Origin of the sequence: Brevirhabdus pacifica, from assembly GCF_002797755.1 — a bacterium.
Taxonomy (GTDB): domain Bacteria; phylum Pseudomonadota; class Alphaproteobacteria; order Rhodobacterales; family Rhodobacteraceae; genus Brevirhabdus; species Brevirhabdus pacifica.
In genome coordinates, this window is sequence record NZ_PGFI01000012.1 from 398,060 (window position 1) to 454,134 (window position 56,075).

Consider the following 56,075-nt stretch of genomic DNA (forward strand, 5'->3'; position numbering starts at 1 on the left):
TATTGCGAGACGCGCAGCGCCCGCGAGATGCTGATCTTCAACACCGAAGAGCGGCGGGACTCGGTGCTGTGCTACACGCTGGACCTCTATGCCTCGGACCTGGGCAGCAACGAGACGGCGGTCTCGCTTGAGGATGCCCATCTCGACAAGTCGGGCTATTACGCGCTGGCGCGCCCGGATCCGGACAATCACGGCTATCCCAAGGAACGTCAGCTTGATTTCTTCGGAGGTCTGCGCTGGCGCTTCGAGGAGCATATCCCCGTGGCCAAGCGCAAGATCGACCGCATCGCGCTCTTCCGGTCAAAACCCGGCCTGGCCCTTTTAGAGAACCACACGTTCAACATAGAGGAATACAACACATTCGCCTGCCCGTGGCACAACAACCTGACGGCGGCGATCTGTTCGTTCCGGACAGCCAAGGCGTTGAAGCTGAACCCGGGCAGCACTTTCGATATCTATGATTTCACCTGGTACAACTCGACCAGGTTCGAATGGAACTCACAGCAGCTGCTGGATCTTGGCCTGATCGAACCCGGCCAGTGGTTCTGAGCGCGGCGTCCGGCCGGGCCTGGGGGACGAAACCCCGGCTCAGGCCTTGCGCAGGCGGATCACCACATCGACCCGCGCGATCTCGGCTCCCTCGGGGGCCTGGGGCAGGCGCGTGATTTCCAGCGCGTTGGCCGGGGCGTCGACCAGGGCGCCGGTATCTTCCCAGAAGAAATGCGGATGGTTGTCCATGCGGGTGTCGAAATAGGATTTCGACCCCTCGACCGCGACCTCCTGCATCAGGCCGGCGTCGCAGAAGGCCCGCAGCGTGTTGTAGACGGTCGCCAGCGACACGCTTTCGCCCGCGCGCTCACATGCCGCATAAAGACTTTCGGCGGTGACATGCCGATCCTTGCCGTCGCCCACCAGAAGCGCGGCCAACGCCCGGCGCTGCCGTGTCGGGCGCAAACCGCCCGCGCGGAGCCATGCGGTTCCCAGTTCAATCGCTTCGGATGTCATTTTCACCGTCCGGGTTAAAAGCCGTCCTTGATGCCACATATAAGGCCTCGGACCCGGCGTATTCAAATCTTTTCAAGCGAGGGGGGCAGGTCAGCGCACTTGCCCTGCAAGTTGACGCGATGCTAGAGGGATCGACGAACGAGCGGTTTTCACGAGGCAGGACATAATGGCCGACTACCCCAGACAATTCGACAAGGACGGGTTGCTTGCCTGCGCGCGCGGCGAGCTTTTCGGCGAGGGCAACCCCCAGCTGCCGGAACCGCCGATGCTGATGATGGACCGCGTGACGGACATCAGCGCCGATGGCGGCCTGCACGGCAAGGGCCACGTCGTGGCCGAGTTCGACATCGACCCCGACCTTTGGTTCTTCGCCTGCCATTTCCCCGGCGACCCGGTGATGCCCGGCTGTCTTGGCCTGGACGCGCTGTGGCAGCTGACCGGCTTCAACCTGGGCTGGCGCGGCATGCAGGGGCGCGGCCGCGCCCTGGGCGTGGGCGAGGTCAAGTTCACCGGCATGGTCACCCCCGAGACCAAGCTTGTCACTTATCACGTGGATTTCACCCGGGTCATCGACCGGCGGCTCAAGATGGGCATCGCCAACGGTCGCATGCTGGCCGACGGTGAAGAGATCTACACCACGGAAAACATGAAGGTCGGCCTGTTCCAGGATCAGGAAGGCTGACCGCTTGAACGCGAACAACCGCCCCCAGGGGCAGAGGAGGACGGACATGCGCCGTGTGGTCATTACCGGGATGGGCATCATCTCCCCCATCGGAAACAGCATCGACGAAGTGACCGAGAGCCTGCGGGCCGGACGGTCGGGCATCACCGCCGAGCCGGAATATGCCGCACACGGCTTCCGCAGCCAGATCGCCGGCGTGCCCGACATCGTGCTCGAGGATCACATCGACAAGCGTCAGCTGCGCTTCATGGGGCCGGGTGCCGCCTACAACTTCCTGGCGATGGAGCAGGCGGTCAAGGACAGCGGCCTCAGCCCCGAGGATGTCTCGAACCCGATGACCGGCCTGATCATGGGCTCGGGCGGTCCGTCGACCTCGAACTTCTTCACCGCCTTCCAGACGGTCAAGGAAAAGGGCGCGCCCAAGCGGATGGGTCCCTTCATGGTCACCCGCTGCATGAGCTCGACCAACAGCGCCTGTCTGGCGACGCCCTTCAAGATCAAGGGCATCAACTACTCGATCACCTCGGCCTGCTCGACCAGTGCCCATTGCATCGGCAACGGCACCGAGCAGATCCAGATGGGCAAGCAGGACATCGTCTTCGCCGGCGGCGGCGAGGAGGTCGACTGGACCCTGTCGTGCCTGTTCGACGCGATGGGCGCCATGTCCTCGAAGTATAACGACACGCCCGAAAAGGCCTCGCGCCCCTTCGACGCAACCCGCGACGGCTTCGTGATCGCTGGCGGCGGCGGTGTCGTCGTGCTGGAAGAGCTGGAGCATGCTCTGGCCCGCGGTGCCAAGATCTACGCCGAGGTCACGGGCTACGGCGCCACCTCGGACGGCCACGACATGGTTGCCCCCTCGGGCGAGGGCGGCGAGCGGTCCATGCGTCTGGCGATCAAGGATCTGGGCGATCGCAAGGTCGACTACATCAACGCCCACGGCACATCGACCCCAGCGGGCGATGTGACCGAGGTCGAGGCCGTGCGTCGCGTCTTCGGCGAAAAGCACCCGCCGATCTCGTCCACCAAGTCGATGACCGGCCACAGCCTTGGCGCGACCGGCGTCCACGAGGCGATCTATTCGCTGATCATGATGGAAAACGACTTCATCGCGCCCTCGATCAACGTCACCGAGCTTGATCCCGCCCTGCGCGCCGATGAGATCGTGACCGAGACCCGCGAGGCCAAGCTGGACACGATCCTGTCGAACTCGTTCGGCTTCGGCGGCACCAACGCATCGCTGGCTCTCAGCAAGTACAACGGATAACCGGACATGGCTGAACTGATGAAGGGCAAGCGGGGCCTGATCATGGGCGTCGCGAACGAACGCTCGATCGCCTGGGGCATCGCCCGCCAGATGGCCGCTGAGGGCGCCGAGCTTGCGTTTTCCTATCAGGGCGAGGCTTTCGGCAAGCGGGTCGAGCCGCTGGCCGCCTCGGTCGGTTCGGACATCCTTGTGGATGTGGACGTGACCGACGACGCCTCGCTGGATGCCGCGTTCGAGACCCTCGGCACCCATTGGGACCGGCTGGATTTCGTCGTGCATGCCATCGCCTTTTCCGACAAGGCCGAGCTGACGGGCAGGTTCATCAACACCAGCCGCGAGAACTTCAAGAACTCGCTGGCGATCTCGTGCTACTCGCTGATCGACGTGGCGCGGCGTGCGCGCCCGATGATGAGCGAGGGCGGCACCATCCTGACCCTGACCTATCAGGGCTCGAACCGGGTGACGCCCTTCTACAACGTGATGGGCGTGGCCAAGGCGGCGCTGGAATCGACCGTGCGCTATCTGGCCAACGATCTGGGACCCGAGGGCATTCGCGTCAACGCCGTCTCGCCCGGACCGATGAAGACGCTGGCTGGCGCGGCCATTGGTGGCGCGCGCAAGACCTACCGGCAGACCGAGATGAACGCGCCCCTGCGCTCGAACGCGACGCTTGAGGCCGTGGGCGGCACTGCCGTCTGGCTGGCGTCGGATTACGGCGCCTGCACCACCGGCGAGATCGTGCGTGTCGACGGCGGCTATCACGTCCTGGGCATGAACCAGCCCGAGAACATCTGAAGATCCGCGACCGGCGGGCGGGAACGATCCCCGCCCCGGGCCGCACCGGAATGCAGCAGGGGCCCCGCGTTTTCACGCGGGGCCCCTGCCCGTTGCCGTCACCCGTGGAATTTGCAACGGCGAACGTTGGCCTTACTGGCCGGCACCATTACTTACCCGCGGTGAACGGCAGCGCGTAGGGGCTGCCATCGGCCTTGGTCGCCGGGGTGTCGACATCGGTCGAACCCTCGCCGAAATCGTAGGTGTCGTTGTCGTTTGTCTCGTAGTGCAGCATGCCGATGTAATCGGTGCCCGCGACCGCGTCGTCCATGATCTCGACCTCCACGTTCTCGGTCGTGCCGGCCTTCACGGCGACATGGCCGATCGAACCGGGGATGACGGGCTGACCGTCCTTGAGGGCGTGGATGGTCAGGTAGCCATCCTTGTCGATCATGACCGACGGGAAGGTCACGACGTGCTTGACGGTGGTGCCCTCGGTCTTGAGGATCAGGTGCTCGGCCATTGCCGGTGCGGCAAGAGTGGTCGAGAGGGCGGCTGCGATAGCGATGAGTTTCATTGAGCTGGCTCCTTGCTGGCTTGTCCCTCCACTCACGAGGGGCCGGGGCGCGAAGTTTCAGGCACCCGCATAATTTTTTCCGACCTGCCCCGGAGCGCCCCGCCGGGCAGCGGCCCCGTCCCCGCGCAGGATGGGGGTTTTACCCCCCTTCGGGTCGTGTATCGTCGGCGAAAACCCCGCGGAGGATCCCATGCCCATCACCACCTGCATCTTCGACGCCTACGGCACCCTGTTCGACGTCTCGGCCGCCGCGCGCGAGGCGGCCGCCGAACCGGGCCGCGAGGCCTTCGCCCCCCATTGGCCGCAGATCGCTTTCGACTGGCGGATGAAGCAACTCAACTACACCTGGCTGCGGGCCGTGACCGGGGCCCATGCCGATTTCGGCGAGGTGACGCGCAACGCCCTCGACTGGGCGCTGGAGGCATCGGGGATGGATGGCGACCCCGAGCTGCGCCAGCGGCTGCTGGACCTCTACTGGGAGCTGTCGGCCTATCCCGAGGTGCCGACGATGCTGCGGGCGCTGAAGGAGGCGGGCCACAACACCGCGATCCTGTCCAATGGATCCCCCGAGATGCTGGAGGCGGCTGTGAACTCGGCCGGCGTGGGCGAAGTGTTGGACGATCTGCTGTCGGTTGAGACGGTCGGCGTCTTCAAGCCCCACGCCTCGGTCTACGACCTGGTGGGCAAACGCTTCGACTGCGCGCCCGACGAGGTGCTTTTCGTCTCGTCCAACGGCTGGGACGCGGCGGCGGCGACGGGCTACGGCTTCCGCACCGCCTGGGTCAACCGCGCGAAGGAGCCGATGGACCGCCTGCCCTGGACGCCGGGCAACGTGCTGGACGATCTGACCACGATCCCGGACCTGGCGGCCCGGCTGTGACGGGCGGGGCCAGCCCCCAGGCGGCCCGCTTCACCGCCAGCGACGGGGTGGGCCTTGCTTATGACGACACCCACCCGCAGGGCCATCCCGACCCCGCGATGGTCCCCGTGCTGTGCCTCTCCGGGCTCAGCCGCAACGCTCGTGATTTCGAGTATGTCCTGCCCCACCTTGGGCCGGGGCGGGTCCTGCGGCTGGATTACCGGGGGCGCGGCCGGTCGGATTATGCCGATCCCGGCACCTACAGCGTGCCGACCGAGGCGCGCGACGCGCTGGAACTGCTCGACCACCTCGGGCTTGAACGGGCGGCGATCCTGGGCACATCGCGCGGGGGGCTGATCGCGATGTTCCTGGCCGCCACCGCGCCCGGGCGGCTGGCCGGGGTCTGCCTCAACGACGTGGGCCCCCAGATCGCGCCCAAGGGGATCGAGGATATCCGCGCCTACTTGGGCCGCAATCCCGCCGCCACCGACATGGACACCCTTGCGCGTGAGCGGGCGCGCATCGCCGGCGGCTTTGTCGGCGTGCCACACGCGCGCTGGCTGAACGAGGTGCGCCACAATTACCGCGAGAAGGCCGGGCGGCTGGTCATCGACTATGACCCGCGCCTGCGCGAAGCGGTGCTGCCCTCGCTTGATCGTCCCGTGGACCTATGGCCGCTGTTCGAGGCGATGGCGGGCCTGCCGCTGGCGCTGATCCGGGGCGCCAACTCGGACCTGCTGTCGCCCGCCACCGCAGCCGAGATGCGCCGCCGTCGCCCCGACATGATCTTCGCCGAGGTGCCCGACCGCGGTCATGTTCCCTTCATGGACGAGGCCGAAAGCCTGGCCGCGATCCGACAATTCAAGGAGGCAATCGGATGGACATCAACCTGATCGAGGCCGCCGACCGGCGGCTCGAGGGACATGTGCGGCGCACGCCGCTGCTGTCCTCCCCCTTTCTCGACGAGATCGCGGGCCGCCGCGTGCTGGTCAAGCCCGAGTGCCTGCAACACACCGGCTCGTTCAAGTTTCGCGGCGGCTGGGCCGCGATCACCGCCCTTGATCCCGAGCAACGGGCGCGCGGGGTACTGGCCACCTCGTCGGGTAATCATGCCCAGGGGATCGCCAAGGCGGCGGCCGCCCACGGGGTGCGCGCGGTCATCGTCATGCCTTCGGACGCGCCGGAGATCAAAATCGCCAACACCCGCGCCCTCGGGGCCGAGGTGGTCCTATACGACCGCGCGACCGAGGATCGCGACCTGCTTGCCGCCGACCGGATCGAAGCCGACGGGCTGAGTTTCATCCCGCCCTTCGACCATCCGCAGGTGATCGCGGGCCAGGGCAGCGTCGGCCTGGAAATCGCCGCCCAGGCGCAGGAGGAGGGGGTGACCGAGGGCGATGTGCTGGTCTGTTGCGGCGGTGGCGGCCTGACGTCGGGCATCGCCCTGGCGCTGGAGGCCCGCGCCCCCGGCCTGCGCCCCCGCACGGTCGAGCCCGAGGGCTTCGACGATTTCGCCCGCTCGCTCGACGAGGGGCGGATCTGCCGCAACCCGGCCACCTCCGGCAGCATCTGCGACGCGATCCTGACGCCCGAGCCGGGGCGGCTGACCTTCCCGGTGGTCTCGCGCCTGGCCGGTCCGGGTCTTGTCGTCAGCGAAGATGAATGCCTGCGCGCCATGGCGCTGGCCTTCGCCCGGCTGCGCATCGTTCTGGAACCGGGGGGCGCCGCCGCCTTGGCCGCCGCCCTCTTCCGGCCTGAAGAGATCGCGGGCGAGGCAGTGATCGCCGTGGCCACCGGCGGCAATGTCGATCCCGCCGTCTTCCGCCAGGCGCTGGACCGGCACGGCTGAGCCAAGCCGCCCCGCGTCCGCGGCATTTGCCATTGACCCGGCGCAGGCGCGGGTCACAGACTGACCGTCGCAGCCCTAAATTAGGGCGTCCGCCCCGGCGCATCCCCGGCGCATCACCGGCCCGGCACCCGCGCAAGATACGAAGAAGAAAGGCCCCAAAGATGAAGATGGCAGCGATCAACGGCACGATGATCCATTACCGTGAGGATGGCGATCCCGATGGCGCCCCCCTGGTCTTTGCCAACTCTCTGGGCTGCGACCTACGGCTCTGGGACCAGATCCTGCCGCTGCTGCCCAAGGGGCTGCGCATCATCCGCTACGACAAGCGCGGCCACGGCCTGTCGGACGCCCCGCCCGCGCCCTACAAGATGGGCCAGCTTGTAACCGATGCCGAGCAACTTCTGGATCATCTGGAAGTCAGGGATTGTCTGTTCGTCGGCCTGTCGATCGGCGGCCTGATCGCCCAGGGGCTGGCGGTCAAGCGGATGGACCTCGTGCGCGCGATGGTAATCTCGAACACCGCAGCCAAGATCGGGACGGCCGACCTCTGGCAGCAGCGTATCCAGGCGATCGAGGCCGGCGGGGTCGAGGCGTTGGCGGACTCGATCATGGAACGCTGGTTTCCGAAGGCATTCCGCGAAACCCCCGCCCTGCACGCCTGGCGCAACATGCTGACCCGCACCCCGGCCCAGGGATATATCGGATGCTCCCAGGCGATCGCGGGGACGGATTTCATGACCCCGACATCGGGGCTGCGCCTGCCGACCCTGGCCATCGCAGGCAGCGAGGATGGATCGACCCCGCCCGACCTGGTGCGCGAAACGGCCGACCTGATCCCCGGCTCTAAGTTCCACCTGATCCGTGGCGGCGGGCATCTGCCTTGTGTCGACTCCCCCGAGGAATACGCAAGGGTTCTGACCGGCTTCCTGCGCGAGACTGGCCATGTCTGAGGCCCGCGTGGCCCCATCCGTCCAGCGGCCCGGATCCTAGGACATGGCGCGGTTTCTTCTGATCCACGGCTCCTGTCACGGGGCCTGGTGCTGGGACATGCTGATTTCCGAGCTGGAGGCGCTTGGTCACGCCGCCCGGGCCATCGACCTGCCCGGCGCGGGCGATGATGCCACCCCTGTCGGACAGGTGACATTGGCGGCCTATCGCGATGCGGTGGTGGCGGCGCTGGACGACGGCGCCGGCCCCTCGATCCTGCTGGGCCATTCGGCGGGCGGCTTTCCGATCACCGCCGCGGCCGAGGAGGCCCCCGAACTGGTCCGCGCGTTGGTCTACCTGTGCGCCTACGTCCCCAAGCCCGGACAAAGCCTGGTCGACCTGCGTCGCGCCGCCCCGCGCCAGCCCCTCATGCCGGCGGTCAAGCTGGCCGAGGATGGCAAAAGCTTCACCGTGCGCCCGGAGATGCGGGAGGAGGTCTTTTACCATGACTGCCCGCCCGAGGCGCGCGCCCTGGCCGACGCAAAGTTGCGCCCGCAACCGGTCGCGCCGCAGGCCACGGCCCTCGGGCCCACCCCCCGGGCGGACCGCCTGCCCCGCCACTACATCCGCTGCACCCAGGACCGGACCATTCCACCGGAATACCAGCTTACCCTGTCCAAAGACTTTACGTCGGGGAATGTGCATGCTCTCAATAGCGCGCATTCACCATTTTTCTCTCAGCCCGCCACGCTGGCGGCGCTGCTCAACACAATATCAGAGGCCCTTTGATCATGTCCGATCCCTGCATCATCTGCGTTGCAATCACCGGCTCCGTTCCCACCAAGGCCGACAACCCGGCCGTGCCCGTGACCATCGAGGAGCAGATCGAAAGCACCCACGAGGCTTTCGAGGCGGGAGCATCGATCGCCCATTGCCACGTGCGCAATCCCGATCAGACGCCGACCTCGGACCCCGAGCTTTACGGCCGTCTGAAGGAAGGCATCGAAAAGCATTGCCCCGGCATGATCGTGCAGCTTTCGACCGGCGGCCGCTCGGGCAGCGGGCGCGAGCGGGGCGGCATGCTTTCCCTGCGGCCCGACATGGCCTCTCTTTCGGTGGGCTCGAACAACTTTCCCAACCGCGTCTACCAGAACGACCCCGAGCTGATCGACTGGCTCGCCTCGGAGATGCTGAAATACGACGTCAAACCCGAGATCGAGGCGTTCGATCTGTCGCACATCCTCCAGGCCATCGCGATGGGTGAGGCAGGCAAGCTGAAAAAGCCCCTCTACGTGCAGTTCGTGATGGGCGTAAAGAACGCCATGCCCGCCGACAAGGAGGTCTTCGATTTCTACGTGAAGACCATGCGCGACCGGGCCCCCGACGCGGCCTGGTGCGCCGCCGGCATCGGCCCCAACCAGATCCGGGTCAACGAATGGTCGATCGCCGCGGGCGGCCACACCCGCACCGGGATGGAAGACAACGTCCGCCTCGACCGCGAGACGCTGGCACCGTCGAACGCGGCATTGGTGCGCCGGGCGGTGGAGCTGTGCGAGAAATACGAGCGCCCCGTCGCCACCACCGAACAGGCCCGCAAGATCCTGGGCCTGCGCCCCGCCGCCTGAATGGGGGCCACCGCCGCCTGTCGCGCTGCCCTTGGCCGCGAATAAATCAACGGTTTCCCCGGGTTGGCCGCGAAGCCGCGGCCGCCCGCTCCTCCCCCGCGTGTGAATGGGCGGGTTCAAGCCGAAATTAAGCGATGTTCGGCTGCAACAATATGAAACTTTTATCCGGTCGCCGCGTTAGCTGAGCAATGGCCGGAAACGTGATCGGGCAATGCCTGCGGCAACTCCGGGTTGTGCAGGGTGCCCGTTGCCGATCTCCGAAATGCCGGCTGCCTGCATAAGGAGACAGAAAATGACAGATCCCAAGAACCCGTCGGCTTCGAACAATCCTTCGACGAAGAAATCGCTCGATAACCCGCCCGCCGGCACCTCGACCTCGGCCAAGCCGATCACCGGCGCAGGCCAGAGCGCGGGCCAAAACTCGGGCCAAAGCTCGGGCCAAAGCTCGGGCAAAGCCGCATCCCACACCCCCAGCAGCTCCGCCCAGGGCGGCGCGACTGCGGACAAGGGCCTGACCCGCGACACCGCCAAGCAGGCCGTCTCGGACGCTGCCGAGGAAGCCAAGAGCCACGCCTCGAACCTGGCCGACAAGGCCCGCGACGAAGCCCGCACCCTGGCCGGCGACGCCAAGTCCATGGCCCATGACCGCGCCGAATCCTACAAGAACACCGCCGCCAATGAGGCCGGCAAGGTTGCCGACGCCCTGCGTAAGGCATCCGACGACCTGCGCGACGGCTCCCCCCAGGAGCGCGCGGTCAGCGAGATCGCCGCGGGTCTTGCCGGCGTGGCCGACACCATCCGCGATCGCGACATCAGCGATCTGATCACCGACGCGACCGACTTCGCCCGTCGCAACCCGGCCGCCTTCCTTGGTGGTGCCGCCCTGCTGGGCTTTGCCGCCTCGCGCTTTGCCAAGGCTTCGGGAAGCAACTCGGACGGGACCGGCTATCAGTCGCGCCGCACCGCATCGCAGGGATACCAGGTCCCCGCCCGTACGGAGATTCACTGATGCAGCCCAACTCTCCCAAATCCACCAGTTCGCTGGTCAGCGACGCGCTTTACCACGTCAGCGGCCTTGTCCGTAAGGAGATCGACCTTGCCAAGGCCGAGGTGAAATCCCGCCTCAGCTCGATGGGCACGGCGATCGGCCTGATCGTGGCCGGTGCCATCGTGGCGCTGGTTGCCCTCAACGTGCTGGCGGCCGCGCTAGTCGCGGCCCTGACCGAAGCCGGCCTCGACGGCGGCTGGGCCGCCCTGATCGTGGGCGTCGGCCTGGCACTCATCGCCTTCTTCGCCGCGATGAAGGGCGTCAACGACCTGAAAAATACCAATCTTACGCCGCGTCGCACCGTTCGCAACGTCAAGCGTGACACACAAGTTCTTAAGGAGACATACCATGGCGCATAATCATGACCGTTCGCCTGAGCAGATCGAGCAGGAAATCGAGCAGGAGCGTTCGGCCCTGTCCCACACCCTCGAAAACCTTCAGCACCGCCTGTCCTTCGACAACATGTTCGGCGGCGTCGCCGAAAGTGTGAAGGAACATGGCGGCGAGATCGGCCATCAGGCCGTCCGCAAGGTCAAGGAAAACCCCATGGCCATCGCCCTTGCCGGCGTCGGCATCGCATGGATGATCCTGGGCAACCGCAACTCGGGCCAGGACACGGGCCATGATATGGACCGTCGCGGCTATGGCGCGCGCCCCATGGGCTATGACGGCGGCGATATGCGTTCCAGCACCCTGCGCGACCCGTCCGACCGGGACGCGGGTGATTTCACCCGCCGCGTCGCCAAGGCCGACAGCGAGATGCGCTCGCAGGCCAGCGGCACAACCGGCCGCTACTCGGCCCCCTCCTATGCCGGCACCACCGCCGGTCATAGCGGCGAGACCGGCGAGATGCCGGAAGGTCCCGGCATCTGGACCCGCACCTCGGACGCCGTGAAGGGCAAGGCGCAACATCTGCTGTCGCGGATCTCGGAAGGCACCGAGGACATGAGCACCGAGGCCCGCGAGCGGGTGATGCGTGCCCGCGTCCGCGCCTACGAGGCCCAGCGCCACGCCGAGGACACCGCCCGTCGTGCCAAGTCGTCGGCGATCGACTTCTACGACCGCCAGCCGCTGGTCGCAGGGGCGCTTGCCCTGGCGACGGGTGCCCTGATCGGCAGCCTGCTGCCGCGCACCCAGCGCGAAGACGAAGCCTTCGGCACCCAGTCCGACCACCTCTTCGACGAGGCGCGCCGCGTCTACGAAGAAGAGAAGGTCAAGGCGCAGAAGGTCTACGAGGCCGCCAAGGACGAGGCCACGGCCATCGCCCGCGAGGCCCGCGACGAGACCCGTTCCTCCATCCCCGATGGCAAGAGCGTGGTCGAAAGCGTCGAAGCCAAGGCCAAATCCTCGGCCAAGCGCGTTGCCGATGCGGCCAAATCCGAGGCCGACAAGCAGAAGCTTGGCAAGATCTGAACGAAGATACCGGCGCGGCCCTTGTGAAGAGACGCGCCGGGTGCCCGCCCCTGAAGCTGGCAGAGAAAACCGGGCCTTTTGGCCCGGTTTTTTTATGTGCGGCGCATGGCGGGGCGCCGTATCATATGCTTCCCGGCATGATGGAGAGGGCTATGACTGATGGCACAGGTCACGCATGCGGAGACGTTCAGCTGACGGGACAGTTGATCTGCACCTCTGAACAGTACGCCCGGATCGTCCGCCGTCGTCTGCCCGAACACGTCCGCCTGACATTGGCCGAGCCGGGGTGCATTTCGTTCACGGTAGCCCCGACCGACGATCCCTTTGTCTGGTCCGTCGAAGAGCATTTTCGCGACGCAAAGGCTTTTCGCGCCCATCAGGACCGCGCCCGCGCCTCGGCTTGGGGCCGGGCCACGGCCGATATCTCGCGCAGCTACCGGATCACGGGGCTGGACGGGGCGTGACCCACAGGGTGGCCCGTGCCCCTATTCCCCGCTTGCGAAGACTTCCAGCCGGTCCACCACCTCGCGGGTGATCGACTGGGGCTCGGGGAAGGCAACCGGGCCGTTCTTGGCGCGGTCTTGTGCGGCAGACAGATCGAAGCGCGGCAACTTGCGCTTGTGGTCAAGCTCGCGCCAGTCGATGGGCATCGCCACGGGCGCCCCGGGACGGGCGCGCACCGAGTAGGGCGCGATGGCGGTGTTGCCCCGGTCATTGCGCAGCCAGTCGATGAAGATCCGCCCCTTGCGCCGCGCCTTGGACATGGTGGCGGTGAACCGCTGCGGCTCGCGCTCGGCCAGGATGGTGGCGAAGGTCCGGGCAAAGCCGCGCACCGTGTCCCAGTCGTTGGACCGGCGCAGGGGCACCATGATGTGCACCCCCTTGCCGCCCGTCAGCATCAGCCCGCATTCCAGCCCCAGATCGGCCAGATGCTCGCGGATGTCCTGGGCCGCAGCACGCAGCTCGGCAAACCCCACAGCCTCGTCGGGGTCAAGGTCCAGCACCATACGGTCGGGCCGGTCCAGCCGGTCGACCTTCGCACCCCATAGGTGAAATTCGATCGTGCCCATCTGGACGGCGGTGACGAGGCCGCCGGCCGAGGTGACATACATGTATTCGGCATCATCGCCGTCGGCCTCGTCTATGGCCACCTTGCGGATGGGATCCTCGAACCCCGGAGCCACGTGTTTCTGGAAGAACCCCGGATCCGACAGGCCCGAGGGGTGGCGCACCAGCGAAAGGGGCCGGCGGGCGGTCTCGTCCAGCATGGCCGGGGCCACGGCCGCATAATAGCGGGCAAGCTCCAGCTTGGTGGTGCCGGTATCCTCGAAGACGACCCGGTCGGGGCTTGAGATCGTGACGCCCGCGACCTTGGGGCCCGCTTTCCTTGACGCTTTCGCTTCGGGTTTGGCGGTCTTTGCATCGCTTGCCGCCTTCTCGCCCTTGCGGTTGCGGGCGGGAACCTCTTCGTCCATCTCCACCTCCTTGGCGGGCTTGTCGCCCCGCAGGCCCAGATAACGCGAATGGCGCAGGCGCCCGTCGCCGGTGATCTCGCCATAGACAACCTCGGCCACCAGTTCGGGGCGCAGCCAGCGCACGCCGCGCGCAGGCGCGTCATCCGGGTCCGAAAGCGCGCTTTTGCTTACCTCCAGCGGGGCCATTGCCGCCGCAAGTTCGGCCATCCCCTCGTCCGAAAAGCCGGTGCCGACCTTGCCGCGATAGTGCAGCTTGCCACGCTCGTATGTGCCAAGAAGCAGCGACGAAAAGGGGCGACCGCGTTTGTCGGACTGCTGGTAGCCGACGATCACGAACTCGGCCCGCTTGTCGCATTTGACCTTGATCCAGCTTCGGCTGCGGCCCGCGCGATAGGGGCTGTCGGTGCGCTTTGCGACCAGCCCCTCGCCGCCGGCCTGACAGATGGCGTCCAGCATGGCGGTGCCCTCGCCCTCGATCACGGTGGTGCTGGCAAGGGCCGCGCGGGCTGGCAGGCCGGACAAAAGCCCATCCAGCATCTCGCGCCGGTCGCGCAGGGGCAGGTCCGTAAGGGTCTTGCCGTCCAGCTCCAGCAGGTCAAAGGCCTGAAATGCCAGCGGCCCGCCGTGTTTCAACGCGGTCTGTAACGCGCCAAAGCCGCTGTGACCGGCCCCGGCGATAATCTCTCCGTCGATCAGGGCCGAGGCGCAGTCCAGCCGTTCGAACCACGGCACCAACTCGGCGAAGCGGTCGGTCCAGTCCTGACCGCTGCGGGTCCAGATCCGCACGCCGCCCTTGCCGATCGCTGCCTGCCCGCGATAGCCGTCGAGCTTCAGCTCGTGCCACCAGCCGTCGCCTTCGGGCACCGTGTCGCGCAGGGTGGCGAGCTGGGGTTTGCGGAACTTCGGACGGGCGGCTGTGCGGCGCGGCGGAAAGGCCGCCTTGCCCCCGGCGGCAATCGCGTCGAAATCCCGGCCCGACTGGATGCCGGTGGATTGCGCCTGCCCGATCTCGGCCGCCTTGCCCTCGACCACCGCCTCGTCGCGCTCTTTGATCATCAGCCAGTTCTCGCGGCCTTTGTCGGAAGCCTTTCGGCCCCGCATGCGCACCAAGGCCCAACCGCCGGTCAGGCGCTGGCCGTGGATGTTGAAATGCAGCTTGCCCGATTTCAGACCCTCATCGACATCATGCAGCGGCTGCCACCAGCCCAGATCCCACAGCATCACCGTGCCGCCGCCGTATTCGTCCTTGGGAATGGTGCCCTCGAACTGCAGATAGGACAGGGGGTGATCCTCGGTCCGCACGGCAAGGCGCTTTTCGGCCGGATCCAGGCTGGGCCCCTTGGTGACGGCCCAGCTGAGCAGGACGCCGTCCCATTCGAGGCGCAGGTCGAAATGCAGGCGGGTGGCCGCGTGTTTCTGCATCGAGAACCGCAGCCCCATGGCCGAGGGGGTGCCCTGCGCGTCCGGCTCGGGCGTTACCGCGAAATCGCGCTTGGCGAGATACCGGTCCAGCCGCGTCATCAGCCCGCCTTCCTGCTCCGACCGCCCGATTTCGTGGCGGCCGACTTCGAGGCCGGCTTGGACGCGGGTTTGGACGCAGCCTTGGCAGGCGCCTTGGACCCCTTGCTGCCCGCCGACTTCGACCCCGACGATCCCTTGGCCCCCGTCTTACCGCCGCCCGACCCGGCCAGGCTTTCCTTCAGCGCCGCCATCAGATCGACCACGTTACCGCCCTTGGGCGCGGCGGCGTCTTCGTCAGGGCGGGCCCGGGGCGTCTTGGAGTTGCGCCGTTTGGAGGCGATCAACTCCCGCAGGGCCTTGTCGTAATGATCCTCGAAAGCCTCGGGGTTGAACGGCGCCGTTTTCTTCTCGATCAGTTGCGTCGCCACGGCCAGAAGGTCGTCATCCGCCTTCTCGTCGGCAATCTGGGAGAAAAGCGGCTCGGCCTCGCGAATCTCGTCCCCGTAGAACAGCGTCTCGAGCAGCAGCCCGTCGCCGCAGGGTTTCACCGCGCAGAGGTATTCCTTCCCCCGCATCGTCATCTGGCCCAGCCCCACCTTCTCGGCCTGCCGCAGGGCATCGCGCACCACGCGGTAGGCATCCTCTGCCAGGTCGTCCGATGGGACGATGTAATAGGGCTTGTCGAAATAGAGCGGCGGGATCTCGCAGGCGCCGACGAACTGGACCAGCTCGAAGGTCTTCTTGGTCTCCAGCCGGATCGCGTCGATCTCCTCGGGCTCGATCAGCAGGTATTCGTCGTCCCCCGTCTCATATCCCTTCATGATTTCCGAGGCATCCACGGGCCCGACACCGGGGACCGTTTTCTCATAGCGGACCCGCTGACCGCTGGGTCCGTGGATCTGGCGAAAGGAGACGCGGGCGCCGGTCTTGCTGGCGCTGTGGATCTCGATCGGGATCGAGACGAGCGACAGCCGAAGCTGGCCTTTCCAGACGGGACGCGACGCCATGGGAAATCCTTTCAGGTGTAAAAAGTCCCAACGCGGAACGGCCGGATTTGTTCACGGCATCGCCTGCGGGAACCGGCCGCGAGGGGCCTGAAAAAATAACATAGTTTTTTTGTCGGATTTATTGCCAAGGCCTCGATGTTCGGTTAGCAGAGGCTTCAGAAGGTCAATCCGCATTGCGCAAGGAGTGAATCATGACCCAAAGCAAGACCCCCCGCACCATCCGCGCCCGCCGTCTGCTGACGCTGGGCACCGCCGCCGTTGGCCTCGCGGCCCCGGCCGTGTCCGGCACCCCGCCCGTCGGCGCGGGCTACCCCAACCCCTACCACATCAGCGATGCCGACAGCGCCAGCGCCAGCATCGTGCTTGCCTCTTCCGAAGGTGAAGGCGAGGGCGAAGGTGAAGGTGAAGCCAAGCGCCTGAAGCTCCTCAAGGGCGAAGGCGAAGGCGAAGGCGACGAGGCCCACGCCGAAGGTGAAGGCGAAGCTGGCGAGGAAGCTCACGCCGAGGCCGAAGGTGAAGGCGAAGCCGGCGAGGAAGCTCACGCCGAGGGCGAAGGCGAAGGCGAAGCCGGCGAGGAAGCTCACGCCGAGGGTGAAGGCGAAGGCGAAGCCGGTGAGGAAGCCCACGCCGAGGGCGAAGGTGAAGGTGAGGGCGAGGAAGCCCATGCCGAGGCAGAGGGTGAAGGCGAAGCCGCACCTGCCGCCGCCGCCGAGGGCGAGAGCGAGGGCGGTTCCTCCGAGAAGGGCGACGCCGTCACCTTCCAGCGTGACATGGGCTTCATGGCTGGTCACCTGCGCGCGGGCCTGGCCCTTTACGAGCTGGGCGACCTCGAGGCTGCCAAGACCCACATGGGCCACCCGATCGAGGAGAAATACGAGGCCGTCGCCGAAGAGCTGGAAGAGATGGGCCGCGGCGAGCTGCGCGGTGACATCGAGGCCCTCGCCGCCGCCGTCGAGCGTGACGCCGAACTGGCAGAGGTCCAAGGCCTCTTCGACACGGTCATCACCAACCTCGAAGGCGCCCGCGATCAGGCCGGTGGCGGCCCCCGCGCCCGTCTGCTGGCCCTCGCCGGCCTGACCCGCATCGCGGCCGAGGAATACGCCGTCGGCACCAAGGACGGCAAGATCGCCAACCTGCACGAATACCAGGACAGCTGGGGCTTCCTGCGGTCGGTCGAGGCCGAGGCGCAGCGCCTGTCCCAGGACGGTAACGCCGACGTGGCCAAGGCCGCCGGGCGCATCCTGGAGCTGGTCGGAGAGCTGGACACCGCCTACGGCGACATGCAGGGCCTGGGCGAGATGAACATCGATCCCAGCCTGCTTTACGGCGCCGCCGCGCGCATGGAGCTGGCCGCGATGGCGGTGCGCTGAACCATGGTCTTCGTTCTGGGAAACGTTCTTGACCAGGCCGAGGTGGCAGCCCTGCGGGAGGCTGCCACCGCCCTGCCCTACAAGGACGGCCGCGCCACGGCGGGCCGCTACGCCCGCGGCGTCAAGCGCAACGAGCAGGCCGCCAAGTCCGACGCCCTCTCGGCGGTGCTGAGCAAGGCCACCGAGGCGCTCTCGCGCCACGAGGTCTTCCGCTCGGTCGCCCGGCCCCGCAAGTTCGTCCGAACGCTGGTGTCGCGCTACGGGCCCGGCATGGAATACGGCACCCATGTGGATGACGCGATCATGGCCGGTGCGCGCACCGACATGTCCTTCACCCTCTTTCTGTCGCCCCTCGACAGCTACGAGGGTGGTGGGCTGATCATGGAAGAGCAGATCGAGGATCGCCGCTTCCGGCTGGAGCCTGGCGACGCGGTCCTCTACCCGACCTCGGTCCTGCACCGGGTCGAGGGCGTGACCAGCGGCGAGCGGCTGGCCATCGTCGGCTGGATCCAGAGCTGGGTCCGGGACCCGGCCCGGCGCGAGGTGCTGCACGACCTGGACGTGGCCGCCGACGCCCTTTTCCGGGACAGCGGCAAGACCCCGCATTTCGACCGGCTGCTCAAGGCCAAGGCAAACCTATACCGGATGTGGGCCGAAGGCTGAGCCAGCCCCGCCACGCCCGGATGTGCAAAGGCCCCGCCTCCTCCCCGGCGGGGCCTTTCGCGTTGGTGTCCCGCAGGCCGCGCTGGGTGCTGGCGCCCGGCCCCGGAACGCGCTAGCTATCCGGGGTCCGATACGAGGTTTCCCTGATGCAGAAAATCCCCCTGCCCGAGCGTGATGGCTGGCGCGAGGAAGCCGAGGAGCTTGGCTTCACCTTTGCCGACATGCATGGCGAGCCCTATTGGGACGAGACCTCGGCCTATTGCTTCAGCCTGCGCCAGGTGGAGGATGACATCGAGGATCCGGCGACCGAGCTTCACGCCATGTGCCGCGAGGCCGCCGCCGCCATCGTCGCCAGCCAGGAACTGATGGAGCGTCTGGCCATCCCCGAGGCCCATCGCGACCTGGTCGCCGACAGCTGGTCCCGGGGGGAGCCCGAGCTCTACGGTCGGTTCGACCTGGCCTATGACGGCACCGGGCCGGCTAAGTTGCTGGAATACAACGCCGACACGCCGACCTCGCTTTACGAAAGCGCCTCCTACCAGTGGCGCTGGTTCGAGGCCCAACAAGAGGCCGGCGTCCTGCGCGAGGGCGACGATCAGTTCAACGGTATCCACGAGGCGCTGATCGAGCGGTTTGGCGAGCTGTTCACCCCCGGCACCGATCTGCATTTTGCCGCCATGGCCGACGTGCCCGAGGATTACGCCACCGTCGAAAGCCTCGGCTGGGCCGCCCGCGCCGCCGACCTGGGCGCCCATTACACCGACCTCGAGAAGATCGCGATCAGCACCGAGGGCCAGTTCCTCGACGACGAGGACCGGGTCATCGGCATCCTCTTCAAGCTGTATCCGTGGGAGGATCTTTTCCGCGACGAGTTCGCCGATCACCTGGCCACCTCCGGCACCCTCTTTCTGGAGCCGCCCTGGAAGGGGCTGCTGTCCAACAAGGGTCTGCTGCCCGTCCTGTGGCAGATGTTCGAGGGCCACCCGAACCTTCTGCCCGCCTTCTTCGAGGAGGACGTGGCCGAGGCGCTGACGGGAAAGGGCGCGCCTGCCCCCTCGGTGGCCGAGGCCTTCGACCGGGTGGCGCCCGAACTGTTGCGCGGGCACGTGCGCAAGCCGCTCTTCTCGCGCGAGGGGGCGTCGATCGCCATCGTCGAAAGCGGCCGCGTCACCGACGCCTCGCCCAGCGACGAATATGCCGCCCATCCGAAGGTGATCCAGGCCTATTACGCCCTGCCCGAGTTCGACGGGTTCCGCCCCGTTGTGGGTGCCTGGATCGTCGGGCACGAGGCCGCCGGCATGGGCCTGCGCGAGGACCGCGCGCGCATCACCCAGGACCTGTCGCGGTTCAAGCCGCATTTCATCCGCGACTGACCGGCCCCCGCCCCCGGGTGGGGCGGGCCGCGACCGCGCGAAACGTTCGAAAGGACACGACATGAGAAAACGCTCCAACCGCGTCGCGCTCACCATCCTGGGCGCCACCGCCTTCACCCTGGCCGGCTGCCAGCACGAAAAGGTCGAAGCCGAGGCATTCCCCGATCTGCAAAGCTGTGAAGCGGCCGCATCGGCCGGCGCCGGCGGCCCCGATGCCGCCGATTGCGCCGCAGCCTTCGCCGAGGCGCAGAAGCTGCACGTGGAAAGCGCGCCGCGCTATGACAGCCTTCAGCTCTGCGAGGAACAGCACGGCGCCGGGGCCTGCGGATCCGAGGCCGACGCGGTCGGCAACCAGTCCGGCGGCTCGGGCAGCATCTTCATGCCGCTGCTGGCGGGATACCTGATCGGCAACATGCTGGGCCGGGGCGGTGTCGGGGCGCAGCCGCTTTACAAGACGTCGAACGGGCGCTTTGCCAATGCCACCGGCAGCCAGGTCTACGGCTCGAACCGAGGCCGGGCGACGCTGGGCGCCAATCACTTCGCCCGTCCGCCTTCCACTCTGGGCAAGGCACCGATGACACGGGCGTCTGTGGCCTCGCGCGGTGGATTCGGCAAGACCGTAGGCTCGCGCGGCGGCTTCGGGGGGTAGATCCCCCGCCCGGGCGCTGACAGCCGATTCGCCGAAAAGCGGCGATTTTTGGCAGCTTTGGCGTCTATGGGATAGGGGAATACCCCCTTCAGACCTGACCTTGGGGCAACTGGCAAGCCGTCTTTTGGTCGCACAGACGCAAACGCGGCGCTCGCTCAACATTCCTCTCGCGGTAATCCGCCGTCATTTGGGAGGATGTGATGAGAATAATCGTAGCAACAGCTGCCGCTGTCGCGCTGCTCAGCAGCGGCGCCGCGCGCGCGCAAACCGCCGATGTGCCAGACAATCTGGAAAAGCTGTCGAATTTCCAAAGCACCGGCACCACCGAATTCCGGTTCATCGAACAGTCGGGCGAGTATGCAGATGGTATTCGCAAGACGCTTGAGCGGATCACCCTGCCCGACGGCTTCAAGATCGAGCTTTACGCCATCGTGCCCGACGCCCGCCACATGGCCGTGGGTCCGCAGGGCATCGTCACCTTCGTGGGCACCCGCAAGGACAAGGTCTGGTCGGTCACCGATCGCAACAAGGATCGTAAGGCCGACGAGGTGAAGGATTTCGCCCCCTCGCTGACCTTCAGCATCCCCAACGGGCCCTGCTTCTCGAACGATGGTTTTCTTTACATCGCCGAGCAGAACCGCGTGCTTCTCTTTCCCGCCGCCGAGTTCTTCTACGAAAGCCCGGACGTGGCGGCCTTCAACCTGGTCGCCAAGGGGGATCTGATCCCCACGGACGAGGAAAGCTTCAACCACACGGCGCGGGTCTGCAAGATCGGGCCGGACGGCAAGATCTACATCTCGCTGGGACAGCCCTTCAACGTCGCCCCGGCCGAAAAGCTGGACAAGTACAACAAGTACGGGATCGGCGGCATCATCCGCATGAACACCGACGGAACCGGACGCGAGGTCTATACCTACGGCGTGCGCAACTCGGTCGGGCATGATTTCCACCCCGTCACCGGCGAGCTGTGGTTCACCGACAACCAAGTCGACGGCATGGGCGACGACATCCCTCCGGGCGAGATCAACCACCAGACCGCGGCGGGCCAGAACTTTGGCGCGCCCTGGTATGGGGGCGGTGACGTCCGCACCAACGAGTACAAGGGAGAGGAGCCGCCCGCCGACGTGGTGATGCCCGCGGTCGAAACCGTGGCCCACGCGGCCGACCTGGGGATGGAGTTCTACGAGGGGTCGATGTTCCCGGCGAAGTACCGCAACGCGATTTTCTCGGCCCAGCACGGGTCCTGGAACCGCACGACGCCGGTCGGCGCACGGGTGATGGTGACCTTCATCGACGATGAGGGCAACGCCACCACCGAGCCCTTTGCCGAGGGCTGGATCGATGAGAACGGCGAATACCTTGGCCGCCCTGTCGACGTGGCCGAGCTTCGCGACGGCTCGATCCTGGTGTCGGACGACCTGGCCGGCGCCCTCTACCGGATCAGTTACGACAAATGAGGCTGATCGTGCACGCGGCGCTGGCAGGGGTCCTCCTTGCCGGCGCCACCCCGGTCCCGGGGGCGGGCGCAGGTTCGGGTAACGCGGCGGCCGGTTCAGGTGCCGCAGACGCCGGGTCGGCCCCCGCGCATTCGTCGGCCACGCCCGAAGGGGCGGAGGCGGGCGCACCCGAGATTCCGGGCGAGATCCGGGGGGATCCGCAGGCCGGCCGCAAGCTGGCGGGACAATGCCGCACCTGCCACGGGCTGGACGGCTATGCCAAGATCCCCATCGCCCCCCATATCGGGGGCGAGCCCGCCGAATATCTGGCGGCACAGCTGCGCGCCTTTCGCGACGGCACCCGCACCCACGAGATGATGAGCGTGGTGGCCGCCGCCCTCACCGACGAGCAGATCGACGATCTGGCCGCCTGGTATGGGGCCCAGGTCGCCACCGCCACCCTCGAGGCCGACCCCGAGGACGCGCCCGAGCTTTGCGCGGGCTGTCACGGTGTCGACGGCATTACCGAGGATGCACACACACCCAACCTGGCCGGGGAGGCCAACATCTACATCGACACCCAGCTCAAGGCCTTCCGGTCCGGCAAACGCGTCCACGAGGTGATGACCGACATCGCCGCCGACATGACCGACGAGGAGATCCGCGCCGCCGCCGACTGGTACGGCGCGGTGAAGCTGGAAATCGCGCCGCCCCCCGGGGAGGACGCGCCGAAATAGCGCGCGGCGCGCGGGGCTCAGGCCAGGCGCGCCAGCACCGCCTTGAGGTCGTTGTCACTGATGGGCTTGCGCAGCATCGGCACCGCCGCAAAGCGGCCCGGCAGATCCTGAAGGCTGGCATAGCCGGTGCAGAAGGCGAAGGGCACGCCCAATTCCCGCAGCCGGTCGGCGATGGGATAGCTGCGTTCGCCCGCCAGGTTCACGTCCAATATGGCCGCGTCGGGGCGGGCGCGCTCGATTTCTGCCAGCGCTTCGTTCACCAGGGCGAAGGGTCCCTGCACCGTCATCCCCGAATCCTCCAGCGCCGCCGCCATCTCCAGCGCGATCAACGCCTCGTCCTCGACCAGCAGGATCCGCTCCAGCCGGGTCTCGCTCATGGCCACGGGGCGGGCCGGCTCGTCGCCGCGGGGGCGCGCGGGGTCGACGGTGCCCCTGGCGATCTGCTCGGGGGGCAGGACCATGCGATACTCAGGCCCGTCAGCGGCCCAGTTCACGTCCAGAACGCCGCCAAGCTGCCCCTGCACCATTGCCTTGATCATGGTCGTGCCAAAGCCGTCCCGCCGATCCGGGGCGATCGCCGGCCCTTCGCTTTCGCACCAAGTCAGTTCCAACGCCCCCTTGGCGATGGGCGCGCCTTGGGCGTCGCGCTCGGCCTTGCCTACGAGGCGCCAGCGGACATGCAGCAGGCCGCCGTCGCCGGACATCGCGCCGTATTTCGCAGCATTGGTCGCCAGTTCATGCAGCACCAGCGCCAGGGACTGGCCCGCCGCCGGCATCAGCTGGACTTGGGGTCCCTCGACGACGATGCGGTGGGGCAGCGACTCGCGGAAGGGCACAAATTCCCCCTCGACGATCTGGGCCAAGGGGACGCCTGCCCATTGGGAGGCCGCAAGCAGATTGTGGGCCTTCGACAGGGCGTGAATGCGTCCGACCAGCGCGGTCTTGAGGTCGCGGATCGTGTCGGCCCGGGTCAACTGAACCACCGACTGCACCACCGCCAGCAGGTTCTTGGCGCGGTGATCGATCTCGCGCGCCAGCAGGGTCTGGCGCTCCTCGGTGCGGCGCCGATCGGTGATGTCCATTACGGTTCCGGTGAACCGGGTGGCGCGACCTTTCTCGAACAGGGCGCGTCCCTTGGCCTTCAGCCAGCGGTCGCCGTCGCCGTTCAGCCCTGTCGCGCGATACTCGCAATCGAAAATACCCCCCTCAGGGTCGGTCAGCGCGGCGCGCACCGCGGCTGTGACCCGTCCCCGGTCACCGGGGTGCAGCACCTCGATGAAAGCGTCCCCCGGCAGGGTCGAGCGGTCGGTGTCCAGGTTGAAGAGCTTGCGGCACTGGCTGTCGCATTTCAGCTCGTCCTTCTCAACGTCGAAACTCCAGATGCCGACCTGAGCGGCCTCGATGGCAAGGCGGCTGCGGTCCTTACTGCGGCGCAGGGCGTCGGAAATGCGGGCCTGCTCGACCGCGACGGCGGCCAGCTGGGCCATCTGCAGCAGAATGGCCTCGTCGGCTTGGTCGAACTCGGTCCCGTCGCACTTGTCCGAAAGCTGGATCAGGCCCAGGTTCTGACCGTCGCGCCCGACCAGGGGTGCGGCCAGCCAACCGCGCATGGGCGGGTGGACATCGACGTCGGCACTGAAGTTGCGAAAGCGCGGATGCGCCTCCAGCTCGGCCTGGGTCATGCGCAGGGCGCGGTTTTCCTCGCAGACGAGGTTGTAGATCCCCTCGCCCGTGGGGGGCGCATCGTACTCGGCGAACTCAGCGTATTTGTCGCTGAGGTAGACCGCGTTGATCGATTGTTCCCAATGCTCGCCCGCCGTCAGGCTGACGACGGCCTGATGCACCTCGACCACGCGGCGCGCGCCCTCGATGATCTGGTCCATCGCGGCATCGAGCCCGTCGGCCGCCGTCACCCGCACCGAGGTTTCGGTGAGGATCTGAAGCTGTTCCAGGCGCCGCCGCTCGATGTTCTCGGCGCGGGCGCGTTGCAGCATGGCCCAGACGTTGTCGGCCACTTCCTGGACCAGGGCGATCTCGCTGGCGTTCCAGTGCCGTTCGGAATCCGACAGCACCGCGATCAGGCCGACCATGCGACCGTGCTGGAACAGGGGCACGTCCAGAAGGGCCGTGACCTCCAGCGCGCGGTAGGCCGGCTCGTATACCGTGCCGGCGATTCGTTGGTCGCGGTAGACATCGGGCACCGCCACCACCTTGCCCGAGCGCAGGGCGCCGATGACCTCGGGGCCGAAATCATCCATCCGGTAGCGACCGGACAGGCACTTTTCTGGCTCTCTCGCCCAAGCCTGCTGGATGATGACGTGCTCATCGTCCGGATCGACCTCGGCGAAGGCGGCCTGGCTGGCGCCAAGGTGATGGGCCAGAAGCTCGATCGCGTCGCGCATGATCAGCCCGGAATCGCTGCCGCCGCGCAGCCGGTCCATCAGCTCGATGCGGAAGCGCTGCCGCGCCTCCTCGCGGATCTGGGAGGTGATCTCGTTCAGCGGACAGAAGATGCCCGAGACATTGTCGCCGCCATCGCGGATCGGCGTGTAGGAGAAGGAGAAATTCGCAACCTCGGAATATCCGTTCCGCTCCATCAACAGGGCGATGTTATCCATGTGGATGGACTCGCCCCCGTATGCGCGGCCGACCAGCGCCTCGAGGTCGGTTTCCCAGATCTCGCTCCAGACCTGATCGAAGGGCTGGGCCAGGGCCGCGGGATGTTTGCGTGCAAGGACTTCGGCATAGCGGTCGTTGTAGAGAAGCGTGCGCGCCTCGCCCCAGATGATGAACATCGCCTGGCGCGATTTCAGCATCAGCGGCACCAGCACCCTCAGCGAGCGCGGCCATCCCGCGGGCGGGCCCAGCGGTGTGCCGTCCCAGTCAAAAGCGGCCATGCGACGGCCCATGTCGCCGCCGCCCTCGAAAAGCTGCCCCGCGACATTCACGATGTCCTGCGGACTACTGGTCTGATCCACCACTACCTTCTTTATTTTCCGTTTCCCCATTCCGACGCGACAAGGATCATCCCACCCGGTTGCCCCCGGATGTTGCCCGGCTGTCCCAACATGCCGCGTCGCCTTGCGAGATAGCAGAGACTCCGCCCCCGGCAAGAGCCGGCCCGCACGAACATCCGCGGCATGGCGTCCGAAGCGGCAGCCTATTCGCCCGGGTCGCGGGAATAAAGGTCTTCGTATCTCACGATGTCGTCTTCGCCGACATAGGGCCCCGTCTGCACCTCGATCAGGATCATCGGCACCTTGCCGGGGTTCTCCATCCGGTGGCGGGCGCCGACGGGCACGTAGACGGACTGGTTCTCGCTGACCAGCCGCTCCTCGCCGTCGATCTGGACCCGGGCGGTGCCGCTGACCACAACCCAATGCTCCGAGCGGTGGACATGGCTTTGCAGCGACAGGGCGGCGCCGGGATGCACAAGGATGCGCTTGACCTGGAAGCGGTCGCCAATGGCCAGGCTTTCGAACCAGCCCCAGGGGCGGTGATCGCGGGGATGATCGGTGGCCTGGGCCGCCCCCTTGCCGCGCAGGTGTTCCACCGCAAGCCGGACGTCCTGGGCGCGGCTCATGTCGGCCACCAGGACCGCGTCGGGCATGGCAATGGCGATGACATCGCGCAGCCCGATGCCGACGATCTCGGTCCCTTCGGCCTCGGAGCGCAGGAGGCTGTCGTGACAGTCGATGGCAAGCGCGCGGTCCGACAGGGCAACGCCGCGCGCGTCCGGGCCCGCCTCGCGCCAGACCGCGTCCCAACCGCCAAGATCCGACCAGCCCCCGGTCAGGGGCACGACCGCCAGCCCCGCCACCTTCTCCATCACCGCATAATCGACCGATATGGCCTCTGCATCCGACCAGGCCGCCGGGTCGAGACGCAGGAACCCCAGATCCGGCCTGGCCCGCGCCAGCGCCTGGCTCACCGGGCGCACCAGATTGGGCGCATGTGCGTGGAAGGCGTCGATCAGGCTGCGGGCCGAGGCGAGGAAAATGCCCGCGTTCCACAGGAAATTGCCGGCCTCGATCATGCCGCCGGCGGTCTCGGCATCGGGCTTCTCGACGAAGCGGCGCAGGTCGGTGGCACCGCCCGTCGCGTCCGGGCGCCCGGCCAGTTCCAGGTAGCCATAGCCGGTCTCGGGCCGGTCGGGGGCGACGCCGAAGGTGACGATACGCCCCGCCTCGGCCGCCGCCAGCCCCTGTCCCACGGCCGCGGCGAAGGCATCGCGATCGCCGATGGCGTGGTCCGAGGGGGCGATCAGCAGCATGGCGTCGGGATTGGCCGCCGAGGCGTGTATCGCGGCGGCGAGGACCGCGGGCGCGGTGTTGCGCGCCTCGGGCTCGATCAGCACGGCACCGGGGTCGATCCCCGCCTCGGCCAGTTGCTGGGTCGCGATGAAGCGGTAATCCGACGCGGTGATGACCAGCGGCGCGGAATAGTGGTGGCCGGGCCCGGTGCCCGCGAGGCGCGTCGCGGCCTGCTGGAACAGCGACCGGGTGCCGGTCAGCGGCGCGAACTGTTTGGGAAAGCTCTGGCGCGACAGCGGCCAAAGGCGCTCCCCCGCGCCGCCGCAGAGCAGGACCGGTGTGATGGAACGCATTGGTCTTCTCCCCTCGTGTCCGCCGAATTGCTGGCCACCGGCCGACCCCTGACCGGCCTTCGTGCGGGCGTGGACGGCGGCACCTTGGCGGCGCATCCGCCCGGCACGCAGTCAAACGCCGGGGGTGCGATCCGTGCAAGCCGTCCCGCCCGCCAATGCAAAGATTGGCGCGATAGGTTGCATTTTAGTTAAATCCGATCCGGCCTATCTCCGGGTTAACCTCAGGGAATTCGGGAACTTTCAACCAATGCTGGTGTTTGTGCGGGAAAGACCGCAAGATCGTCCCCGCGACGAGCGCATGCAAGGCCTCCTGCCCTGCTCCGGCTCGCGATCAGGTCAACACGTTCCAACCGGAGGCCTTTCATGAGCCGTTACGACCAAGACGATCCGCAGGCCGCCCCCGGCCATCACGCCACGGGCGCGAACGCCGGCCCGGGCGCCGACCAGGTCCCCGCCGAGGCCGAGGAGAAGGAAGAGAACCCCTTCTCGGAAGAGCGCGAACAGCACGCCCCGAAATACCAGCGCGACCGGGAGGAAAAGGCCCAGATCGCCGAGCGGCAGGGCCTGTCGTCGGTCACCGTCTACTCCATCGTGCGCCACGAGGGCATCGAGGAGCTGTCGCGCCCGGTCCAGTCCCTGTGGTGGTCCGGCGTCGCCGCCGGTATCGGCATCACCACCTCGGTCTATGCCGAGGCGATCCTGCACACCGGCCTCCAGGGGCACCCGTACCTGTCGCTGCTGGAAAGCCTTGGCTATACGGTGGGCTTCGTGCTGGTGATCCTGTCCCGGCTTCAGCTTTTCACCGAAAACACCCTGACCGTGATCCTGCCGCTGCTGAACAACTTCAGCCTGTCGCGGGCCGGCGTCGCGGCGCGGCTTTGGGGCGTGGTCTTTGCCGCCAACCTTACCGGGGCGGCGGCGACGATGGCGGTGACGCTTTATTTCGGGACCGCCACGGCCGAACATATCGAGGCGATGCTGGTCATCTCGCGCGAGTATGCGCACAACGCGGGCTGGACCGCGATGTGGCTGGGCGTGCCGGCAGGCTTCTTCATCGCGGCGCTGGTGTGGATGCTGCCCTCGTCCCGCGGGTTCGAGATCTTCACCATCATCCTCTTCACCTTCCTGATCGCTGCCGGCGGGCTGACCCACGTTGTCGCAGGCTCGGCCGAGGCCTTCCTGCTGGTCTTCAACGGCGAGATGGGGGTCTTCGACGCGGCGTTCACCCTGATCCTGCCGACGTTCATCGGCAACGTGCTTGGGGGCACGGGCCTCTTCGCGCTGTTGGCCTATGCCCAGGTGGAAGAGGAACTCTGACACCCGGACGACACCGATCGCCTTAGGGGGCGTCGCCGCGAATGGTCGTGGCGGCGCCCCTACTCGTTTCGGCGACCTCACATCCGCGACCCGCTGTGAACCTACCCGCGCCTGCACATCACAAGTCCGGGTGCACACTCACATTTCTCGCCCTTTCGCTGGAACCCCGGCGCGGTGTCCTCGTTGGAGTCTGACAGGCGGGGCGCCATGCCGCCGCCCGCCCTGCCCGCAATTCCGCGCCCCAGGCGCCGCGATCCCACGCGAGGTCCCAGATGTCCGATGAAGTTCCGCACGCCCCCAAGCCCCCCCGCCCGCAGGCCAACCGCCCCGGACCGGGGATAAGCCGCCGGGGTCTGCTGGGCGGCACCGGCGCGCTGGCCGCCAGCGTCGCCGCCGGCCCCGCCGCCGCCACGCCGGATGCGGCGCCGACCGGGCCTAAGGGACGCCACGATCCGCAGATCGCCGACACCGACCACATCCGCACCTATTACGCGCTGGCCCGGGGCTGAGCCCCGCGCCGGCGGCGCCTTTGCGCGCCTGACGAAAGCAAGGACAGACACCATGCTGAAAAGAAAGACCTTCGACCGGCCGGGACAGTCGCCCAGCGCCCCGCGCCCCGGTCGCGCGGCCCCGCTTGGGGCGGCCGAGGCCTCTGCCCCCTCCCGGCGCGATTTTCTGCGCAACAGCGGACTGATGGGCTTGGCGCTTGGCGCGGGCTGGAGTGCGGGCACCGTCCAGCGGGCGGAGGCCTCCACGCCCTACACCTCGGGCGAGGTCACGCGGCACAAGACGATCTGTCACTTCTGTTCAGTGGGATGCTCGGTCTGGGCCGAGGTCCAGCAAGGCGTGTGGATCGGGCAGGAACCGGTCTTTGAAAGCCCCGTCAACCAGGGCACCCATTGCGCCAAGGGCGCCGCGATGCGCGAAATCGCGATCAGCGAACGGCGCCTGAAATACCCGATGAAGAAGGAAGGCGGCGTCTGGAAACGCATCTCCTGGGACCAGGCGATGCAGGAAATTGCCGAGAAACAGCTCGCCATCCGGGAGAAATACGGGCCCGACAGCTCCTACTGGCTGGGGTCGGCGAAATTCTCGAACGAGCAATCCTATCTTTTCCGCAAGTTCGTCGCCTTCTGGGGCACCAACAACATCGACCACCAGGCCCGGATCTGCCACTCGACCACCGTCGCGGGCGTCGCCAACACCTTCGGCTACGGCGCGATGACCAACACGTTCAACGACATCCGCAACTCGCGCTCGATCATCATCCTGGGCGGCAACCCCGCCGAGGCGCATCCCGTCTCGATGCTGCATGTCCTGGCCGGCAAGGAGAACGGCGCGCCCCTGATCGTGGTCGATCCCCGCTTCACCCGCACCGCCGCCCATGCCGATGAATATGTCCGCATCCGTCCCGGCGCCGACGTGGGCTTCATCAACGGGCTGATCCGCGAGATCCTGGCCAACGGCTGGGAGGATCGCGAGTACCTGCGCCAGCGGGTCTTCGGGCTGGACGAGCTGCGCGCCGAGGTCGAGAAATGGACCCCCGAGGAGGTCGAGCGCGTCTCGGGCATTCCCGCTGACCAGACCCGCCGCGTCGCCCGCACCCTGGCCGAGAACCGCCCCGGCACCCTGATCTGGTGCATGGGCCTGACCCAGTCCCACATCGGCAACAACAAGACGCGCGCGGCCTCGATCCTGCAACTTGTGCTTGGCAACATCGGCAAGTCGGGGGGCGGCACCAACATCTTCCGCGGCCATGACAACGTGCAGGGGGCGACCGACATGGGCGTCTCCTGCGACACGCTGCCGGCCTATTACGGCCTGAGCGAGGGGGCATGGAAGCACTGGGCCCGCGTCTGGGGCGTTGACTACGACTGGGTGAAGGGGCGCTTCGGCTCGAAGGAGCTGATGGAGAAGGCGGGCATGCCGGTCAGCCGCTGGCTGGACGGCGTCCTGGAGGATCCGGCCAACCTGGAACAGCCCAACCCGGTCAAGGCGATGACCTTCTGGGGCCATGCCGCCAACTCGCTGACCCGCGGCCCCGAGCAGCGCGCCGCCCTCGACACGGTGGAATTGCTGACCATCATCGATCCGCATCCGACCCAGGTCGCGATCATGACCGACAAGACCGACGGGGTATATCTGTTGCCGGCGGCCTCGACCGCCGAATCCCACGGCACGGTCACCAACTCCAACCGCTCGGTGCAGATGCGCGACCAGGTGGTCGACCCGATCTTCGAATCCAAGACCGACTACGAGATTGTGCGCCTTTTTGCCGAGGCCTTCGGCTTTGCCGACAAGCTGTTCCAGGGCATCCGCATCGTGGACGGCGTGCCCGACGCCTATGACCTGCTTCGCGAGATCAACCGCGGCTGCTGGACCATCGGTTACACCGGCCAGAGCCCCGAGCGCCTGCGCCTGCACATGGATCATCAGGACAAGTTCGACAGCGTCTCCCTGCTGGGCAAGGAAGAGCCCGTGAAGGGCGAATATTACTGCCTGCCCTGGCCCGCCTGGGGCAAGGACACCCACGGCCACCCCGGCACGCCGCTGCTTTACGACACCTCGAAATCCGTGCGCGAAGGGGGCCTGCCCTTCCGCGCCCGCTGGGGGGTTGAGCACGAGGGCCGCAACCTGCTGGCCGAGGACAGTTTCACCAAGGGCAGCGAGATCCGCGACGGGTATCCCGAAGGGACGATCGGCATGCTCCAGGCCCTTGGCTGGGCCGGGGAGTTGACCGACCGCGAAATGCTGATCGCCGTCGCCATCGCCGCCGACCGCTTTTCGCTGGACATGCTGGAGATGCCCGACGCCGAGGTGCGCGACGCCATGGACCGGCTGGAGGAGTTCGCCCGCCAGAACCGGCTGGACCGCAAGGGCGAGGCGCTGGCCACCGACGAAGGAAGCTGGCAAGGCGGCCCGTTCGAGGCCAACACCGGCGGCAACGGCGATGGCACGAAGAAGCCCGGCGACAAGCCTGCCGAGAAGAAGGCCGAGAAGAAGAACAAGGAGAAGGCCGACTCGAACGCTCCGACCGATCGCGCATCGGTCCGCCGTCGATTCCCCGATTATCCCGACAACGCCATCACCGCGATCAGCGCCTACCTGGCCGACAACCCCCAAGATGACCCCAAACCCGACGCGCCCCTGCGCGACAAGATCATGCGCGTCAACTGGAAGACCGACCTGTCGGGCGGGGTTCAGCGCGTGATGCTGGCCCACAACCTGGCCCCCTATGGCAATGGCAAGGCGCGGATGGTGGTCTGGAACTTCCCCGACCCCGTCCCGGTCCACCGCGAGCCGCTCTATACCGTCCGGCGCGACCTGCTGCCCGAGTACAAGACCCTCGAGGATCGCCGCATGTGGCGCCTGCCCGTGCTCTACGAGTCGATTCAGGAGCAGGACTACAGCCAGGAGTTTCCGATGATCCTGACATCGGGCCGCCTGGTCGAGTTCGAGGGCGGCGGCGACGAGACCCGGTCGAACAAATGGCTGGCCGAGTTCCAGCAGCAGATGTTCGTCGAGATCAACCCCGCCGACGCTGGCGCCGCCGGCATCGAGAACAAGGCCTTCTGCTGGGTGCGCACCCCCGTCGGCAACCTGCGGGTGCAGGCGATGGTGACACGGCGGGTCGATCCGGGCGTGGCCTTCATGCCCTTCCACTTCGCCGGCATGTGGATGGGCGAGGATCTGTCCCATCGCTACCCGGTCGGCACCGTGCCCTACGTCATCGGCGAGGCCTCCAACACCGCGCAGACATACGGCTACGACTCGGTCACCCAGATGCAGGAGACCAAAGCCACCATCTGCCGAATCGAACCAGCCTGAGGAACCATCCATGTCCCGAATGAAATTCCTGTGCGACACGGACCGGTGCATCGAATGCAACGCCTGTTCGACCGTCTGCAAGAACGAGCACGAAGTCCCATGGGGGATGGTCCGCCGTCGGGTGGTCACCATCAACGACGGCGAGGCTGACGAGACCTCGGTCGCCATATCCTGCATGCATTGCACCGACGCGCCCTGTGTCGCCGTCTGCCCGGTCTCGACCCTCTACCAGACGGACCTGGGCATCGTGCTGCACGACAAGGACACCTGCATCGGCTGTGGCTACTGCTTCTACGCCTGCCCCTTCGGCGCGCCGCAATATCCCAACAGCACTCTCTTTGGCAGCCGCGGCGTGATGGACAAATGCACCTTCTGCGCCGGCGGCCCCGAGGAGAACGGCAGCCAGGCAGAGTTCGAGAAATACGGCCGCAACCGCATCGCAGAGGGCAAGCTGCCGATCTGCGCCGAGGTCTGTTCGACCCGCGCCCTGCTGGCGGGTGACGGCGACACCATCGGCGAGATCTACCGCGAGCGGGTCATCCACCGTGGCTACGGTTCGGGGGCCTGGGGCTGGAAAACCGCATATTACCCGGAAGAGAAGTCATGAGCGAGAAAGAGGTCCTGGTCCGGGGGCGCGACTTCACCGCCTACCGCATCGGCGGCGCGATCGCCGCCCTTCTGCTGGCCGTCGCGCTGGCCTTTCAATTCATCCTGCTGCTGAGCGGCCCGGACGTGACCGCCCCCGAGCGTCACTGGGGGGTGGAGCGCCTGCGCGGCGCCCCGGTCGAGGCGACGGCCGGCGACGTGGCCCCCGCCACCGGCGACAACGCCCTGCCCGACAGCGGGCTATTGGCGGCCGAGATCCTGCGCAACCGCACCCGGTTGCAGGACGAGCGGTTCCGCACCGGCCCCTCGCCCGACGGCGACCAGCCGCCACTGGCGCTGGAGGGGGGCGATCACCTGACCGCGCGCCCGCTGATGGATGGCGGACGGCTTTTCGACCAGGAGGGCGACCGCGCCCTGACCCGTGCCTGGGCCTCGCTGGACAGTGACACCGGCTCGATGCTGGCCCCGGGGCGCGAAGTGGTGGGCCTGTCGTCGCTGCCCTATCCCAACGCGCCGCTTTTCGAACGGCCCGCCGCCCGCGACTGGCGCATGGGCATGGTCGACGTGGCCACCCACCTGGGCGCCTTCGCGATCCTGGGCTTTTCCTTCCTGCTGGCGCTGATGCTGGCAATCCGCGGCCGAGTGCCCATCGCCCATGGCAAGGCCCATCGCCGTGTGCGGCGGTTCAACTTCCTCGAGCGGGCCAATCACTGGATGACCGCGGGCAGTTTCATCATGCTGGCGCTGACCGGGCTGACCATCGGCTATGGCGACACCCTCATCCGCCCCTTCGGCGAGGATGTGCTGGGCGACGCCGGCTGGCTGGCGACCTGGGGCCATCCGCTGTTCTTCCCGCCCTTCGCGCTGGGGCTGCTGGTGATGGCCAGCCTCTGGACCTGGCGGAACCTGCCCGAGAAACTGGACTGGTACTGGCTGAAGCGGGGCGGCGGCTTGTTCTCGGACAATCCCGACAACCCGCCCGCGCGCAAGTTCAACGCAGGTCAGAAGCTGATCTTCTGGTCGGCGATCCTGGGCGGTGGCCTGATGATCGCGACCGGCGTCGTGCTGATGTTCCCCTATTACGTCTTCGGGCTGGAATGGATGACCTGGACCATGCTGACCCATGCCATCGTCAGCGTGCTGCTGATCGCGATCTTCATCGGTCACATCTACATCGGCACCGTCGGCATGCAGGGCGCGATCGACGCCATGTGGGACGGGGACGTGGATTACAACTGGGCCGAGGAGCATCACGAGCTGTGGCTGAAGGAGCTTGAGGCCAAGGGCCTTCTGGACGACGACACCAGAACGGGGAGCCTGACATGACATCCTTTCTGACCGGCACCACCATCGCCGCCCTGCTGGCCGTGGGCATGTATTTCACCCTCGATCTGTCCACGATCACCATGGTCGAGGCCTATGACGACCAGTCCGTGCTGGCGCACGAGATCTCGAACCGGGGCGATGCGCTTCATAAGGAGGCCAGCGACGCGGTGGAATAGGTCCCCGCGCACCCTGCCCCCGGCGTCACGCGGTCGCGGCGCGGTCAAGAACCCGTGCGCTTTCCGGGTTCGCCCTTGTCCTTCGGGGCCGGAATTCTCATTGTCCGCCCGTGACCTCAGCCCGTCACCCCGACCGTGACAAGCCCCGGGAAGCAAGGACAAGACCGCATGAGCCCTACCGACGCGCCGCAAGACCACGACCCCCGGAACACCGACACCAACACCGACACCGCGCCCACGGCGCCCCCTGTCCCGCCGGCTGACGATGGCGCGGACAAGCCCGCCGGGGGCCGCTTGCGTCTGGCCGTAGTGGTGCCGATCGTCGGGATCGCGCTCTTCGCGCTGTTCGCGTGGGGACTGCGCTATGGCAGCAATGACCTGCCGTCGGTGATGCTCAACAAACCGGTGCCGCAGTTCGACCTTCAGGCCGTCAAGGGGCGCGAGGGGGGCTTGGCCACACCGGACCTTCAGGGACACGTCTCGCTGGTCAATGTCTTCGCCTCCTGGTGCGTGCCCTGCCGGGCCGAGCATCCGCTGATCATGGCCCTGGCAGAAAAGGGCGAATTCCCGATCTACGGCTTCAATTACAAGGACGACCCCGAGGCCGCGCGCGCCTGGCTGGCCCAGCTGGGCGATCCCTATTCCCGCACCGGCGCCGATCTGGACGGGCGGGTCGCCATCGAGTGGGGCAGCTACGGCGTGCCCGAGACCTTCATCATCGATGGCCAGGGTCGGATCGCCTATCGCCACGTGGGCCCGCTGACCCAGGACGACATCGACAACACCATTCTGCCCCTGGCGCGCAAGCTGCGCGATGACGCCGCCGCCGGGGCCGCCAACGGCACGAAAGGAACCGCCGGATGATCCGTCCCGCTCCCCGCCCCTTTTCCCGCCCGCTGCGCCTCGCCGCGAACGCGTTGACGGTTCTGGGCCTGGGCCTGGCCCCGCTGCTCGGCACCGGGGCGGCCGTGGCCGCGCCCGAGCAGGCCTTCCAGATGACCCTCCCTGCGGTCGAACTGCCGCCGGTGCGCTTCAACGATCCCGACGGCAAGGCGATGACCCTGGAGGATCTGCGCGGCAAGACGATTCTTCTGAACATCTGGGCGACCTGGTGCCCGCCCTGCGTCAAGGAGATGCCCACCCTCGACGCCCTTCAGAAGCGGCTGGGGGATGACGATTTCCAGGTGGTGATCCTGTCGATCGACAAGGCCAAGCCCGAGGTGGTTCAAGCCTTCCTGGACAAGCTGGGCGTGACCGAGCTTGCGGCCTACCAGGACGACACGATGCTGTCGCTCTCGGCCCTTCAGGGCGGTGGCTTGCCGGTCACCCTTCTCATCGACCCGGAGGGGCGCGAGATCGGGCGGCTGGAAGGGCCGGCCGAATGGGATTCCGAGGAGATGATCGAGTTCATCGAAAGCAAGATCGTCCGATAACCTCGCGGTTCCGCCCCCCGGAGTCGGCAGGGGCGGAAACCGTTCCCTTTGGCGGTGGGGATGGGGCCACCCGCGCCCTTTGCTGGGCCAACACCCCCTTCATCCTCGATTGTTTCTTATATTTCAACAACACAGCCGCTGAGGGGTGATTTAATCCGCTCGGGCCACCTTGGCCCCCGTTTGGCCCCAATCGGCGGAGCCTTGCCGGCCCGCCTCCTTTCCCCCCTCTGAACCGGAACAGCACGCAGGGCCGCACGTTGCTCCTGTGTAAGACGGTGCGCGTGTGTTGCGCGCCGGAAGACCGGACCAGTACCTGCAGTTTCGACCCGGGGGGAGTGTTTGACGAGTGTTTCGCGTTTGAGTGCCCCGGGGCCGGCCCGTCCCGCCCCCGCGGCGACGAGCGAGCGAGCCCCGACATCCCCCTGACCGCCGGAAGCAATGGGACCGGCCTTGACCAGAATTTCGGATAGCGTCACCGCCGCGTCGCGGTGACCGAGAACGGGTGTCCCGGGCGAAGACGGCCAATGGCCGCGCCGGCACGCACCCACCCAGGCAGGGGCAGTTTGGCTGCCCTTGACGGCAGGACCCTCCGCCTGCCACTCACCACTCTCGCCCCCGTGCAATTTTGCCGGGGGCGAGACGTGTTGCCCCCCTCGCAGACTCAGAACGGCAAGGTCCGGGCGTGAATGCCTTGGACTATGTTGAGATGTGAGAAGGGCAGCGGCCCTTTGCGACAGGGCACCCCGGAATCAATCAACCCCCGCTCGGGTGAACGGGGGTCGAATGTATCATCGGTCGGCCGGCGGTGATCCGCGGCCAGACGGGAAATCGCTTAGGCGGTTGCGCCGGCCTTTGCGATGTCCTTCTTGATCTTCAGCGCCTTGTCCGACAGATCGGCGTCTTTCGCCTTGGCCAGGAAGGCATCGAGGCCGCCCCGGTGATCCACGGTCCGCAGTGCCGAAGCCGAGATCCGCAGCGAGAAGCTGCGACCCAGCGATTCCGAAACCAGCGTGGTATCGTTCAGGTTCGGCAGAAACCGGCGACGGGTTCTGTTTTTCGCATGGCTGACATTGTTGCCTACCATGGGGCCTTTTCCGGTCAGTTCGCAACGGCGCGACATGGCTGTTATCCTTGTCTCTCTGACGACGGCACCCCGGTTCGGCATCGGGCCGGGCGGAGGTTCGTCTAACGTGAAAAGGCGCCGCTTATGCAGCGCCCGAAAATCTGTCTGGCGTCTATAGGCGCGGCTCAGGGCAGCGTCAAGCGATTCATCCCCGAAAAATCGCCCCCCTTCCGGCAGAAAATCCCTGTCCTCACAGGGGCGCCCGGACAGGGACGCATGCCGTCCCGCCGTCGGCGGCCCCGGCCTGGGCGAATCTCCCGTCCCGGGCCGGGATCAGTCGTCGCCCAGCCGCGAGAGCACCCGGGCGGCCGCGGCGCCGGGCACCATATCGCCCCGGGCGACCTGCTCGCCCAGCTCTGCGATCAGGGCGCGCAGATCCTCGCGCGCGTCGATCCGGGCCAGGAGCCCCGCGCGCAGCTCCTCCTCGAACCAGTGCCGGGCCTGACGGGCGCGGCGGCGGTCCCAGTGGCCCTGCTCGCGCCGCCAGTCGGCCAGGCGGCGCATCTCGTCCCAGGCCTCGGCCAGGCCGGTGCCCTCGACAGCCGAAACCAGCATCGCCTTGGGAAATCCCTCGGGGTCCTGTTCCCTGCGGCGCAACAGGCGCAGGGCGCCCGCGTAATCGGCGCAGGTGCGGGTCGCGGTGGCGCGAAGCTCTCCGTCGGCCTTGTTGACAAGGATGATGTCGGCCATCTCCATGATGCCGCGCTTGACGCCCTGAAGCTCGTCGCCGCCGGCGGGGGCCAGCAGCAGGACGAACAGATCCGACATCTCGGCGACCATGGTCTCGGATTGGCCCACGCCCACGGTCTCGATCAGCACCACGTCAAAGCCCGCCCCCTCGCACAGGGCAATGGCGTCGCGGGTGCGACGGGCGACGCCGCCCAGCTGGGTCTGGCTGGGCGAGGGGCGGATGAAGGCGCCGGGGGCGCGCGACAACCGCTCCATCCGGGTCTTGTCCCCCAGGATCGAGCCGCCCGACCGCGCCGAGGACGGGTCCACCGCCAGCACCGCGACCCGCAGCCCCTGCTCGACCAGCTGCATGCCGAAAGCCTCGATGAAGCTGGACTTGCCGACGCCGGGCGTGCCCGACAGGCCGATGCGCAGGGCCTGGCGTCCGTTCGCCCGCAGCTTGTCCAGCAATTCGGTCGCGCGGGCCCGGTGATCGGCGCGGTTGCTTTCGACCAGGGTGATCGCGCGGGCCAGCGCCCGGCGGTCGCCCGCGCTCACGCTTCCTGCCATTTCTGAAATATCACTCACGTTCGCTTGCACACTTCCGCTTGCCGAATATGTGAGCCCCGATAACGGCCCGATGGCTGTCTTGCCCTGTGCGGCAATGGTATGTCCAGCCTCAAGACGTCACAAACAATACGAGTGGTAATCCCGATGTTCGCGACCGAAAGAACCCTGAAGAAGACATTCCTGGCCGCCGCCCTGCCGGTGGCAATGGCCCTTTCCACCGTCGCCGCCCCCGTTGCCGGCACCGCCGCCGAGCGGACCGACAAGGCGACATTCGACATCTACCTGCGCGGTATCAAGACCGGCGCGCTGGCCTTCACCGGCGTCGACAACGGCGCCTCCTACGCGGCGGCCGGCAAGGTCGAAAGCACCGGCCTTGTCGGCGCGATCGTCAAGGTCCGCTACGACGCCAGCTCGAACGGCGCGGTCAAGGGCGACCGTTTCGTGCCCCAGAGCTACACCGAGAAGACGACCGGCGTGCGCAACAACGAGTCGGTGATGAACTTCCGGGGCGGTGTGCCTCAGGTGAAGAAATACTCTCCGCCCAAGCCCCCCGGCCCCGATGACGTGAACCCCGCCACCCAGGCCGGGTCGGTCGATCCGATGACCGCGATCTACGGCGCCCTGCGCGACGTGCCGCGCAAGGATGTCTGCGACTACAGCGTCAAGATGTTCGACGGCAAGCGGGCCTCGAAGATCTCGCTGAAGGGGCCGAAGCCGACCGACACAGGCTTTACCTGCAACGGCGCCTACGACCGCCTGAAGGGCTGGAGCCCCGAGGAGATGGCCGAGAAGAAGCATTTCCCCTTCACGGTCACCTACAACAAGATCGGCGACGATCTTTACCGGGTCAGCCAGATCGACCTGGACACGACCTTCGGCCGCGCCCGCATGGTCCGCCGCTGAATTGACACGACCCTGGGGGGCCGCCACCAACGGCGGCCCCCTTCCGCAAGCCCATGGCTTCCGGCCCCCGCGCGGCGCGTGCTAGACAGCGGCCATGACCGCGCCCCAGCCCCTTCCCATCGACGATTGCCTTGATGATCTGCTTGCCGCCCTGGCAGGCCAGGGTCAGGCCGTGTTGCAGGCCCCGCCGGGCGCAGGCAAGACCACGCGGGTGCCGCTCGCCCTGCTGGACGCGATGCGCGGCCAGGCGCGGGCCGGCCGCATCCTGATGCTGGAGCCGCGCCGCCTTGCCGCCATCGCCGCGGCCGAACGCATGGCCGATATCTTGGGGGAGCCGGTGGGCCAGACCGTCGGCTACCGCATCCGCGGCGAGGCCCGCACCGGCCCCGAAACCCGCATCGAGGTTGTGACCGAGGGTATCCTGACCCGGATGATCCAGTCCGACCCCGAGCTTGGGGGCGTCGCGGCCGTGATCTTTGACGAGTTTCACGAACGTTCGCTCAACGCCGACCTGGGCCTTGCCCTCGCCCTCGAGATCCGGGGCGCCCTGCGCGAGGATCTGACGTTGCTGGTGATGTCGGCGACGCTGGACGCGGCCCCGGTGGCCGAGTTGATGGGTGGTGCGCCGGTCATCACCAGCAGCGGCCGCGCCTACCCGGTCGAGACCCGCTGGCTGGATCGGCCGATCCCCTCTGCCGCTGCCATGCGGGGGCGCGGGGTGCGCGGCCCCCGGCCCCGCGATACCGCGCTGATCGCCACGGTCAGCCGCGCCGCGCAGGAGACCGAGGGCGGCATCCTTGTATTCCTGCCGGGAGAGGCCGAGATCCGGCGCGCCGCCTCGGCACTGGCGGGGGTGTTGCCGGGCAACTGCCGGATCCTGCCGCTTTACGGTGCCCTGCCCGCCGCCGAACAGCGCGCGGCCATCGCGCCGCTGGAAGGGGCTCGCAAGGTCGTGCTTTCCACCGCCATCGCCGAAACCTCGCTGACCATCGACGGCATTCGCGTGGTGGTCGACGGCGGCCTGTCGCGCCGCGCCCGGTTCGATCCGGGCTCGGGCATGTCGCGGCTGGTGACCGAACCTGTGACCCGGGCCGAGGCCGACCAGCGCCGGGGCCGCGCCGGCCGGGTCGCGCCGGGCACCTGCTACCGCCTTTGGACGAAGGGGGAGGAAGGCGCCCTGCCCGCCTTTCCGCCCGCCGAGATCGAGGCCGGCGACCTGACCGGCCTTGCCCTCGACCTGGCCGAATGGGGCGCCCCGCCCGAGGCTTTGTCCTTCCTGACCCCGCCGCCTGCCGGCCCGATGGCCAGCGCCCGGCGGCTGCTGCGCGACCTGGGCGCGATCGCGGTGCCCGCCGGCTCAGGGGGCGGGGCCGGCAAAAGGGCCGAGGAGGAGGAGCCGGAGGGGGCCACCATCACCGCCCATGGCAAGCGGCTGGCGCGGATGCCCATGCACCCCCGACTGGCGCACATGATGTGTCTTGCCGCCCCCGCGGCCCGGCCCGTGGCGGCGCGACTGGCGGCCCTTTTGGGCGACCGGGACATCCTGCGGGGGGCACCGGTGGATGTCGCCCTTCGGTTGGCGATCCTGGCGGGGGATCGGGCCGGCGGCGGAAAGGACAACGGGGAGGGCCGCGAGGCCAACCGCGCCGCCGTCGCCCGCATCCGTGCCGAGGCAAAGCGTTTGGAACGTCGCTTGGCGGGCGGGGCGGCCAAGGGCGGCATGGCCGACACGGGCGCGACCAGTCCCGGCGCGCTGGCCGCGCTGGCCTTTCCCGACCGCATCGGCCTGCGCCGGCCCGGGGATGAGCCGCGCTGGATCCTGTCGAACGGCAAGGGCGCGGTGATGGACGCCGGCGATCCGCTTGGCCCCAGCCGCCTGCTGGTGGCGCTGGACCTCGACGGTGACACGCGCGAGGCCCGCATCCGCCTGGCCGCCCCCCTGACCGAGGCTGAGCTGCGCGAGGTGCATGCCGACCGCATCGGGACCGGCCGTCTGTGCCGCTGGTCCCGTCGCGACCGCCGCGTCGAGGCGCGCGAGCAGGTGACGATGGGCGCACTGGTGCTGGAGGATCGCGCCTGGAAGACCGCCCCGCCCGAGGCCGTCGCCGCCGCCGCGCTGGACGGGGTGCGCGACCTGGGCCTCGCGACCGCCCTGGCCCCTTCCCCCGCCGTCCAGCGCCTGCGTCGGCGGGTCGAGCTTCTGCGCCAGGGGGGCGATGACGACATGCCCGATGTGACCGACGCGGGCCTTCTTGAGCGGGCGGCCGAGTGGCTTCTGCCGCATCTGGGCGGCTGCCGCAGCCTGGCCGACCTGCGCGCGCTCGATCTGCTGGAGCCGCTGCGCCAATGGCTGGGGTGGGACCGGCTGCAACGGCTGGACCGGCTGGCGCCGGCGGGGTTCACGACGCCGCTCGGCCGTTCGGTCCCCATCGATTACGAGGACGAGGTCCCCACCATCGAGGTCCGACTGCAGGAGATGTTCGGCCTGACGCGGCATCCCACCGTGGGGCCGGATCGCCGGCCACTGCGGATCGCGCTGCTGTCGCCGGCCCGGCGCCCGGTGCAGGTGACGATGGACCTGCCGGGGTTCTGGACCAACAGCTATGCCGACGTGCGCAAGGACATGCGCGGGCGTTATCCGCGCCACCCCTGGCCCGAGGATCCCACCACCGCCGCCCCCACCAGCCGCGCGAATCCGCGCAAGTCGTAAGGCCCGGCGCTTTGCCGCCCGCTTTCTACCAGGGGCCGTGGTGCTGGCCGTCGCGGTCGATCCGCTCGAACCCGTGTTCGCCGAAGAAATCCCGCTGTGCCTGGATCAGGTCGGCGGTGCCGCGCGCCTGGCGGATCCCGTCGAAATAGCCCAGCGCGGCCGAAAGCGCCGGCACCGGCAGGCCCTGGGTCGCCGCCTGGCAGACCACGCGGCGCAAGGCGGGAACCGTGCGGCCGACCATCTTGGCAAAGCTGGGTGCCAGCAGCAGGTTGTCATGGGCGGGGCCCTTGCCCGACAGCGCCTCGGCCATCCCGTCGAGAAGGGCCGAGCGGATGATGCAGCCCGCGCGCCAGATCTCGGCCACACGCGACAGCTTCATGTCCCAGTCAAAGGCGCGCCGCGCCTCGGCCAGCAGGATGAACCCTTGCGCATAGGCCATGATCTTGGCCGCCAGCAGGGCGGCCTCCAGGTCGTCCTCGTCGAAGGGCGTGGCGCCGTCGCCCGGCGCATCGAAACGCGTCGAGGCTTCCAGCCGCAATTCCCGCTGGGCCGACACCGCCCTTGCCGCGACGGCCGCCTCGATCGTCGTGGCGGATTGGCCCAGCTTGAGCGCCTCGATCAGGGTCCAGCGCCCGGTGCCCTTCTGGCCGGCGCGGTCCAGGATCAGCTCGACCATCGGGCGGCCGCTGGCCGGATCCTCGGTGCCAAGGACGGTCGCCGTGATCTCGACCAGGTAGGAGGAAAGCGGCCCCTTGTTCCATTCGCCGAAAAGCCGCCCCGCCTCGGCGGGGGCGGCGCCGTTGCCGTCGCGCAGAAGTCCCCAGACCTCGGCGATAAGCTGCATGTCGGCATATTCGATGCCGTTGTGGACGGTCTTGACGAAATGGCCCGCCCCGTCGCCGCCCAGCCGGTCGGCGCAGGGATCGCCCCGGAAGCGGGCGGCGATGGCGTTGACCATCGGGCGGATCGCCTGCCAGGCCTCGGGCGTCGTGCCGACCATGATCGAGGGGCCGTGGCGCGCGCCCTCGGCCCCGCCTGACACACCCATGCCGACGTGCACCAGCCCCGCCTCGGCCAGTTCGGTCGCGCGCCGGCGGGTGTCGTTGAAATCGGCGTTGCCGGCGTCGATGATCATGTCGCCGGGCGACAGCAGCGGCGCGAGGGCCGCGATCTGCTGATCTACCGGGGCGCCGGCGGGCACCATCAGGATGATCGCGCGCGGCGGCTGGAGGGCGGCGACCAGTTGATTGGGGGTTTCGGCCCCGGCAAGCTTGTCTTCCAGGGGCCCCGCATCGGCCAGGAACTCCTCGGTCCGGGCGTGGGTGCGGTTCTGAACGACCAGGGGAAAGCCGCTGGCGGCGATGTTCAGCGCCAGGTTCGATCCCATGGTTCCCAGGCCGATCAGCCCGTAGGACGGCGCGACGCCCTGGTCCCGGGCCTGTTCGGTGTCCGGATTCTGCCCCGGCACCACGCTGCCAAGCGATGCTTTGCTAGATGCGGACATGCGCGCCTCTCCTGCTGCACCGGCACGGAGGTGCCGGCCACGCATTGAAGACTAGGCCGCGCCCGGGGCGGTGCAAGGGGGGCTGCGCTGGGGGCTGCTGTCGGCCGGGGCGAGCCCCCTGCCCCCTTAGACTAAACTGCGCCTCAGACCCCGAGGCAGTAGCGCAGCACCGCCTTCTGGGCGTGCAGGCGGTTCTCGGCCTCGTCGAAGATCACCGACTGGGGGCCGTCCATCACGGTGCTGGTGACCTCTTCCTCGCGGTGGGCGGGCAGGCAATGCATGAAAAGCGCATCGGGTGCCGCCCGCGCCATCAGATCCTCGTCCACCTGGAAGGGGCGCAGCAGGTTGTGGCGCCGCTCCCGCGCGGTCTGGCTGTCGTGCATCGAGACCCAGGTATCCGTCACCACCAGGTCGGCCCCCTCGACCGCGACCCGGGGGTCGCGTTCGATCCGCACGTCCGACCCCTTCGAGCGGGCGTAGTCGACGAAGACCTGCTCTGGATCCAGCACTTCGGGACCAGTGAAGGTGAAGTCGAAGCCCATCTGCCCGGCGGCGTGCAGGAACGAGGCGCAGACGTTGTTGCCGTCCCCCGCCCAGACCACCCGGCGCCCCTTGATCGGGCCCCGATGCTCTTCGTAGGTCATCAGGTCGGCCATGATCTGGCAGGGGTGGGTGCGGTTGGTCAGGCCATTGATGACCGGCACGGTTGCATGCTCGGCCAACTCCTCCAGCGTCGTCTCCTCGAACGTCCGGATCATGATCGCATCGACATAGCGCGACAGGACCCGCGCCGTGTCGGCGATCGACTCGCCATGACCCAGCTGCATGTCCGCGCCCGACAGCACCATCGATTGGCCGCCCAGCTGGCGCACGCCCACGTCAAAGCTGACGCGGGTCCGGGTCGAGGGTTTCTCGAAGATCAGCGCGATCATGCGACCGTCCAGCGGCTTGCCCTCGTCGGGGACCGCCTTGGGAAACGTGCGCCGCGCGTCCTTCATGCTGCGCGCCTGATCCAGCATCCGGTGCAGCGCGTCGGCGTCGGTTTTGTGAATGTCGAGGAAATGCGGCATGGGAAAACTTTCTGGCGTCGGAATCGGATGGAACGGCAACCGAGGGACCTGCCCCCGGGCCGGTGAGTGACGGGAAGCGGATCAGGCGGCGCGGTCCGCCTTCAGACGGCTTGCGGCGCGATCGAGGCGGGCGACCGCCTCGGCGATCTCCTCGTCGGTGATGTTGAGCGCGGGCAGCAGCCGCAGCACGTTGTCGGCCGCGGGCACGGTCAGCACATGCTCGGCATAACCGGCCGAGACGACGCGGCTGTTCTCGACCACGCAATGCAGCCCCAGCATCAGGCCCGAGCCGCGCACGCCGTCGAAGATGTCGTCATGCTCGGCGACCAGCGCCTCCAGCTTCTGGCGCAGCAGCCCCGCCTTGCGGTTCACCTTGGCCAGGAAATCGGGATCCGAGACGATCTCCATCACCTTGCCGCCAACGGCACAAGCCAGCGGGTTGCCGCCATAGGTCGACCCGTGGGTGCCCGCGATCATGCCCGAGGCCGCGGCCTCGGTCGCCAGCACCGCACCCAGCGGAAAGCCCCCGCCGATGCCCTTGGCGACCATCATGATATCGGGGGCAATGCCGGCCCATTCATGGGCGAAGAGACGCCCGGTCCGGCCCATGCCACATTGCACCTCGTCGAAGATCAGCAGCAGACCATGCTCGTCGCACAGATCGCGCATCCCCTTCAGGCAGACATCGGGCAACGCGCGGATGCCGCCCTCGCCCTGAATGGGCTCGACCAGAATGGCGGCGGTCTTGTCGGTGACGGCGGCGCGCAGGGCGTCGTGATCGCCGAAGGGAAGCTGCCGGAAGCCGGGCAGCAGGGGGCCGAAGCCCTTGGTCATCTTCTCGGACCCGGCGGCGGCGATCCCCGCCGAGGAACGACCATGGAACGCCCCCTCGAATGTCAGGATCTCGACCCGCTCGGGCTGGCCCGCGTCATGGAAATGCTTGCGCGCCATCTTGACCGCCAGCTCGCACGCCTCGGTGCCCGAGTTGGTGAAGAAAACGGTATCGGCAAAGCTTGCCGCCACCAGCGCGTCGGCCAGCGCCTGCTGGGCCGGGATCTGGTAGAGGTTCGAGACATGCCACAGCGCGCCGGCCTGCGCGGTCAGCGCCTCGACCAGCTCGGGGTTGGCGTGGCCAAGGGCGTTGACGGCGATCCCTGCGCCCAGGTCCAGGTATCGCGTCCCGTCCGCCTCGATCAGCCAGCTGCCCTCACCCTTGACGAAAGCCAGAGGGGCACGGTTGTAGGTCGGAAGCACGGACGGGATCATCGCAGAGGTCCTTGGCAAAAGCGAAAGCCCTGAAATGCCCGAAGCGGCGGCGCTAGTCAATCAGCGCAGGGCTCAGGGCTTCATCCGGTAGCCGATGCGGAACCAGTACCAGCACAGGCCCAGCACCGCGCCGGTGGTGGCGGCACAGACCGCCAGCCCCAGCCAGGGAGAGCTGTCCGAGACCCCGATCACCCCGAAGCGCAGCCCGTCGATCAGGTAGAAGAACGGGTTGAAACGGGTGATCGTCTCCATCACCGGCGGCAGCGAGGTGATCGAGTAGAACGTGCCGGACAAAAAGCTCAGCGGCGTGATGATGAAATTGGTGATCGCCGCCATCTGGTCGAACTTGTTGGCGAAGATCGCGGCCACGATCCCCAGCCCGCCCAGCATGGTCGAGCCCAGCAGCACGTAAACCAGCGCCCAGACCGGGTGGACCATCCCCACCCCCAGCGCCAACGCCATCAGCAGCCAGATCGCCGCCGCCACCATCAGCCCGCGCCCCACCGCGCCGGCGACGTAGCCGGTGACAAGCTCTCCGGCCGACAGGGGCGGCATCAGCGTGTCGACGATGTTGCCCTGCACCTTGGCGATCACGATCGAGGACGAGGTATTGGCGAATGCGTTCTGGATCACCGTCATCATCAGGATGCCGGGTGCCAGGAACTCGATGAAGGACACACCCATCACGTCGCCCCGGCGCGGCCCGATCGCCACGCTGAAGACCAGCAGGAAAAGCGCCGCCGTGATGATCGGGGCGATCAGCGTCTGCGAGGCGACCGACAGGAAGCGCCGGGTTTCACGCTGGGCCAGCGTCCAGGTGCCCAGCCAGTTGATGCGTCCGAAGCGGCGCGCGCCCATCGTGTCCTGTGCCATGGGCACCCCTTTTCTGCCAATCATCGCCATGGGGACGCCGGGCGCCCCGCGGGTTCTTGTATCCCCGTATCCAGAAGATAGAATAGGCGCAAATCGGAACTCTCCAAGTCGGCTGCCTCTGGTAACGCGGATCAAGACCCGTTATCTGTGCCCGATCATGAACAGCGAGGCCATGCGATGTCCTGGACGGAAAAGCGTGTCGAGACACTCAAGACCATGTGGGGCGAGGGCAAATCGGCCTCGCAGATCGCCAAGGAACTGGGCGGCGTCACCCGCAACGCGGTAATCGGCAAGGTGCACCGCCTGGGTCTCTCGAACCGGGCCGGGGCCGGTGGCAATGCCAAGCCCGCGGCCGCCGCCAAGGAAACCGCGACCGCGGCCCCCGCCAAGGAGGCCCCGCGCCCCCGCGCCGCGAAGGGAGAGGCCGCCAAGCCCCAGCCCGCCGCCGCCGAACCCGCCGAGGCAGAGCCCGCGCCCAAGCCCGCCACACCCCTGCGCAAGCCCATCGTGCCCGCCGGCCAGCCCCTGCCGCCCCAGCCCTCGGCCAACGAGATCAGCCCCGAGGCCCTAGCCACGGTGCGCGAGGTCGAGAAGAAATCGAAGAAGCTGCACCTGATGGAGCTGACCGAGCGCACCTGCAAATGGCCCGTCGGCGACCCCGCGACCGAGGATTTCTGGTTCTGCGGCCTGCCCGTGCAATCCGGCAAACCCTATTGCGAGGCCCATGTCGGCGTCGCCTTCCAACCCATGTCCAGCCGCCGCGACCGCCGGCGGTAGGATCGGCCTGCCCCTCGGGGCGGTGAAATCAGAAACACCCGTCGGGAAACCGGCGGGTGTTTTTTTTGCTAGGCGGAAGTGCGAATCTCAGCAATCGCCATTAGATTGTCTGAGATTTTTGCACAGCCCGCTCCGACTTCGTACCTACACATGCAGTAAGCAATTAGTTAGAGTGCGCTCACCTCTAGCGCATATGAATACGGATGGAATTTGTGTTTGACGGTCAAGGTGGAAGACACCGCGGATCTCGCGATCGCCACCCCGGCACCTGCCACAAATGCCTTATCAATCGGCACTCCCGCCATAAACATTACTCCACCTGGGAGCACCCCATCAAGAGCGAACGCAGAGGTCAGACTTCGGGAGAACTTTTGCACCCATGTTTCTTGGTAAACGCGCTGCAAGTCAGAAACCGCGGAACTGACGTCGTGCAAGGCCATTTTAAGAGCTGTTTCGTCGTCCATTAGGCCTACGTATCGCGATGCGACTTGGCTTAGTTCAGCGTGCAGCCGTTGGATCTCGCTATTCCTATGAGCCTTGAACTCTAAGAGATCCTCGTAAGGAACATCGCGACTCGGCACAGGAAGTGCGTCCTTTAACTGCACTTCAATCGATGCAGCGGTTCTGCGTGACTGGGGCAAGAACGAGGAGGACTGCGCCGCGAGCGTAGCTTTGCGGTCAGGAATCAGAGGCATCACTGACCACGTCTCAGCGCCCCTGGAATCAAGATCACGGAGCCTGTCCGCATAACGGGATATCATGGGGGGAATATCAGATTGCGAAAAAGAGTTCTCAGCCTTCAGATCAAAGCTTTCCGCAACACCGAGTTGAACCAACCTATCAACTGCTGCGTCATAGAGCGGCGACATACCTCTGATAGCTACTGGCGCGTAAATCTTATCCCAATATAATACCGCCGCTGGGGCAGAGTCTAAGAATGGCCCATCCCCCACCGTGAAAAAGCTGGATCCTCCCCGCTCTTTCTTTGTCCCGATAGGAGGCAACATAACGCCACGTTTCATTCTTCACTCCCGCTGCGCGGTCACATCTTACCTCAAACTATAGTAAGTTTAAATTCGAGGCCAGTTCGAGTGAGTGGCTCATCAGTGCTATTCGCGCTGAGCTTCCAAGGCGACGGATTATAATTTATTGAAAGTGGCCGGGGGTGCCGGACTGCAAGGTAGGGATAGTTGACGAGCAATCGCTCTCCCAAAAAATAACCCGCCCCGTCTCCAGGGCGGGTCTCTTTAGCACTCAGAACCGGCGGGTCCAGCCGATGCTGGCGCTCAGCTGGTGCATCTCCAGCTTGATGGTGCCGCCGGTGGGGCCGCCGGGGGTGGTCTCGGGGCCGGAGGTGGAGTTGGGCAGCGCGTAGACCACCGAGAAGTCCAGCGTGTCGCGCCCGTTCAGCCGCATCGAGCCGCCGGCGGTCACGTGATCCTCGACCACGCCGGGGGCCAGGATGTTCAGGGTCACGTCCTCGGGGCCGATCGGGTTGGTGGCATGGGCATAGCCTGCCCGCCAGGTCATCATCTCGGACTGTTTCCACTCGGCGCCGATCTTGTAGACGTTGACATCGTCCCAGCCGAAGCCCGCGCCGCCCTTGGCGCCCAGCGCGCCTGCGTTGGTGGCGTTGCCCACCGCGCCGACGCCGCTGTAGTAGATCCGCTGGTAATCGGCGACCACGGTCAGGGTCGGCGTCGCCTTCCACGCCACGCCCGCCGAGATCGAGGCGGGAATGTCGAAATCGCCCCCGTCCTCGAAGAGGCCCGCGTATTTCTCGAACTTGGACATGTACATCTTGGTCTGGCCCGAGACGCCGAAGGTCAGGGTCGGAGAGACCTCGACCTCGGCCCCCAGCCGCAGGCCGAAGCCGTAGGACATGTCATAGCCGTTGTCGGTCAGCTTGGCGCCGTTGGTCGAGATGCCGGCGTAGTTCGACAGGCCCTTGGCCTTGAACCGCTGCACCGCCAGTGTCGGCGAGATGCCCCAGCTGATGGCGCCGGTCTTCTGGGCGTAGGTGGCCGCGATGAAAAGCTGTGCCAGGTCCACCCCCGCCTCGCCACCGCAATAGACCGAGCCGCAACCGCCCAGCCCGGTGGGATAGTCGGTGTTCAGCCCGCCGTTGCCATAGGCCGCCAGGTTGAAGACCGCGCCATTGGCCAGCGGCAGGTTGTAGGCGAAGTTGGGGATCGGAAAGATGTCGTTGCCGCTTTCGACCTTGCCCGAGGGGACAAAGCCGGTGCCTGTGCCCGTGTAGCTGCGGGTCGGCGCGAAGATCTCCAGTCCGAATTGAAGCTCGTGGCCGATGCCGGCGACACCGGCGGGGTTGACGGCGGCCGACATGGCCTCGAACCCGTAAGCGACGCCCGCGCCGCCGATCGCACGCTGCGAGGGGCCATAGCCCAGGGCGAAATACCCCTCGGTCGCGGCGGCCGTTCCCGCCAGGCTGCTCCAGATGGCCAGGACGGCAAGTCCGGGACCGAATCTGCCCTTGGTGATTCTCATATATGTCTCCTCCCGTTAGGGCGCGCCCGCGCGGGCGGACTGCGCCTTCTGCGACCGCCCCGTCGGCGGGCGGCCTTGTGTTTTCAGGGCTCCGCGGCGCGATCCGCCTGCGTGGCTGGCGGCCCGGGGCCCTCGTCGACGGCCCCTCCCGGCCTGCGACAGATTGACCATACAGTTTTATATGCGGCGTGAGGAATATAATTGCGCAATGTTGCGTTTGCGCGCCCGTGCTGTGGCCCCGAGGGCGCGGTCCCTGCCCTCAGGATAGCGTTTCCCCCGGCCGCGGCTTTGCAGTATAGCGGCGCCATGAGTCAGAACCCGCCAGAACTGCGCCCCGATCTTGCGCCCCGTGCCCGCATTGATATCGCCGAAAGCGCCCCGCGCCCCCACCAGCCCCGGATCGGCATGGTCAGCCTTGGCTGTCCCAAGGCCCTGGTCGACAGCGAGCGCATCCTGACCCGCCTGCGGGCCGAGGGCTACGCGATCTCGCCCGATTACGCGGGGGCCGAGGCGGTCATCGTCAATACCTGCGGCTTTCTCGACAGCGCCAAGGCCGAGTCGCTGGAGGCCATCGGCGAGGCCCTGACCGAGAATGGCCGCGTCATCGTCACCGGCTGTCTGGGCGCCGAGCCCGAGTATATCACCGGCCGTCATCCCAACGTTCTGGCCGTCACCGGCCCGCATCAATACGAACAGGTGCTGGATGCGGTCCACCGCGCGGTGCCTCCCGCCCCCGACCCCTTCGTCGATCTGCTGCCCGCCCGTGGCGTCAACCTGACACCGCGCCACTACAGCTATCTGAAGATATCCGAGGGCTGTAACCACAAATGCCGTTTCTGCATCATCCCCGACATGCGCGGGCGGCTGGTGTCGCGCCCCGTCAACGCCGTGCTGCGCGAGGCCGAGCGGCTGGTCGACGCCGGGGTGAAGGAGTTGCTGGTCATCAGTCAGGACACCTCGGCCTATGGGCTGGACCGACGCCATGACCGGCACGAATGGCAGGGCCGCGACGTGCGCAGCCACATCACCGATCTGGCCCGCGAGATGGGCAGCTTGGGTGCCTGGGTGCGGTTGCATTACGTCTACCCCTACCCGCATGTGCGCGACCTCATCCCGCTGATGGCCGAGGGGCTGGTGCTGCCTTACCTCGACATACCCTTTCAGCATGCCCACCCCGACACGCTGAAGCGCATGGCGCGACCTGCCGCCGGATCGAAGACGCTGGACGAGATCGCGGCATGGCGGGCGAGTTGCCCGGACATCGCCCTGCGGTCGACCTTCATCGTCGGCTATCCCGGCGAGACCGAGGCCGAATTCCAGACCCTGCTGGACTGGCTGGACGAGGCGCAGCTGGATCGCGTCGGCTGCTTCCAATACGAAAACGTCGCCGGTGCGCGTTCGAACGATCTGCCCGACCATGTCCCCGCCGAGATCAAGCAAGAGCGTTGGGACCGGTTCATGGAAAAGGCGCAAGCCATCTCCGAGGCCAAGCTGGCCGCCAAGGTAGGCCGCCGGATCGAGGTGATCGTGGACGAGGTCGACGCCGACGCCGCCACCTGCCGCACCAAGGCCGACGCCCCCGAGATCGACGGCAACCTCTTCATCGACGAAGGGTTTCAGGACCTGTCCCCCGGCGACATCGTCACGGTCGAGGTGGACGAGGCCGGGGAATATGATCTTTGGGGCCGGCTGGTAAGCTGAGCCCCCCTGCCGAGAGGATGCCCATGCCCCGCCTTGCGCTTGTCACCGTCACCTGCCCCGACGTCGGCTCGGCCCGGGCGCTGGCACGCCGGGCGCTGGAGGCGCGGCTGACGGCCTGTGTCAGCCTGGCGGGTCCGGTCCAGAGCCTGTTTCACTGGCAGGGTACGGTCGAGACGGAAACCGAGACCGAACTGCATTGCAAGACGACGCCGGCCTGCGCCCCCGCCCTGGCGGCGCTGTTGCGGCGTCATCATCCCTATGAGCTTCCGGTCATCCTGACCGTCATGGCCGAAGTCGATGACGAGACCCTGGCCTGGGCCGAGGCCGAGACGCGGGGCGACGCTGGCGAGGATCCGGTCGAGGACCCCGGCCCCTGATCCCAGGTGAGCAAGGATCGGCGAACAGCCGCCGCCCCGGCAGACACCGGCGCTGACCGGCGTTGAGGGACAAGGGCCCTGCCGGTAGATTTCTCCCCGAGGGTCCTTTTTACGCCAAGATCTCGTGCACCATGGCCCCCGATATGAAGAACATCCAAGGATACCCATTCCCATGACCCGCGTGAAAACCTTCGTCCTCTCCGGTATTGGCCTTGCGCTTGCCTCCACCTCGGCCATGGCCGTCACCTTCTCGGAGCTGGATGCCGATGGCAGCGGCAGCGTCGATGCGGCCGAGTTCTCGACCGCCTTTCCCGACGCCCCCGAGGGCAGCTTTGCCCAGTATGACGCAGATGGCGACGGGTCGATCAGCCAAACCGAGGCCGGCGGCGGCAGCGGCGATGGCGGCATCTCGTTTGGCGAGATCGACACCAACGACAACGGCGTTCTGGAGCCCGAGGAGATGAAGCATGTCTTCGGAGCCCGCGCCCAGGTCGCCCTTGCCAAATTCGACAAGGACGGCGACGGGGTGGTGACCCTGGACGAGGTCCGCTCCTCCGACGATCCGAAGGGTGAGCGCGGGCATCGCGACGACAATCGCGGTGCGGAAAACCGCGGCGGCAAGCGGGGTGAGGACAATTCGGGCCGGGGCAACGCCTCGGACCGGTCTGACGATCGCGGCCGCGGTGGTCACGGCAGCGACGATGCCGAGGAGGCGGAGGATCGCAGCGACGACAGCGGCCACGGCGGTGGTAACGGCAACGGCGGCGGCAATGGCGGTGGTCGCGACCGCTGATCCGGCCCGGGTTTCCGACCCACGCGGACATGACAAGGCCCGCCGCGGAGAACGCGGCGGGCCTTTGCATTGTGGGCAGAGCCTCTGGCAGCCTCGCCTGGATTAGATCCAGTAGGGCGGCACGCCCCAGTGGGTGAACGTCTGCTCTTCCCAACGGCGGTCGCGCTGCCAGTCGTCGGGCCGGCGTGGTGCGCCCTCGATCTGTTCGCGGGTGATGTCGGTGACGAAACCGTCACGCTGGGTGTCGTAGTTCAGTTTGTTCCACGGCACGGGGTGGGCTTCCTCGCCCATGCCCAGGAAGCCGCCGAAATGCATCACGGCATAGGCCACCTTGCCGGATTTCTTGTCGATCATCAGATGGTCGATATGACCCAGCTCTTCGCCCGTGCGGCTGAAGACGCGGGTGCCGTTGACGTTGCTGGTCGAAACCAGCGGGTCCGCAATTCGCTCTTGGGTAGACATGTCGTCCTCCTTGGCTTGTATCGGTGAAGGACCAACCGGCATCCCCGGCATGCTGTTCCTGCCTTCGTGACCTCACCGCGCACCATCGGCGCAACTTGGCGCATGGCAGCTCGGCGAGGATACGCAGGAAAAAGGCGCCGCCCTTGGGGCGACGCCTTGGAATGGCAGGACGAAAGCGCCCCGGCCCGAACATGAGGCGATCAGAGGCCGGCGGCGGTCCGGCGCACGGTCTCGATCCGCTGGGAGTTCGCCGGGTGGCTGCCCAGGAAGCGGTCGCCGGGATCGGGGATGCGGGTGAAGAACTCGGCCCCCTTGACCGGGTCATAGCCCGCCCGCGCGGTGATGATCGTGCCCAATTCGTCGGCCTCAAGCTCCAGATCCTTGGAATAGCGGCGGGTGCCCACGGTGGCGCCGATCTGCTGGGCGGTGCGGATCACCCCGTCGCTGGCCCCGGCGACCGAGGCCAGGATGCCACCCAGGATGGCGCCGGTCTGGGCGTTGGTCTGCTGGCGCGGCAGGTGACCGGCGATGTGGTGTGCCGTCTCGTGGCCCAGCACGAAGGCCAGCTCGTCGCGGTTGCGCGCATCCCCGATCAGCGCCAGCGTGAAGACCACGACCGGACGGCCGTCCTTGTCCACGGTCTGATAGGCGTTGGCGGGCTGGCCCGGGCGATCGTCCACGAGGATCGCGAAGTCGCAGTTGAGGCGGCGGTTGCGCTGGCGGCACTCGCGCTCGGCTACAGGCTCCACCTGCTGGACGACGGCGACGAAATTGTTGACCGCCGTGCGCGGCGAGATGCGGTCGGGGGTTGTCGTGGCGGTGGCACCGCCTCCGACGCCGCCATCGCCCCGGGGGGCCACGGTGGTCACTTCGCAGGCAGTCAGGGCCATCAGGGCCACGAGGGGTAGAACGCGCATGAAATCTGTCTCCGTCTGTTGGCGGTGGCCGGACGCCGGCCGGTCCTCTTTGCGGGGGAAGCGCCAGGCCGGGGCCAGGCCGCTTCCTGCGGGGCTTTCGCGCACCCCGACGTCCGCCCAACGCCCGCAGGTGCCGTTTGGTTGCGCAGCGCGTTCAATAGTTTGCCCCGCCTTGGTGCTTCCCATCCCGCGCGCCGCCCCATAGACTGATCCCATGTTTACAATCGAGCATGAATTCGACGCGACGGTCGTCACCCTGATGGATGAGAACGCCACTCATCTCCAGGAGGACGTGACCATCAACGCCTTCGACGACGTGGTCACGATCGAACAGCTGGATCCGCGCACCGACCGGATCCAGAAGGTCACCCTGTCGATGCAGATGCTGCGCGACCTGGGTGCGGCCCTGGACCTGCCCGAAGGGGTCTATCGGCTGTCGCCCGGCAGTGGCGACCAATCGCGCTGAGAGGGCGTGACAAACCGCCCCCGAGGCGGTTTCATCGCGCCCGGGGCCGGCCCTGTAGAGCGTCGGCCGAACACCACGTGCGAGCAGGAGCATGGGCCAATGAAAACCGGTTTCTTCTATGATGAGCTGTGCTTCTGGCACAGCGGCGGCAACTACGCCTTCACCATGCAGGTGGGCGGACCCGGCGGCGGGCTGGTGCAGCCCTCGATGGGGGGCCTGCCCGAGAACCCCGAGACCAAGCGGCGCCTGAAGAACCTGGTCGAGGTGACGGGGCTGATGGCCGAGCTGGATGTCCGCCACGGCCAGGCCGCCACCGAGGAGGAACTGGCCCGCGTCCACCCCCGCGACTTCCTGAATCGCTTCCGCGCCCTGTCGAACGATATCGGCGGCGAGCTGGGGTTGCGCACGCCCTTCGCCAAGGGCGGGTTCGACATCGCGGCCCTCTCGGCCGGTCTGGCCCGCAGCGCGCTTTTCTCGGTCCTGCGCGGCCAGCATGACAACGCCTACGCCCTCTCGCGCCCGCCAGGTCATCACTGTCTGCCGGAATTTCCCAACGGGTTCTGCCTGCTGGCCAATATCGCCATCGCGATCGAGGCCGCCCTGGCCGAGGGCCTGACCGAGCGTATCGCCGTCGTCGACTGGGACGTGCACCACGGCAACGGGACCGAGGCGATCTTCTACGACCGGGACGACGTGCTGACGATCTCGGTCCACCAGGACCGCAACTACCCGATCGACACCGGCGACGCGGCCGACATCGGTGCCGGCCGGGGCGAAGGGTTCAACATGAACATCCCCCTGCCCGCCGGATCGGGCCATGCCACCTACATGGCGGCCATGGACCATCTGGTGATCCCCGCCCTCGAAAGGTTCCAGCCCGACGCGATCATCGTCGCCTGCGGCTTCGACGCGGCGGCGGTGGATCCGCTGGGCCGGATGCTTTGCACCGCCGAGACCTTCCGCGCCATGACCGAGCGGATGGTCGAGGCGGCCGATCTGCTGTGTGCGGGGCGGCTGACCCTGGTCCACGAGGGCGGCTATTCCGAGGCCTACGTGCCCTTCTGCGGCCATGCAGTCCTGGCCGAGATGTCGGGCAGCGCCATCCGCGCCCCCGACCCGCTGGCCGACATGTTCGCCGCCCGCCAGCCCCGGGGCGCGACCCGGCGCTTCCTTGATGCCCATATCGACGAGCTGCGGGCGCATTTCTTCTGAGGGGCGCGCCCGCCTCCGCCCCGCCCCGCGCTCCCGCGCCCTTGACCCCGGCGCCTGAAACCACGATCTCGGTGCAGGGCCCCGCCGGCACGCGCGCGGGTCCTGCCAAGACAAAGCAAAGGACGCCGATGCCCCAGCCCGATTCCGCCGCCCTGCATTTCCTGATGACCCGCCGGTCGCGCCCCGCGAAGACCCTGCGCGCCCCCGGCCCTTCGCGGGCCGAGCTGCTGCCGCTGCTGACCGCCGCCGCGCGCACCCCCGATCACGGCAAGCTGGAGCCTTGGCGTTTCATGGTGCTGACCAAGCCGGCCCTGGTGCGGCTTGCGGAACTGGTGGCCGGGATTGGCCCCGACTCCGGCCTCGGCCCCGATCAGATCGCCAAGATGGAAGCTCAGTTCGCCACCGCCGAGGTGGTTGTCGCCGTCATCGCCTGCCCCGTGCCCTCGGACAAGGTCCCGGCGATCGAGCAGACCCTGTCTGCCGGTGCCGTGTGCCTCTCGCTGCTCAACGCCGCGCTGGCGGCGGGCTGGGGCGCCAACTGGCTGACCGGCTGGGCCAGCCATGACCGGCGCTTCATGACCGAGGGGCTGGGCCTGGCCGAAGAGGAATACGTCGCAGGCTTCATCCATATCGGCACCGAGACCGTCGCCCCGCCCGAGCGTCCGCGCCCGAACCTGGACGCCAA

General features: G+C 67.4%; 53 protein-coding genes (2 of these 53 running past the window's edge). 37 read left to right on the plus strand and 16 right to left on the minus strand.

Features of this window, described 5'->3' with window-relative positions; translation table 11 throughout:
- On the plus strand, positions 1-549 hold the 3' portion of the coding sequence (locus CLV77_RS11365) for a hypothetical protein (RefSeq protein ID WP_076980466.1). 318 nt of this gene lie to the left of the window's left edge; the window shows 549 of its 867 coding nt (coding positions 319-867); its start codon lies off the left edge, out of view; it ends in the stop codon at positions 547-549.
- 39 nt (positions 550-588) lie between these two features.
- On the opposite strand, the gene irr is transcribed toward CLV77_RS11365, so the two are convergent.
- Positions 589-1,005, minus strand: a complete 417-nt coding sequence (gene irr / locus CLV77_RS11370; RefSeq protein ID WP_076980465.1) for a Fur family transcriptional regulator Irr — start codon at positions 1,003-1,005, stop codon at positions 589-591.
- Between the two features lie 166 nt (positions 1,006-1,171).
- On the opposite strand from irr, the gene fabA reads away from it, so the two are divergent.
- Genes fabA through CLV77_RS11385 form a run of 3 tightly spaced genes read left to right on the plus strand, consistent with a single transcriptional unit; the run spans position 1,172 to position 3,749 of the window.
- Positions 1,172-1,687, plus strand: a complete 516-nt coding sequence (gene fabA, locus CLV77_RS11375; RefSeq protein WP_076980464.1) for a bifunctional 3-hydroxydecanoyl-ACP dehydratase/trans-2-decenoyl-ACP isomerase — start codon at positions 1,172-1,174, stop codon at positions 1,685-1,687.
- 46 nt (positions 1,688-1,733) lie between these two features.
- Positions 1,734-2,954 (plus strand): beta-ketoacyl-ACP synthase I, encoded by a 1,221-nt coding sequence (gene fabB, locus CLV77_RS11380; RefSeq protein ID WP_076980463.1) that lies wholly within the window; start codon positions 1,734-1,736, stop codon positions 2,952-2,954.
- A 6-nt stretch (positions 2,955-2,960) separates the two neighbouring features.
- The gene (locus CLV77_RS11385) at positions 2,961-3,749 is read left to right on the plus strand and encodes an enoyl-ACP reductase FabI (protein WP_076980462.1); all 789 of its coding nucleotides are present in this window, start codon (positions 2,961-2,963) and stop codon (positions 3,747-3,749) included.
- Positions 3,750-3,897: 148 nt separating this feature from the next.
- On the opposite strand, the gene CLV77_RS11390 is transcribed toward CLV77_RS11385, so the two are convergent.
- Positions 3,898-4,305, minus strand: a complete 408-nt coding sequence (locus tag CLV77_RS11390; protein ID WP_076980461.1) for a DUF7282 domain-containing protein — start codon at positions 4,303-4,305, stop codon at positions 3,898-3,900.
- A gap of 190 nt (positions 4,306-4,495) precedes the next feature.
- Here CLV77_RS11390 and CLV77_RS11395 point away from each other — a divergent pair, with 190 nt between their 5' ends.
- The 10 genes from CLV77_RS11395 (at position 4,496) to CLV77_RS11440 (ending at position 12,490) form a co-directional block, all read left to right on the plus strand.
- Positions 4,496-5,185, plus strand: coding sequence for a haloacid dehalogenase type II (locus CLV77_RS11395; protein ID WP_076980460.1), 690 nt, complete (start codon positions 4,496-4,498; stop codon positions 5,183-5,185).
- Positions 5,182-6,057, plus strand: coding sequence for an alpha/beta fold hydrolase (locus CLV77_RS11400; RefSeq protein ID WP_076980459.1), 876 nt, complete (start codon positions 5,182-5,184; stop codon positions 6,055-6,057). Before CLV77_RS11395 ends, CLV77_RS11400 begins: the two co-directional genes overlap by 4 nt.
- Positions 6,042-7,013 carry a threonine ammonia-lyase gene (locus CLV77_RS11405; RefSeq protein ID WP_076980458.1) on the plus strand — a complete coding sequence of 324 codons (972 nt, stop codon included), beginning with the start codon at positions 6,042-6,044 and terminating at the stop codon, positions 7,011-7,013. The genes CLV77_RS11400 and CLV77_RS11405 overlap by 16 nt, the downstream gene beginning before the upstream one ends.
- A gap of 161 nt (positions 7,014-7,174) precedes the next feature.
- A complete protein-coding gene (pcaD, locus tag CLV77_RS11410; protein ID WP_076980457.1) occupies positions 7,175-7,963 on the plus strand; it encodes a 3-oxoadipate enol-lactonase in 789 nt (262 codons plus the stop codon).
- 43 nt (positions 7,964-8,006) lie between these two features.
- A complete protein-coding gene (locus tag CLV77_RS11415) occupies positions 8,007-8,729 on the plus strand; it encodes an alpha/beta fold hydrolase (RefSeq protein ID WP_076980456.1) in 723 nt (240 codons plus the stop codon).
- A 2-nt stretch (positions 8,730-8,731) separates the two neighbouring features.
- Positions 8,732-9,565 (plus strand): 3-oxoadipate:acetyl-CoA acetyltransferase, encoded by an 834-nt coding sequence (locus CLV77_RS11420; RefSeq protein ID WP_076980455.1) that lies wholly within the window; start codon positions 8,732-8,734, stop codon positions 9,563-9,565.
- A gap of 292 nt (positions 9,566-9,857) precedes the next feature.
- Entirely contained in the window at positions 9,858-10,574 is a 717-nt protein-coding gene (locus CLV77_RS11425; RefSeq protein ID WP_076980454.1) for a hypothetical protein, read from the plus strand.
- Positions 10,574-10,972, plus strand: a complete 399-nt coding sequence (locus tag CLV77_RS11430) for a phage holin family protein (protein ID WP_076980453.1) — start codon at positions 10,574-10,576, stop codon at positions 10,970-10,972. The genes CLV77_RS11425 and CLV77_RS11430 overlap by 1 nt, the downstream gene beginning before the upstream one ends.
- Positions 10,962-12,026 (plus strand): DUF3618 domain-containing protein, encoded by a 1,065-nt coding sequence (locus CLV77_RS11435; RefSeq protein WP_076980452.1) that lies wholly within the window; start codon positions 10,962-10,964, stop codon positions 12,024-12,026. Before CLV77_RS11430 ends, CLV77_RS11435 begins: the two co-directional genes overlap by 11 nt.
- A gap of 152 nt (positions 12,027-12,178) precedes the next feature.
- Positions 12,179-12,490: a putative quinol monooxygenase gene (locus CLV77_RS11440; RefSeq protein WP_076981159.1), complete on the plus strand. Its 312-nt coding sequence runs from the start codon at positions 12,179-12,181 to the stop codon at positions 12,488-12,490.
- Positions 12,491-12,511: 21 nt separating this feature from the next.
- On the opposite strand, the gene ligD is transcribed toward CLV77_RS11440, so the two are convergent.
- A complete protein-coding gene (gene ligD / locus CLV77_RS11445; protein WP_076980451.1) occupies positions 12,512-15,022 on the minus strand; it encodes a DNA ligase D in 2,511 nt (836 codons plus the stop codon).
- Positions 15,022-15,969, minus strand: a complete 948-nt coding sequence (gene ku, locus CLV77_RS11450) for a non-homologous end joining protein Ku (protein WP_076980450.1) — start codon at positions 15,967-15,969, stop codon at positions 15,022-15,024. Before ku ends, ligD begins: the two co-directional genes overlap by 1 nt.
- A gap of 191 nt (positions 15,970-16,160) precedes the next feature.
- Between ku and CLV77_RS16605 the strand changes: the two genes are divergently transcribed.
- The 6 genes from CLV77_RS16605 to CLV77_RS11480 all read left to right on the plus strand — a co-directional run bounded on the left by CLV77_RS16605 (position 16,161) and on the right by CLV77_RS11480 (position 22,197).
- Positions 16,161-17,339, plus strand: coding sequence for a hypothetical protein (locus CLV77_RS16605; RefSeq protein WP_076980449.1), 1,179 nt, complete (start codon positions 16,161-16,163; stop codon positions 17,337-17,339).
- 3 nt (positions 17,340-17,342) lie between these two features.
- Positions 17,343-18,002 (plus strand): Fe2+-dependent dioxygenase, encoded by a 660-nt coding sequence (locus CLV77_RS11460; protein ID WP_076980448.1) that lies wholly within the window; start codon positions 17,343-17,345, stop codon positions 18,000-18,002.
- Between the two features lie 146 nt (positions 18,003-18,148).
- Positions 18,149-19,375, plus strand: coding sequence for a glutathionylspermidine synthase family protein (locus CLV77_RS11465; protein ID WP_076980447.1), 1,227 nt, complete (start codon positions 18,149-18,151; stop codon positions 19,373-19,375).
- Between the two features lie 61 nt (positions 19,376-19,436).
- Complete coding sequence (locus CLV77_RS11470; RefSeq protein ID WP_076980446.1) at positions 19,437-20,024, plus strand: DUF1190 domain-containing protein; 588 nt, start codon at positions 19,437-19,439, stop codon at positions 20,022-20,024.
- Between the two features lie 200 nt (positions 20,025-20,224).
- A complete protein-coding gene (locus tag CLV77_RS11475) occupies positions 20,225-21,481 on the plus strand; it encodes a PQQ-dependent sugar dehydrogenase (RefSeq protein WP_076980445.1) in 1,257 nt (418 codons plus the stop codon).
- Positions 21,478-22,197 carry a c-type cytochrome gene (locus CLV77_RS11480; RefSeq protein ID WP_083707827.1) on the plus strand — a complete coding sequence of 240 codons (720 nt, stop codon included), beginning with the start codon at positions 21,478-21,480 and terminating at the stop codon, positions 22,195-22,197. The genes CLV77_RS11475 and CLV77_RS11480 overlap by 4 nt, the downstream gene beginning before the upstream one ends.
- 17 nt (positions 22,198-22,214) lie before the next feature.
- Here the strand turns inward: CLV77_RS11480 and CLV77_RS11485 are convergent, their stop codons facing one another.
- On the minus strand, positions 22,215-25,175 hold the full coding sequence (locus tag CLV77_RS11485) for a GAF domain-containing protein (RefSeq protein WP_076980444.1): 2,961 nt from the start codon (positions 25,173-25,175) through the stop codon (positions 22,215-22,217).
- Between the two features lie 182 nt (positions 25,176-25,357).
- Positions 25,358-26,803, minus strand: coding sequence for a mannose-1-phosphate guanylyltransferase/mannose-6-phosphate isomerase (locus CLV77_RS11490; protein ID WP_076980443.1), 1,446 nt, complete (start codon positions 26,801-26,803; stop codon positions 25,358-25,360).
- 363 nt (positions 26,804-27,166) lie between these two features.
- Between CLV77_RS11490 and CLV77_RS11495 the strand changes: the two genes are divergently transcribed.
- The 8 genes from CLV77_RS11495 (at position 27,167) to CLV77_RS11530 (ending at position 35,489) form a co-directional block, all read left to right on the plus strand.
- A complete protein-coding gene (locus CLV77_RS11495) occupies positions 27,167-28,120 on the plus strand; it encodes a formate/nitrite transporter family protein (RefSeq protein ID WP_083707825.1) in 954 nt (317 codons plus the stop codon).
- A 272-nt stretch (positions 28,121-28,392) separates the two neighbouring features.
- The gene (locus tag CLV77_RS11500; protein ID WP_076980442.1) at positions 28,393-28,629 is read left to right on the plus strand and encodes a twin-arginine translocation signal domain-containing protein; all 237 of its coding nucleotides are present in this window, start codon (positions 28,393-28,395) and stop codon (positions 28,627-28,629) included.
- A gap of 52 nt (positions 28,630-28,681) precedes the next feature.
- Positions 28,682-31,948: a formate dehydrogenase subunit alpha gene (locus tag CLV77_RS11505; RefSeq protein WP_076980441.1), complete on the plus strand. Its 3,267-nt coding sequence runs from the start codon at positions 28,682-28,684 to the stop codon at positions 31,946-31,948.
- A 10-nt stretch (positions 31,949-31,958) separates the two neighbouring features.
- Positions 31,959-32,555: a formate dehydrogenase FDH3 subunit beta gene (gene fdh3B / locus CLV77_RS11510; protein WP_076980440.1), complete on the plus strand. Its 597-nt coding sequence runs from the start codon at positions 31,959-31,961 to the stop codon at positions 32,553-32,555.
- The gene (locus CLV77_RS11515; protein ID WP_076980439.1) at positions 32,552-33,880 is read left to right on the plus strand and encodes a formate dehydrogenase subunit gamma; all 1,329 of its coding nucleotides are present in this window, start codon (positions 32,552-32,554) and stop codon (positions 33,878-33,880) included. The genes fdh3B and CLV77_RS11515 overlap by 4 nt, the downstream gene beginning before the upstream one ends.
- Positions 33,877-34,056: a hypothetical protein gene (locus tag CLV77_RS11520; RefSeq protein WP_076980438.1), complete on the plus strand. Its 180-nt coding sequence runs from the start codon at positions 33,877-33,879 to the stop codon at positions 34,054-34,056. Before CLV77_RS11515 ends, CLV77_RS11520 begins: the two co-directional genes overlap by 4 nt.
- Positions 34,057-34,224: 168 nt before the next feature.
- Positions 34,225-34,920, plus strand: a complete 696-nt coding sequence (locus CLV77_RS11525) for a DsbE family thiol:disulfide interchange protein (RefSeq protein ID WP_083707824.1) — start codon at positions 34,225-34,227, stop codon at positions 34,918-34,920.
- A complete protein-coding gene (locus CLV77_RS11530; RefSeq protein WP_233128023.1) occupies positions 34,917-35,489 on the plus strand; it encodes a TlpA family protein disulfide reductase in 573 nt (190 codons plus the stop codon). The genes CLV77_RS11525 and CLV77_RS11530 overlap by 4 nt, the downstream gene beginning before the upstream one ends.
- Before the next feature lie 832 nt (positions 35,490-36,321).
- Here the strand turns inward: CLV77_RS11530 and rpmB are convergent.
- Together rpmB and meaB are read right to left on the minus strand one after the other, a co-directional pair.
- Positions 36,322-36,609, minus strand: a complete 288-nt coding sequence (gene rpmB, locus CLV77_RS11535) for a 50S ribosomal protein L28 (protein WP_076980437.1) — start codon at positions 36,607-36,609, stop codon at positions 36,322-36,324.
- A 276-nt stretch (positions 36,610-36,885) separates the two neighbouring features.
- Positions 36,886-37,851 carry a methylmalonyl Co-A mutase-associated GTPase MeaB gene (meaB, locus tag CLV77_RS11540; protein ID WP_076980436.1) on the minus strand — a complete coding sequence of 322 codons (966 nt, stop codon included), beginning with the start codon at positions 37,849-37,851 and terminating at the stop codon, positions 36,886-36,888.
- A 144-nt stretch (positions 37,852-37,995) separates the two neighbouring features.
- Between meaB and CLV77_RS11545 the strand changes: the two genes are divergently transcribed.
- Both CLV77_RS11545 and hrpB read left to right on the plus strand, forming a co-directional pair.
- Positions 37,996-38,754 carry a DUF3108 domain-containing protein gene (locus tag CLV77_RS11545; RefSeq protein ID WP_157802052.1) on the plus strand — a complete coding sequence of 253 codons (759 nt, stop codon included), beginning with the start codon at positions 37,996-37,998 and terminating at the stop codon, positions 38,752-38,754.
- Between the two features lie 94 nt (positions 38,755-38,848).
- Positions 38,849-41,464: an ATP-dependent helicase HrpB gene (hrpB, locus tag CLV77_RS11550; RefSeq protein ID WP_076980435.1), complete on the plus strand. Its 2,616-nt coding sequence runs from the start codon at positions 38,849-38,851 to the stop codon at positions 41,462-41,464.
- 25 nt (positions 41,465-41,489) lie between these two features.
- On the opposite strand, the gene gndA is transcribed toward hrpB, so the two are convergent.
- The 4 genes from gndA to CLV77_RS11570 form a co-directional block, all read right to left on the minus strand.
- The gene (gene gndA / locus CLV77_RS11555; protein ID WP_083707821.1) at positions 41,490-42,968 is read right to left on the minus strand and encodes an NADP-dependent phosphogluconate dehydrogenase; all 1,479 of its coding nucleotides are present in this window, start codon (positions 42,966-42,968) and stop codon (positions 41,490-41,492) included.
- Between the two features lie 143 nt (positions 42,969-43,111).
- Positions 43,112-44,038 (minus strand): ornithine carbamoyltransferase, encoded by a 927-nt coding sequence (gene argF / locus CLV77_RS11560; RefSeq protein WP_076980434.1) that lies wholly within the window; start codon positions 44,036-44,038, stop codon positions 43,112-43,114.
- Between the two features lie 81 nt (positions 44,039-44,119).
- A complete protein-coding gene (locus CLV77_RS11565; protein ID WP_076980433.1) occupies positions 44,120-45,304 on the minus strand; it encodes an aspartate aminotransferase family protein in 1,185 nt (394 codons plus the stop codon).
- Between the two features lie 72 nt (positions 45,305-45,376).
- Positions 45,377-46,177, minus strand: coding sequence for an ABC transporter permease (locus CLV77_RS11570; protein WP_076980432.1), 801 nt, complete (start codon positions 46,175-46,177; stop codon positions 45,377-45,379).
- Positions 46,178-46,354: 177 nt separating this feature from the next.
- Between CLV77_RS11570 and CLV77_RS11575 the strand changes: the two genes are divergently transcribed.
- Positions 46,355-46,954 (plus strand): GcrA family cell cycle regulator, encoded by a 600-nt coding sequence (locus CLV77_RS11575; RefSeq protein ID WP_076980431.1) that lies wholly within the window; start codon positions 46,355-46,357, stop codon positions 46,952-46,954.
- A 167-nt stretch (positions 46,955-47,121) separates the two neighbouring features.
- Here the strand turns inward: CLV77_RS11575 and CLV77_RS16385 are convergent, their stop codons facing one another.
- Together CLV77_RS16385 and CLV77_RS11585 are read right to left on the minus strand one after the other, a co-directional pair.
- Positions 47,122-47,976: a DUF6236 family protein gene (locus tag CLV77_RS16385; RefSeq protein ID WP_143815108.1), complete on the minus strand. Its 855-nt coding sequence runs from the start codon at positions 47,974-47,976 to the stop codon at positions 47,122-47,124.
- Between the two features lie 232 nt (positions 47,977-48,208).
- Positions 48,209-49,462 (minus strand): OmpP1/FadL family transporter, encoded by a 1,254-nt coding sequence (locus CLV77_RS11585; protein ID WP_076980429.1) that lies wholly within the window; start codon positions 49,460-49,462, stop codon positions 48,209-48,211.
- Between the two features lie 306 nt (positions 49,463-49,768).
- Between CLV77_RS11585 and rimO the strand changes: the two genes are divergently transcribed.
- From rimO to CLV77_RS11600, 3 genes are all read left to right on the plus strand, one after another.
- Positions 49,769-51,163 carry a 30S ribosomal protein S12 methylthiotransferase RimO gene (gene rimO, locus CLV77_RS11590; RefSeq protein ID WP_076980428.1) on the plus strand — a complete coding sequence of 465 codons (1,395 nt, stop codon included), beginning with the start codon at positions 49,769-49,771 and terminating at the stop codon, positions 51,161-51,163.
- A gap of 23 nt (positions 51,164-51,186) precedes the next feature.
- Positions 51,187-51,540, plus strand: a complete 354-nt coding sequence (gene cutA, locus CLV77_RS11595) for a divalent-cation tolerance protein CutA (RefSeq protein ID WP_076980427.1) — start codon at positions 51,187-51,189, stop codon at positions 51,538-51,540.
- Positions 51,541-51,712: 172 nt separating this feature from the next.
- Complete coding sequence (locus CLV77_RS11600) at positions 51,713-52,333, plus strand: EF-hand domain-containing protein (protein WP_076980426.1); 621 nt, start codon at positions 51,713-51,715, stop codon at positions 52,331-52,333.
- 102 nt (positions 52,334-52,435) lie between these two features.
- Here CLV77_RS11600 and CLV77_RS11605 read toward each other — a convergent pair whose 3' ends face one another.
- Together CLV77_RS11605 and CLV77_RS11610 are read right to left on the minus strand one after the other, a co-directional pair.
- Positions 52,436-52,795 carry a PRC-barrel domain-containing protein gene (locus tag CLV77_RS11605; protein WP_076980425.1) on the minus strand — a complete coding sequence of 120 codons (360 nt, stop codon included), beginning with the start codon at positions 52,793-52,795 and terminating at the stop codon, positions 52,436-52,438.
- Between the two features lie 200 nt (positions 52,796-52,995).
- Entirely contained in the window at positions 52,996-53,712 is a 717-nt protein-coding gene (locus CLV77_RS11610; RefSeq protein ID WP_076981152.1) for a M48 family metallopeptidase, read from the minus strand.
- A 214-nt stretch (positions 53,713-53,926) separates the two neighbouring features.
- On the opposite strand from CLV77_RS11610, the gene CLV77_RS11615 reads away from it, so the two are divergent.
- From CLV77_RS11615 to CLV77_RS11625, 3 genes are all read left to right on the plus strand, one after another.
- Entirely contained in the window at positions 53,927-54,178 is a 252-nt protein-coding gene (locus CLV77_RS11615; protein ID WP_076980424.1) for a hypothetical protein, read from the plus strand.
- A gap of 99 nt (positions 54,179-54,277) precedes the next feature.
- On the plus strand, positions 54,278-55,390 hold the full coding sequence (locus CLV77_RS11620; protein WP_076980423.1) for a class II histone deacetylase: 1,113 nt from the start codon (positions 54,278-54,280) through the stop codon (positions 55,388-55,390).
- Between the two features lie 128 nt (positions 55,391-55,518).
- Positions 55,519-56,075, plus strand: partial view of a nitroreductase family protein gene (locus CLV77_RS11625; protein ID WP_076980422.1) — the 5' portion only. It continues 22 nt past the right edge of the window; only the first 557 of its 579 coding nucleotides appear in the window; its start codon is at positions 55,519-55,521; its stop codon lies beyond the right edge, outside the window.

Bases quoted from the DNA above. Each gene is read 5' to 3' on its own strand.
- irr (WP_076980465.1), bottom strand. From the start codon at position 1,005: ATGACATCCGAAGCGATTGAACTGGGAACCGCATGGCTCCGCGCGGGC.
- fabA (WP_076980464.1), top strand. From the start codon at position 1,172: ATGGCCGACTACCCCAGACAATTCGACAAGGACGGGTTGCTTGCCTGC.
- fabB (WP_076980463.1), top strand. From the start codon at position 1,734: ATGCGCCGTGTGGTCATTACCGGGATGGGCATCATCTCCCCCATCGGA.
- CLV77_RS11385 (WP_076980462.1), top strand. From the start codon at position 2,961: ATGGCTGAACTGATGAAGGGCAAGCGGGGCCTGATCATGGGCGTCGCG.
- CLV77_RS11390 (WP_076980461.1), bottom strand. From the start codon at position 4,305: ATGAAACTCATCGCTATCGCAGCCGCCCTCTCGACCACTCTTGCCGCA.
- CLV77_RS11395 (WP_076980460.1), top strand. From the start codon at position 4,496: ATGCCCATCACCACCTGCATCTTCGACGCCTACGGCACCCTGTTCGAC.
- CLV77_RS11405 (WP_076980458.1), top strand. From the start codon at position 6,042: ATGGACATCAACCTGATCGAGGCCGCCGACCGGCGGCTCGAGGGACAT.
- pcaD (WP_076980457.1), top strand. From the start codon at position 7,175: ATGAAGATGGCAGCGATCAACGGCACGATGATCCATTACCGTGAGGAT.
- CLV77_RS11415 (WP_076980456.1), top strand. From the start codon at position 8,007: ATGGCGCGGTTTCTTCTGATCCACGGCTCCTGTCACGGGGCCTGGTGC.
- CLV77_RS11420 (WP_076980455.1), top strand. From the start codon at position 8,732: ATGTCCGATCCCTGCATCATCTGCGTTGCAATCACCGGCTCCGTTCCC.
- CLV77_RS11425 (WP_076980454.1), top strand. From the start codon at position 9,858: ATGACAGATCCCAAGAACCCGTCGGCTTCGAACAATCCTTCGACGAAG.
- CLV77_RS11430 (WP_076980453.1), top strand. From the start codon at position 10,574: ATGCAGCCCAACTCTCCCAAATCCACCAGTTCGCTGGTCAGCGACGCG.
- CLV77_RS11435 (WP_076980452.1), top strand. From the start codon at position 10,962: ATGGCGCATAATCATGACCGTTCGCCTGAGCAGATCGAGCAGGAAATC.
- CLV77_RS11440 (WP_076981159.1), top strand. From the start codon at position 12,179: ATGACTGATGGCACAGGTCACGCATGCGGAGACGTTCAGCTGACGGGA.
- ligD (WP_076980451.1), bottom strand. From the start codon at position 15,022: ATGACGCGGCTGGACCGGTATCTCGCCAAGCGCGATTTCGCGGTAACG.
- ku (WP_076980450.1), bottom strand. From the start codon at position 15,969: ATGGCGTCGCGTCCCGTCTGGAAAGGCCAGCTTCGGCTGTCGCTCGTC.
- CLV77_RS16605 (WP_076980449.1), top strand. From the start codon at position 16,161: ATGACCCAAAGCAAGACCCCCCGCACCATCCGCGCCCGCCGTCTGCTG.
- CLV77_RS11460 (WP_076980448.1), top strand. From the start codon at position 17,343: ATGGTCTTCGTTCTGGGAAACGTTCTTGACCAGGCCGAGGTGGCAGCC.
- CLV77_RS11465 (WP_076980447.1), top strand. From the start codon at position 18,149: ATGCAGAAAATCCCCCTGCCCGAGCGTGATGGCTGGCGCGAGGAAGCC.
- CLV77_RS11470 (WP_076980446.1), top strand. From the start codon at position 19,437: ATGAGAAAACGCTCCAACCGCGTCGCGCTCACCATCCTGGGCGCCACC.
- CLV77_RS11475 (WP_076980445.1), top strand. From the start codon at position 20,225: ATGAGAATAATCGTAGCAACAGCTGCCGCTGTCGCGCTGCTCAGCAGC.
- CLV77_RS11480 (WP_083707827.1), top strand. From the start codon at position 21,478: ATGAGGCTGATCGTGCACGCGGCGCTGGCAGGGGTCCTCCTTGCCGGC.
- CLV77_RS11490 (WP_076980443.1), bottom strand. From the start codon at position 26,803: ATGCGTTCCATCACACCGGTCCTGCTCTGCGGCGGCGCGGGGGAGCGC.
- CLV77_RS11495 (WP_083707825.1), top strand. From the start codon at position 27,167: ATGAGCCGTTACGACCAAGACGATCCGCAGGCCGCCCCCGGCCATCAC.
- CLV77_RS11500 (WP_076980442.1), top strand. From the start codon at position 28,393: ATGTCCGATGAAGTTCCGCACGCCCCCAAGCCCCCCCGCCCGCAGGCC.
- CLV77_RS11505 (WP_076980441.1), top strand. From the start codon at position 28,682: ATGCTGAAAAGAAAGACCTTCGACCGGCCGGGACAGTCGCCCAGCGCC.
- fdh3B (WP_076980440.1), top strand. From the start codon at position 31,959: ATGTCCCGAATGAAATTCCTGTGCGACACGGACCGGTGCATCGAATGC.
- CLV77_RS11515 (WP_076980439.1), top strand. From the start codon at position 32,552: ATGAGCGAGAAAGAGGTCCTGGTCCGGGGGCGCGACTTCACCGCCTAC.
- CLV77_RS11520 (WP_076980438.1), top strand. From the start codon at position 33,877: ATGACATCCTTTCTGACCGGCACCACCATCGCCGCCCTGCTGGCCGTG.
- CLV77_RS11525 (WP_083707824.1), top strand. From the start codon at position 34,225: ATGAGCCCTACCGACGCGCCGCAAGACCACGACCCCCGGAACACCGAC.
- CLV77_RS11530 (WP_233128023.1), top strand. From the start codon at position 34,917: ATGATCCGTCCCGCTCCCCGCCCCTTTTCCCGCCCGCTGCGCCTCGCC.
- rpmB (WP_076980437.1), bottom strand. From the start codon at position 36,609: ATGTCGCGCCGTTGCGAACTGACCGGAAAAGGCCCCATGGTAGGCAAC.
- meaB (WP_076980436.1), bottom strand. From the start codon at position 37,851: ATGGCAGGAAGCGTGAGCGCGGGCGACCGCCGGGCGCTGGCCCGCGCG.
- CLV77_RS11545 (WP_157802052.1), top strand. From the start codon at position 37,996: ATGTTCGCGACCGAAAGAACCCTGAAGAAGACATTCCTGGCCGCCGCC.
- hrpB (WP_076980435.1), top strand. From the start codon at position 38,849: ATGACCGCGCCCCAGCCCCTTCCCATCGACGATTGCCTTGATGATCTG.
- gndA (WP_083707821.1), bottom strand. From the start codon at position 42,968: ATGTCCGCATCTAGCAAAGCATCGCTTGGCAGCGTGGTGCCGGGGCAG.
- argF (WP_076980434.1), bottom strand. From the start codon at position 44,038: ATGCCGCATTTCCTCGACATTCACAAAACCGACGCCGACGCGCTGCAC.
- CLV77_RS11565 (WP_076980433.1), bottom strand. From the start codon at position 45,304: ATGATCCCGTCCGTGCTTCCGACCTACAACCGTGCCCCTCTGGCTTTC.
- CLV77_RS11570 (WP_076980432.1), bottom strand. From the start codon at position 46,177: ATGGCACAGGACACGATGGGCGCGCGCCGCTTCGGACGCATCAACTGG.
- CLV77_RS11575 (WP_076980431.1), top strand. From the start codon at position 46,355: ATGTCCTGGACGGAAAAGCGTGTCGAGACACTCAAGACCATGTGGGGC.
- CLV77_RS16385 (WP_143815108.1), bottom strand. From the start codon at position 47,976: ATGAAACGTGGCGTTATGTTGCCTCCTATCGGGACAAAGAAAGAGCGG.
- CLV77_RS11585 (WP_076980429.1), bottom strand. From the start codon at position 49,462: ATGAGAATCACCAAGGGCAGATTCGGTCCCGGACTTGCCGTCCTGGCC.
- rimO (WP_076980428.1), top strand. From the start codon at position 49,769: ATGAGTCAGAACCCGCCAGAACTGCGCCCCGATCTTGCGCCCCGTGCC.
- cutA (WP_076980427.1), top strand. From the start codon at position 51,187: ATGCCCCGCCTTGCGCTTGTCACCGTCACCTGCCCCGACGTCGGCTCG.
- CLV77_RS11600 (WP_076980426.1), top strand. From the start codon at position 51,713: ATGACCCGCGTGAAAACCTTCGTCCTCTCCGGTATTGGCCTTGCGCTT.
- CLV77_RS11605 (WP_076980425.1), bottom strand. From the start codon at position 52,795: ATGTCTACCCAAGAGCGAATTGCGGACCCGCTGGTTTCGACCAGCAAC.
- CLV77_RS11610 (WP_076981152.1), bottom strand. From the start codon at position 53,712: ATGCGCGTTCTACCCCTCGTGGCCCTGATGGCCCTGACTGCCTGCGAA.
- CLV77_RS11615 (WP_076980424.1), top strand. From the start codon at position 53,927: ATGTTTACAATCGAGCATGAATTCGACGCGACGGTCGTCACCCTGATG.
- CLV77_RS11620 (WP_076980423.1), top strand. From the start codon at position 54,278: ATGAAAACCGGTTTCTTCTATGATGAGCTGTGCTTCTGGCACAGCGGC.